This is a genomic window from Nocardia sp. NPDC002869 (genome assembly GCF_046764065.1).
Lineage (GTDB): Bacteria > Actinomycetota > Actinomycetes > Mycobacteriales > Mycobacteriaceae > Nocardia > Nocardia rhamnosiphila.
In genome coordinates this window covers 1-44,360 of sequence record NZ_JBKOOL010000028.1, presented here as the reverse complement: position 1 = coordinate 44,360, position 44,360 = coordinate 1, and the positions used below count along the sequence as shown (strand labels likewise).

Here is a 44,360-nt window from a genome sequence, read left to right as displayed (position 1 = left end):
CGCACGTCCGCCGGTCTGCAAGATCATGGATTACGGCAAGTTCAAGTACGAGACCGCGCAGAAGGCGCGCGAGTCCCGGAAGAACCAGGTCCAGACCGTGATCAAGGAACAGAAGCTGCGGCCGAAGATCGACGATCACGACTACGAGACCAAGAAGCGCAATGTGGTGCGCTTCCTCGAGGCGGGGTCGAAGGTCAAGGTCACCATCATGTTCCGGGGGCGCGAACAGTCCCGGCCCGAACTCGGTTTCCGGCTGTTGCAACGGCTGGCCTCCGACGTGGCGGAATTGGGTTTCGTCGAGACCTCGGCCAAGCAGGACGGTCGCAACATGACGATGGTCCTCGCCCCGCACAAGGGCGCGAAGACACGGGCCAAGGCCGCCGAGGATTCGGTCCGGTCGCAGCCCGGCAGCGCGGCCCCGGATGCCGGTCGGCCGGTCGCGCAATAACAACGGCTTCTGCCGTGCACACTGCGGCGCTCCGCCGCACATATCGCGGCGAACGCCGCAGCGGTATTGCGTCGAGCCCGCAATAACGCTGATCAGTACACCTGGTCCGCCCCTGCGCGGGCACGACACAGATTGAGGTTGCCATGCCGAAGATGAAGAGCCACAGCGGCGCTTCGAAGCGTTTCAAGGTGACCGGTAAGGGCAAGCTGCGCCGTCAGCAGGCCAACCGCCGGCACCTGCTCGAGCACAAGCCCACCCGCCGGACTCGTCGTCTGGACGGCACGGAGTCGGTCGCCCCGTCCGACGTCCGCCGTGTGAAGAAGCTGCTGGGTATCTGATCCCTTTCCCGGGACCGATACCGTCCGGTACCGCAGCCGCGACCGGACGCCGAAGAACCGACCCACTCGGGTGCGCTCGACCGGGCACCCCCAAGATCGATTAGGACTGACCAGTGGCACGCGTCAAGAGGGCCGTCAACGCTCAGAAGAAGCGCCGTTCCATCCTCGAGGCCTCCAAGGGCTACCGCGGGCAGCGCTCGCGCCTGTACCGCAAGGCCAAGGAACAGCAGCTGCACTCGCTCACCTACGCCTACCGGGACCGCCGGGCCCGCAAGGGTGATTTCCGCAAGCTGTGGATCGCCCGGATCAACGCCGCGGCCCGCGCCAACGACATCACCTACAACCGTTTCGTGCAGGGCCTGAAGGCCGCCGGTGTGGAGGTCGACCGCAAGAACCTCGCCGAGCTGGCCGTCTCCGATGCCGAGGCGTTCGCCGGTCTGGTCGCCGTCGCCAAGGCCGCGCTGCCCGAGGATGTCAACGCCCCGGCTGCCTGAGTCGTCGTTCCGGGTCCGGACCACTGTCCGGCCCGATGTGTAGAAGGCCCCCTCCTTCGCTTGGGTTCACGCGGTCGTCGCAACACTCTCCATGTGAGAGGTTGCGGCGACCGTGTCGTTTTCGGAGGATTTGGCCGAGTTTCCGGTTGGCCGTCGCGCCCACCGGGGACCGGTCGGCGGCTGCTCACCGGCGCCGGGCCGGCCACGGGACTGCGCCTGACCCGCCACGAGGCCACGCCCAGCGGCCTGCTCCTGCTCGAATACGAGGTCACCGGCCCCGCGCCGCTCGCCGAGTTCGACGGTGTCTCCCAGTTCGTCTGAAACAACTCCCACGTGTCACCGGCCCGGTCACGCCAGGGGTCCCGAATTCGCGGCGCGGGTGCGACCGGGTTGGTACTGTGACTGCTCGCAACGATGAGGCCGAGGAGCGATCATGAAACGCAGGGTGTCGAATATTGTTGCCGCTGCGGCAGTTTCACTGGCGATCGGCCTGCAGCCGGCCTCGGCTGCCGCAGCGGAAATCGCGGTGCTGCCCGCCCTGCCCGCCGAGCGGATCGAGACGACGACGGCGCCGTTCGATCCGATCTGCCCGCTGTGCTTCGTACGCGAATTCCTGGAGACCTTCTCCTAGTCTTCTCCGGGATGTTTCGGCGCCGAGTTCCGCGGACCAGCCGTCGGCCCGGGCCGAGATCGGCCGGAGATGGCCGCAAACCGAGCGCACGGCGGTGGCGGCCCGCCGATGCGGGCGCCGGCAACCCTCTACGATCTCCTGGTGCCCGACCGATATGAACCCATCGACGTGCGGAATCCCCGCGTGGTCGCCGCCGTCAAACTCCATCGTGGCGTAGCGCGTAAGCGGGCCGGCAGATTTCTGGCCGAGGGCGCGAATTCGGTCGGCGCCGCCCTCGAAGTCGGCCGGGTCCGCGAACTCTTCTACTCCGCCGAGGGCGCGACCCGCGAGCATGCGCTGATCGCCGGAGCCGAGGCCGACGGCGTGCGCACCACACTGGTCTCCGACCGGGCCGCGCAGGCGCTGGGGGAGACGGTCACGCCGCCCGGTCTGGTGGCCGTCTGTGATCTGGTCGATGTGCCGCTGGACCGGATTCTGGCCACGGATCCCGGAGTGAGTGTTCCGCGAATACTGGCGGTGCCGGTGGCGATCGCCGATCCGGGCAATGCGGGCACCCTGATCCGGGTGGCCGACGCGGTCGGCGTGGACGCCGTGGTGCTGGCCGGTGACAGCGTGGATCCGCACAACGGAAAATGCGTACGTTCCTGCGCGGGCAGCCTCTTCCACGTCCCGATCGTGCGCGCCCGCGATACCGCCGCGGTGCTGGATCGGATCGAGGCCGCGGGTATCACCACCGTGGCGACCACCGCCGCCGGCGAGGTCGATCTCGAAGAGGCCGGCGACCTGTTCACCCGGCCGGTCGCCTGGTTGTTCGGTAACGAGGCCCACGGCCTGGACCCGGAGGTCGCGCGCCGGGCCCGGCACCGTGTCCGGATCCCGATCCGGGGGCGGGCCGAAAGCCTGAACCTGGCCACGGCCGCCGCGATCTGCCTCTACGCGAACTCGCGTACCCGCTTCGGACGCGGCTGATCAGGGCGTCGGCCCAGGTGAGGCGGTTTCGGTCCGGAGCGGTGATTCACATTCCGTGCTCGTACAGATCGGTGAGGATGTCCTGGGCCCAGTCGGCCGCGATGGCCTCCGGGCCGGTGACCCGCAGCGCGGCCATCACGGTGAGCAACATGCCGGTCGAGAGGAATCGCCGGGTGTCGGCGACCGACGCGCCGGTGAGTTCTCGGACGAGCCGGTAGATGCGGCCGTACCGGTCGCGGATAACCGGGCCGACCTCGGGATCGCCGGCCGCCGCGAAGGCGTGCAGTAGCACCTGCAGCAAGGTGCGCTCGGCGAGGAATTGCTCGTAGGCCTCTGACAGCGCGCCCAAGCCGGGTTCCGGTCCGGCCCCCGCGGCGGCCGCGGAGAAGACCTCCTCGATGCGATCACAGACCTGGGCGACGGCAGCGAGGAACAGACGCTGTTTGGAACCGAAGAGGCGGATGACGTACGGCTGGGAGACGCCGGCCCGGCGGGCGATCTCGTCGGTCCGGGTGGCCGCGTAGCCGGATTCCGCGAAGGCCTCGACCGCCGCGGTCAGTACCTGAGCCCCCCGTTCGCCGGCGGTCATCCTGGTCCGGCTCGTCGATTCCGGCATGGTCCTCCTCGTCGTTTCGTTCGCTCTTGACATGTTATCAGTCGATGCATACCGTCGAAGCAGACTAGTTATCAGTCGATTACAACAAGGACGGGTTATGACCGAGATCTTGACTTCACCAGTGACGACACCACTCGCGCCCCCGGTGGTCACACCGCCGGCCGGCCCCGGCCGGCGACCGCTCGCCGCCGTACTCGCCGCGGTCGGTATTCCGATGTTCATGGTCACGCTGGACAATCTGGTGGTCACCAACGCGCTCCCGGTGATCCGCGCCGAGCTGAACGCCTCGCTCGGCGACCTCCAGTGGTTCGTCAACGCCTACACCCTGTCGTTCGCCGCCCTGCTGCTCACCGCCTCCGCCCTCGGCGACCGGCTGGGCCGCCGCCGCGTGTTCCTGGCGGGTATCGCAGTGTTCACCGCCGCCTCGGCGGCCTGCGCGCTCGCCACCGATCCGGCGATGCTGGTCGCCGCGCGGGTGGTGCAGGGCTTCGGCGGCGCCGCGGTGATGCCGCTGTCGTTGACCCTGCTCTCCGACGCGGTACCGGAACGGTTGCGCAGCGCGGCCATCGGGATCTGGGGCGGTATCGCCGGGCTCGGCGTGGCCGTCGGCCCGTTGCTCGGCGGCGCCGTGGTCGACGGATTGAGCTGGCAGTGGATCTTCTGGGTCAATGTGCCCATCGGCGTCCTGGTGCTGCCGCTGGTGGTCTGGACACTGCGTGACTCGCGGGGCGGCGGCGGCCGCCTGGACCCGGCGGGTCTGGTCCTGGCTTCGGCGGGCGTGCCGGCGGTCGTCTGGGGCATCGTGCACGGCGCCGACGACGGCTGGAATTCGGGCGGGGTGCTCACCGCGCTGATCGGCGGCGCGGTACTGCTGGGCGCGCTCATCGCCTGGGAGCACCGGGCCGCGGCCCCCATGCTGGCGCCGCGGCTCTTCCGGATCCGGGCCTTCGGCGTCGCCAATGTGGTGGCCTTCGCCTTCTCGATCGGCGTTTTCGGGTCGATCTTCCTGCTCGCCCAGTTCTTCCAGGTGGTGCAGGGGTACAGCCCGTTCGAATCCGGTATCCGGACCATGCCGTGGACCATGGCGCCGATGGTGGTGGCCCCGCTCGCGGGCCTGGTGATCGACCGCGTCGGGGCCCGGGTCCTGCTGGTCTCCGGGCAGGCACTGCTCGCGGTGGCGCTGGCCTGGATGGCCGCCATCACCTCGGTGGACCTCGGCTACGGCACGTTCGTGGCGCCGCTGCTCCTCGCGGGAGTGGGGATGGGCCTGACCTTCGCGCCACTGGCGACCGTGGTGATGGCGGCCGTACCGGAGGCGGACCGTTCCGTGGCCTCGGGCACCAACAACACGGTGCGCGAGGTCGGCGTGGCGGTGGGTATCGCGGTTCTGGCCTCCGTATTCGCCTCGTACGGTGCGTACACGGACCCGCAGAGCTATGTGGACGGGCTGGTACCGGCGGTCTGGGTCGGGGCGGGGATCGTCGCGGCCGGGGCGCTGGCCGCCGCATTGCTCCCGGGCCGGGCGACCGTGCGGGAGCCGGTGAATTGACGAGTGCCATCCGCCCCGGCGGGCGGAACCCGGTAGCGGATGAATCGGATCGGCGGCGCGCACCGGCGCGTCGCCGATCAGCGTTCGCGGACCGAGACCAGCGATTCCCTGGCGTCGGCGGGAACGGCCGGGCCGGGCGTGCGCTGCCGCCGGCTCGCGGTCGTGTACAGCACGACCAGCAGCAGGCTGAACCAGACGTAGCCGTTGCCGATCACCTTGTCCCAGGCCGACCAGCCCAGCTCCCGGCCGTCGTTACCGGGCAGGTCGCTGTGTTTGGCCAGCACGAAGACCACCGCGGTGGCAACCGCCGCGGCATACCAGCCGCGCGCCTGCGACCACGGCCGGGTGGTCGCGTAGCCGATCATCGCCAGCAGCGCGGGCGCCACCCATACCCAATGGTGCGACCAGGAAATGGGCGAAACGAGCAGCGCTACCACCGCGTTGACCGCCAGCGCGATCATCGGGGGTGTCCCGGTCCGCCGGATGGCCGCCACCGCCACCGCCACGAGCGCGAGGGCGGCGAGCAGCCACAGCGCGGTGGCCAGAGTGCCGGTGACCTCGAAGCGGGCCAGCACGGCCTGGATGGACTGGTTGGTCTGGAACTCCGAGCCGCTGAGCCCACCGACATTGCCGAAGCCGCCGAACCAGTACCGCACCGATTCGTCGGGCATCACCGCGAAACCGATCGCCGTGGCGATCGCACCGCTGATCGCGGCCGTCACGGCGGCTTTGTAGTCCTTGCGGATGAGGAAATACAGGACGAAAGCCGCCGGGGTCAGTTTGATCGCCGCGGCGATACCCAGCAGCATCCCGCGCGGCCAGCGCGGATTGCGGGTCAGGCAGTCGGCGGCGACCAGACCCATCAGGATCAGATTGACCTGGCCGAAATCCAGGGTGGACCAGACCGGCTCGAGCAGCAGCGCGAGCGGGGTCGCGGTCGCGGTGACCACCAGGGCGAGTTTGCGCTGGTCCTGACCCGGCCAGACCTGCCGGGCCACCAGGAACAGAGTCATCGCCAGCGCGCCGATGGAGACCACCAGATAGGCGATCACCGAGGCGGCCCACGGCAGCAGTGCGTAGAGCCCGAGCGCCAGCGCGGCGAACGGCGGGTAGATGAACGGGAGGCTGATATCGGCGGCCGTCTCCGGGAGATGACCGTAGAGATCGCCGCCGGCCCGCCACTCCTCGACCCCGAGCCGATAGACCTCGAGGTCGATGTACTCGCCGCTGATGGCGCGGAACGGATCGATCGGGTGTGACATACACACCCACGTCACGACCACCGCCAGGAGCGGCAGCAGCCAGACCGCCTGCCGGCGGGCACGTCCGGCGAGCGTCTCGGTGCGGGTCAAGGCGTTCGTCATCGGAGGGGACTTTACCGGTTGACGGTGTCCGTGTACCGGGCAGTGAGCGGCGGGGGATATCGGCGTGAGCCCGGTGGGGGCCATCGAATACGATTCCACCAGCACCAATACGGGCGCCGGAGCCGACCGCGCCCGCTCACCGATGCCCAGGGGAGAGACGAGTAGACCGTGGCCGACGACACCGACGCAGGCGCAGCGACCGGCGGGCAGGAATCCGCCCTCACCGAAGAAGCCCTGGCCGCCGCGGCCGCGGCGGCCGAGAAGGACTTCGCGGCCGCTGCCGATCTGGACGCGCTCGCGAGCGCGAAAACCGAGCATATGGGCGGCCGGTCGCCGATCGCGCTGGCCCAGCGGTCGCTGGGATCGCTACCCAAATCGGAGAAGGCCGACGCCGGTAAGCGGGTGAACAAGGCGCGGGCGCGGGTATCGGAGGCGTTCGAGGAGCGGCAGCGGACGCTGCTCGCCGAACGTGATGCCGCGGTGCTGGTCGCCGAGGCGATCGATGTCACGCTCCCGGCCGACCGGGGGCCGGTGGGTGCCCGGCATCCGATCACCGTCATCTCCGAGCAGGTCGCCGATGTCTTCGTCGGAATGGGCTGGGAGATCGCCGAGGGGCCGGAGGTGGAGACCGAGCATTTCAACTTCGACGCGCTCAACTTCCTGCCCGACCACCCCGCGCGCACCATGCAGGACACCTTCCATATCGCACCGGCCGGTTCGCGCCAGGTGCTGCGCACCCACACCTCCCCGGTGCAGGTGCGGTCCATGCTGGAACGTGACCTGCCGATCTATGTGGTGTGCCCGGGGCGCACCTTCCGCACCGACGAGCTCGATGCCACTCATACTCCGGTGTTCTCCCAGGTCGAGGGGCTGGCCATCGACAAGGGCCTGACCATGGCGCATCTGCGCGGCACGCTGGACGCGTTCGCGCGGGCCCTGTTCGGTCCCGAGACCACCACCCGGATCCGGCCCAACTACTTCCCGTTCACCGAACCCTCGGCCGAGGTCGATGTCTGGTTCCCGGACAAGAAGGGCGGCGCCGGCTGGGTCGAATGGGGCGGTTGCGGCATGGTCAACCCGAAGGTGCTGATCGCCAGCGGGATCGATCCCGACGAGTACAGCGGCTTCGCGTTCGGTATGGGGCTGGAGCGGACGCTGCAGTTCCGCAACGGCATTCCCGATATGCGCGACATCGTCGAGGGTGATGTGCGGTTCACTCTGCCCTTCGGTATCCGGTCCTGACCTTTTTCGAGCGAGAGAGCGAACGTCACAGTGCGAGTAGCGCAGTCCTGGCTGACCGAAACGATCCGCCGCACCGTCCCCGACTGGGAGGTGACGCCGAAGGAACTCGACGCCGGATTCGTCCGGGTCGGGCTCGAAGTGGAAGAGGTCGACGAGCTGGAACGAGTGGGCGGGGATATCGAACACCCGCTGGTGGTCGGCCGGGTCGCCGAGATCACCGAGCTCACCGAGTTCAAGAAACCCATCCGGTTCTGCAAGGTCGATATCGGCGCGGAACAACTACAGGAGATCGTCTGCGGAGCGAATAATTTCGCGGTCGGTGACCTGGTCGTCGTGGTGCTGCCCGGCGGTGTGCTGCCGGGCGGTTTCGCCATCTCCTCCCGCAAGACCTACGGCCGCGTATCCCACGGCATGATCTGCTCGGTCGCCGAACTCGGTATCGGCAAGGACCATTCGGGCATCCTGGTGCTGGAACCCGGCACCGCCGAACCCGGTACCGACGCCAACGACCTGCTCGGTCTCGGCGATACCGTTATCGAACTGAACATCACTCCCGACCGGGGCTACTGCTTCTCGGTCCGCGGCCTGGCCCGCGAACTGGCCTGCAGTTTCGATCTCGAATACGCCGATCCGGCCGTTCGCACCCTCCCCGGGGGGCCCGACGCATGGCCGGTGGACGTGGCACCGGAATCGGGCTGCACCCGCTTCGGCGTCCGCCGGGTCACCGGAATCGATCCGCACGCGGTGAGCCCGTGGTGGTTGCAGCGCCGATTGCTGCTGGCGGGCGTGCGGCCCATCTCCCCGGCGGTCGACGTCACCAACTACGTGATGCTGGAACTCGGACAGCCGCTGCACGCCTTCGACGCGGCGAAACTCAGCGGCGGTCTGGTGGTGCGCCGCGCGCGCCCCGGCGAGACCCTGCGCACTCTCGACGAGGTCGAACGCGAACTCGACGCCGAGGATGTGGTGATCGCCGACGACACCGGGGTGGTCTCGCTGGCCGGTGTGATGGGTGGCGCGTCCACCGAGGTGGGCCCGGAGTCCACCGATATCGTCCTCGAGGCCGCCACCTGGGATCCGCTGTTCATCTACCGCACCGCCCGCCGCCACAAACTGGTGTCGGAGGCGAGTAAACGCTACGAGCGGGTGGTGGACCCGGAACTGAACCTGGCCGCGCTGGACCGGGCCGCGTCCCTGCTCGCGGAGATCGCCGGGGGCACGGTGGAGCCCACGCTCACCGATATCCGGCTGCCGCTGACCCCGCCGGCCCCGATCCGGATGGACATCGACCTGCCCGACCGGGTGGCCGGTGTCCAGTACGCTCCCGGCACGTCCGCGCGCCGCCTCACCCAGATCGGCTGCCATGTCGAGGTGGCGGTCGACGAGACCAGCGGCCACGGTCAGCTGGTGGTGACGCCGCCGAGCTGGCGGCCGGATCTCGACCAGCCGGCCGACCTGGTGGAAGAGGTGCTGCGACTCGAGGGTCTGGAACAGATCCCGCTGGTGCTGCCGCAGGCGCCCGCCGGGCGCGGCCTCACCGCGGTGCAGCGCCGCCGCCGCGCGGTGAGCCGGGCGCTGGCCTTCGCCGGCTGTGTCGAGGTGCCACCGCCGGTGTTCCTGCCCGCGGGGGTCTTCGACACCTGGGGGCTGGACGCCGACGACCCCCGCCGCACCACCACCCGGGTACTGAACCCGCTGGACGTCGAACGCGCCGAACTCGCCACCACACTGCTGCCGGGCCTGCTGGAGATCGCGGTCCGCAATATCTCCCGTGGCGCCCGTGATCTGTCGCTCTACGGCATCGCCCAGGTCGTGCTGCCCGGCCCGGACACCGCGCCGGTGGCGCCGCTGCCGGTGGACCGCCGCCCGACCGACGCCGAGGTCGCCGAACTGCTGGCCTCGCTGCCCGATCAGCCCCAGCACGTCGCGGTGGTGCTCACCGGCCGCCGGGAACCCCGCGGTCCGTGGGGTCCGGGGCGGGCGGCCGAAGCCGCCGACGCGTTCGCGCTCGCCGATGTGATCGCCGCGGCCGCCGGGGTCGAACTCGAACGCCGGCCCGGTAAGCGCCTGCCGTGGCATCCGGGGCGGTGCGCCGAGCTGATGGTGGACGGTGTCGTGATCGGCTACGCGGGTGAATTGCATCCCGGAGTACTGGAACGCTCGGGTCTGCCGCCGCGTACCTGCGCCCTGGAACTGGATCTGGACGCACTGCCGCTGCGCGAGGCCCGGCCCGCGCCGGCCATCTCGCCGTTCCCGGCCGTGCTGCAGGACGTCTCGGTGAGCGTCGCGCACGATGTTCCGGCGGCGGAGGTGGAGACCGCACTGCGATCCGGTGGCGGGGAACTGCTCGAGGATATCGCGCTGTTCGACGTGTACGCGGGCACGCAGGCCGGGGAGGGGCGTAAATCGCTCACCTACGCCCTGCGTTTCCGGGCCACCGACCGCACCCTCACCGAGGATGAGGCCAGCGCGGCGCGCGATGCCGCCGTGGCCGCGGCGGCGGACGCGGTGGGCGCGGTGCTCCGAGCCTAGGAGAGCCGTTCTCCGGCAACGTGGTCGGTGCGTCCGAACGGGCGGACCGGACGTCGTAGGCTGGTCGCATGACTGAACCCAGCACAGGCGATCCGGGCGCGCTCGCCGCGCGGTTGGCGGCCCTGCCCGACGAGCAGTTGCTGGCCGTCCTGGTGGTGGCCGCGGCGGGCCGCGACAAGCTGGCCCCGCTGTACGAAGCCGCCACCCGGCTGCTGTCGGAAACCGGGCAGAGCGCGGTGGCGCCCGGTGTGATTCCCGGCACCCCGCAGCCCCCGGGCTATGGGGCCGCCTCGGACCTCGGTTCGTCGTCGCAGGTGGGCGGGGGTGCCGGCGCGGCAGCCGAGCCGAGCGGGGGAGCGGCCGGTGGTTACAGCGCATCCGGTGTGCCGACGTTCGGGTCCGTTCGCGATAAGGTCGAGCGGCGTTTCGGCACCGCGTTCGGTGCGCGGGCACTCGGTAGGCAGAGCCCGGCCGGCCGCGGCGCCGACGACCAGTGGGAAGCGCGTGAACAGGCCGCGCGGGAACGTCTGGCACAGATTCGCACCTCCTTGCACGAGGGCGAAGGGTCCTGATCCCGCCCGGCCCGCGCCGGAGCGACAGGGGACACACCCGATGAGGCGATACCTCCGCCTTTGCTGCGGTCTCCGCCCACCGCATGAAGCTGTTTCGGAGGAGGATCTGTGAGGCGATGCCTTCGCCGCGGTATCCGCCGCCCGCATGAAGCCGCTCCGAAGGAGAATTTGTGACCGAGGCCGATATTGCACGCGTACTCGCCGGCCGACTGCTCGACGCCCAGGTGCAGTGGCTGCTGAACGAAGTGAGCGGGGACCGGTTCGCCGAAGTCGTCGCCCGGGATGTGGCGGCCGTGCTCGAGGTTGCGGGCACGGTGCGCGCGGGCGAGGTGGTCGAGGTCGAACAGCTAGAGCAGACCGTGGCCACCCTGGTCGACAAGGTGGGCGGCAGCGCGGTCCTGGCGGATACCGCCGGTCTGTTCGCCGACGCGATCTACGACAGTATCGCCGCCAACGAGGACCACACCTTGGGCGAACTGGTCGAACGCGAACCGGTCGAGGCGCTGCTGCAGAAGATCGTGGATATGCACCGGACCCAGGAACGGGTTCTGGAACGACTGACCGACAGTCCCCTGGTGGCCACCGTCGCCTCCAAATTCGTCGACAAACTGGTCGGGGATTTCGTGGAGGTCAACCGGCAGCGCGCGGAGAAGATCCCCGGTATGGGCACGCTCATGTCGATCGGGCAGTCGGCCGCCGACCGCGCCCGCAAGGCCGCCGAATCCAACAGCATCCTCGGCGATATCGCGGGCAAGGGCGCCCTGTACGCCCTCAAACGCACCAACAACGCCATCCGCGAAATGCTGCGCGACGCCCCCGTGCACGACGCCACCATGGAGTTCTGGGATCTACACGCCGACGAACCGATCAGCGGCCTGCGGGAGTACCTCACGAAACAGGACCTCCACGAACTCGTCGGGCTCTGTTACCGCATCGCGGTGACCACCCGGGAGAAGGAGTACTTCGGCCTGCTGGTGGCCGAATGCGTGCAGGTTTTCCACGAGAGGTACCGGGACCATACGCTCGCCGAGCTGCTCCCGGAGTTGGGCCTCACCGGCGAGGACATCGTCACCGAGATCCTGCGCTACGGTCCCGCGGTGGTGGCGGCCGCCGAACGGGACGGGGTGCTGGCGGGATTGATCCGGGAACGACTGGAACCCTTCTACTACTCCGACGAGATCTTGGAGATCCTCACGCCGGCCGAGTAGTGGAGGCGGCACCGTACCGTCGATCGGGCGCATCGCTCACCGCCGGGCCACGACCGCCCGTTCCACCGTGCCGAAGGTGATGTCACTGATTTTGCCGAGGTTGGCCGGCAGCATGATGTCGGTGCGGCCGGTGAACAGGTTGATACGACGCGTGATTCGAACGATCGGCCGGTCACCGCCGGCCGCGAAGGTCCGCCGTCTAGGAGGAGCGCACCTGCGCGGTGTCCTTCTTGTCCAGTTCGGCACGTTCGGCGAGCAGATCGCGGATCTCGGTCAGCAGGGCGATATCGGCCGGGGTCGACGGTTCGGCGTCCACCTTGTTGCGGACGTAGAAGCGTTTCTGCATGGTCTTCATCGGCAGGATGAGCGCGAAATACAGCACCGCCGCGACCATGACGAAATCGATGGCGGCGCTGATGATCGGGCCGAGCGCGATGAAGGTCGCGGGTTTGCCCGCGAGCAGTGTGACACCGAAACCGAACTGGCCGCTGCCGCCGAGGACGGCCAGCAACGGTTCCACCACGCCCTTGGTCACCGAACTCACCACCGCGGTGAACGCGGTGCCCATCACGACGGCGACGGCCAGATCGATGACGTTCCCGCGCATGAGGAAGTCTTTGAAACCTTTGAGCACCAATCCACTCCATATCGAACGCTGCTGTTCACCGCCGGTCCCGGTCTCGGCCGCTGAGCGGTACCGCTGCGATCGTCCCGGTGCTACACCGCAGGTGATAGTGGCAGCCGGGATTGCGCCGCGCAAACCGGCAGCGATCGGGTGCGTGCCCGGCCCGCCGGAATCCGCGTCCCGGGTGCGTCGCCGGACCGGCGGCCGCGCCGCACCGCGCTAGGGTCGAGGCAACGCCGGGGGAAACAGCTATCAGGAGGAACCGTGGCATCGACGACACTGCTGGGCCGGGCGGTCCGGGGCTTCAACACGGGAGTGGTCGCCCTGCTCGACGCACCGGTGCTGGGCCCCCTGCTGGGTAAGGGGTTCGTGGAGATCGAGTACGTGGGGCGGCGATCGGGCCGGACGTTCCGGACCCCGGTGAACTATGTGAAGAGGGACGGCGGCCTGCTCATCGGTGTCGCCATGCCCGATAAGAAGACCTGGTGGCGCAATTTCCTCGGCGAGGGCGCGCCCATTGTGCTGCACTTCCGCGACGGCGATCGGCGCGGGCACGCGACCGCCCGGCGCGACGAGAAGGGCCGGGTCGGCGTGCGGGTCCGGTTCGACGAGCCCGGCTGAGTTCGGCGCGGGTATCGAGAGCACGGGCGGTTCGTTGTCGCGGGGCGCGGAAACAGCTGTGCGGTAGGCCGGGCGAGCCGGTAACCTTCCTGCCGTGTCGAGCCCGGAAGCATCCAGAGCAGGGCTGCCGGTCATCCCCGTCAGCCCCTGACCTTTCGCTACCCGTTCGCCGTGCCGCCTGCCGGCCGCACGGTCATCCGGTGATTCCCGGGCGCTGACCGGGGTGACGAGACGATTCCTGTCTCTTCCACCTCGGAGCCTTTCATGCCTTTCACTCTCTACCTGCTCGCCCTGGCGGTCTTCGCCATGGGCACTTCGGAATTCATGCTCGCCGGTCTCGTCCCGGATATCGCGGCCGATCTCGGTGTGGACCTCGGCGCCACCGGTCTGCTGACCTCGGCGTTCGCCATCGGAATGGTCGTGGGCGCACCGCTGATGGCGGGTCTCGCCCGGGACTGGCCGATCCGGTCGAGCCTGCTGGGTTTTCTGCTGTTGTTCCTGGCCGCGCATATCGCCGGAGCGGTGACCGGCGGTTTCTCCGTCCTGGTCGCCACCAGGGTGGTGGCCGCCGTCGCGAACGCCGGGTTTCTCGCGGTCGCGCTGACCGCGGCCGCGGCGCTGGTTCCCGCCGGACGGCAGGGCCGGGCGCTGGCGATCCTGCTGGGTGGTACCGCCCTCGCCACGGTGGCGGGGGTGCCGGGTGGCGCGCTACTCGGGGCGGTGCTCGGCTGGCGGGCCGCCTTCTGGGCGCTCGCGCTGCTGTGCCTGCCGGCCGCGGCCGGTGTCGTCCTGGCCGGAATGCCCGGCCGCTCGGGGCAGACCGCCGCCCCCGACTTCCGTCGCGAACTCGCGCAGTTGCGACGCCCGCGGTTGCTCGCGGTCATGCTGCTGGGAGCGCTCGTCAACGCGGCGACTTTCGCCAGCTTCACTTTCCTCGCGCCGTTGGTCACCGGGACGGGTGGGTTCGGTGCGTTCTGGGTGCCGGTAGTGCTGGTGCTGTTCGGCGGGGGTTCCTTCGCCGGTGTGACCGTCGCCGGGCGTTTGTCCGACGAGTACGCCGCGGTGGTGATCGCGGTCGGGGGCCCGCTGCTGTGCGGTGGCTGGTTCGCGCTCGCGGTGACCGCCGACCGTCCCGTCGCCCTGCTCGTCTTGGTGTGCGTGCTGGGGGCGCTGTCGTTCGGGGTGGGGAGCACGCTGATCGCACGCGTGCTCTACGAGGCCGCGGGCGCGCCGACCATGGCGGGTTCCTATGCGACGGCGGCGTTGAATATCGGTGCCGCGGCAGGGCCCGCGCTGGCGGGGCTCGCCCTGGGGTCCGGTTGGGGTGACCGGGGGCCGATGTGGCTGAGCGGTGTCCTGGTGGGAGTGGCGCTGCTGCCGGCACTGCGTTTCCGCGCGATATTCACCGGGGCGGCGACCCGCCAGGACGACAGAGCCGCTGTGCGAGCGCGGTGTATCGGCCGGTGAACCGCAGGTGGCGTAAACGGAACGTTACCGGCTCTGGACCGTGACCACCGTGATCATGACGGTGGTCTCGGCGGCCATGCCACCCATGCTGCTCACCAACTGCGCCGAACTGGTGTTCACCGGAGGTGTCGTCGTGACCCCGGTATGGCCGGCGAAGCAGTCCCGGGCTGCCGGTGTCACGCTGTGCTGAACAATTTTCGGGCCGGGCGATGAATTCCGCGACCGGGACACGTCGTGTGTGGTGTACATACCGGCCGGCGGAATACCCGGCCGGACCCGGTACGGGCGTGCCCGCAGCGAAGGAGAATCGGATGACCCACGGCCAAGACCTCGCACTGTCGCATATCGGTGTGCTGGTCGGAGATCAGCAGGAGGCCCTCGAGTTCTACCGGGATGTGATCGGCCTCGAGGTCCGCGCGGATCTGCCGCTGGGCCCGCTGCGCTGGGTCACCGTGGGGCCGGCCGGACAGCCCGGTATCGAGTTCATCCTGGAGACCCCGTCCATGGTGCCCGACCCCGAGCAGAGCGCCGAGGCCCGGCGCCGGCTGGACGCGGGCGCGCACGGCACGCTGATCTTCGTCACGGAAGCGGTGGACGAGACCTTCGCGCGGCTGCGCGACGCCGGGGTCCGGGTCACCCAGGAACCCGCCGACCAGCCCTATGGCGTGCGCGACTGTGGTTTCGCCGATCCCTGGGGAAACTTCCTGCGTTTCTCCCAGCCGCTGGGCTGAGGGCAGGAGGGGCGTCACCTGTGCCGATAGCGGGGTTCCGCGGCGTCCGGCGCACCCGGCCGGCCCCGGCCGTGTGCGTCGTCACAGCTACCGGCACGGTGGCCGTCCATACTCTTGATCATGGGCGATGCGCAGACCGCTGAAGGAAACGACGCGACCCTGCCGCTGCGCGAGGACATCCGGTTCCTCGGCGGCGTGCTCGGCGACACCATTCGCGATCACGAGGGCCCCGAGGTCTTCGACCTCGTGGAGCGGGTGCGGGTGGAGGCGTTCCGAGTCCGGCGGGAGGAGGTGGAGCGCAGCGCGGTCGGCGAAATGCTGGCCGGGGTGGACATCGCGGTGGCACTGCCGCTGATCCGGGCGTTCAGTTATTTCGTCCTGCTGGCCAATCTCGCCGAGGACATCCAGCGCGACCGCCGCCGCGCCGCGCACGAGGCAGCGGGCGAAGCCCCGCAGGACTCCTCCCTGGCCGCCACCTACCGGAAACTGGACGCGGCCGCGGTGCCGGGGGAACGGGTCGCGGAACTGCTGGCCGACGCGCTGGTGTCCCCGGTGATCACCGCGCACCCCACCGAGACCCGGCGCCGTACGGTGTTCGACACCCAGACCCGCATCACCGAATTGATGCGCCGACGGCAGCGGGCCCCCGAATCCGAACGGGCACAGCTCGAGCTCGAGATCCGGCGGCAGGTACTCACTCTCTGGCGTACGGCGCTGATCAGGTTGTCGCGGCTGCGTATCCAGGACGAGATCGCGGTCGGCCTGCGGTACTACGAACTCACCTTGTTCGATGTCATCCCCGCCATCAACGCGAGCGTCCGCACGGCGCTGGGGTCGCGCTGGCCCGAGCACCGGTTGCTGTCGAAACCCATGTTGCGGCCCGGTTCGTGGATCGGCGGGGACCGGGACGGTAACCCGTATGTGACGGCGGAGGTGGTGCGTACGGCGGCCGCGCAGGCCGCGGGGGTGGCGTTCGCGCGCTACCTGCGCGAACTGGTGCAGTTGGAGAAGACGCTGGCGCTGTCGGCGCGGCTGGTCCCGGTGACCGCGGAACTGCGCGCGCTCGCCGACAGCGGCTATCCGGACCCGAAGACCTACGCCGACGAACCGTATCGGCGGGCGCTGTACGGCATCCGGGTCCGGCTCACCGCGACCGCGCGGCGCGCCGTCGCCGCGCTGGACCCCGAGGCGGCGGGCCCCTGGGAGTTCGAATCGTCCGCCGCCGGCGAGGGCGCCTCCGGCGCTCCCTACGGCACACCCCAGGAGTTGCTCGACGATCTCGACGCCGTCGATGCCTCGCTGCGCGCCGGCGGAGACGCACTGCTCGCCGACGACCACCTCGCGGCGCTGCGCTGTGCGGTGGAGACCTTCGGGTTCCATCTGCAGGGCCTGGATATGCGTCAGAATTCCGAAACCCATGAGCAGGTCGTGGCCGAACTGCTGGCCTGGGCGGGCGTACATCCGGACTATTCGAGCCTGACCGAGTCCGAGCGGGTGGACCTGCTCACCCGGGAACTGCGTACCCGCCGCCCGCTGCTGGGACCGCGGGCGCGGATCGGCGAGCAGGCGGCCAAAGAGCTGGGAGTCATCCGTGCGGGCGCCGCCGTGGTGGCCGCGCTGGGCCCGGACGCGGTCCCCAACTACATCATCTCGATGTGTACCTCGGTCAGCGATCTCCTCGAGGCCGCCCTGCTGCTCAAGGAGGGCGGCCTGCTGGAATTGGGAGACGCGGACAGCGGACCCTCCTGCCCGGCCGGGATCGTGCCGCTGTTCGAAACCATCGAGGATCTGGCGGCCGGGGCGTCGACGCTGGCCGCGGCACTCCAGGTACCGGAGTACCGGGAGCTGGTGGCGGCACGCGGAATGCGTCAGGAGGTGATGCTCGGCTACTCCGATTCGAACAAGGACGGCGGATACCTGGCCGCGAACTGGGCGCTGTACCGGGCGGAACTGGACCTGGTGGAGCTGGCGCGCGAACAGGGGATCCGGCTGCGGCTGTTCCACGGTCGCGGCGGCACCGTCGGGCGCGGCGGGGGCCGCAGCTACGACGCGATCCTCGCGCAGCCCGCCGGCGCCGTGCGGGGTTCCCTGCGGCTGACCGAACAGGGCGAGGTCATCGCGGCGAAATACGCCGAACGCGGCGCCGCGCACCGCAATCTCGAATCGCTCATCGCGGGCACCCTCGAATCGACGCTGCTGGATGTCGAGGGGCTGGGCGCCGATGCCGAGCCCTCCTACGCGCTCATGGACGAACTCGCGGACCGGGCCCGCGCCGCCTATGCGCGGCTGGTGCATGAAACCCCGGGCTTCGTCGAGTACTTCCGGCAGTCGACCCCGGTCGCCGAGGTGGGCGACCTCAATATCGGCAGCCGTCCCGCCTCCCGCAAACCCACCAACTCGGTCTCGGATCTGCGGGCCATTCCGTGGGTGATGGCCTGGAGTCAGGCCCGGGTGATGCTGCCCGGCTGGTACGGCACCGGGACCGCGCTCGAGGAGTGGATCGACGGCGATCCCGACCGGCTCGCCCGGCTCTCGGATCTGTACCGGCGGTGGCCGTTCTTCCGGACCGTGCTGTCGAATCTCGCGCAGGTGATGGCGAAGAGCGATCTCGATATCGCCGGCCGGTACGCCGAACTGGTCGACGATATCGATCTGCGCAAGCGCATCTTCGGGATGATCGAGCGCGAGCACGCCCGGACTGTCGCCGTCCATGCCGCCATCACCGGCAACGATCATCTGCTGGCCGACAATCCGTCGCTGGCGGAATCCATCCGCAACCGGTTCCCGTATCTGGAACCGCTGAACCAGATGCAGGTCGAACTGTTGCGCCGGTTGCGTGCCGGAGACGATTCCGAACTGGTGAAACGCGGCATCCTATTGACGATGAACGGTTTGGCCACGGCGCTGCGCAACTCGGGCTGACCCGCGCGGGCCGGCGGCACGGGGACCGGTGCGGGCGCTGTGTGTCTCGGATCGGGCTCGGTGTCACCCGCGGCGGCGCCGGCCGTCGTACCGTCGGCTGTATGACGACCTGGAGTGAATTCACCGCCGAGGCGCCACGGATCAGCGAGATCTTCCGTCGTCGCCACGCCGCGACCAGCAATCTGTGCATGCTCGCCACCCTGCGTTCGGACGGATACCCCCGGATCAGTCCGGTGGAGCCGCTCATCTTCGAGGAGAAACTGGTGATCGTCGGGATGCCGGGCACCACCAAATTCCGGGATCTCGCGCGCGATCCGCGTTTCTGCCTGCACACCGCGACCGAGGACACGATGGTGTCCGACGGGGATGCGAAACTGTTCGGTCTGGTGATCGATGATCCGGATACCGCCTTGCACGCGCGTTTCGCCGAGTACCTGTACGAGGACAGCGGGCTGGATCTGCGGAACCAGCCGTTCGAGCACTTCTTCGTGGCCGACCTGACCTCGGCGTCGTCGGTCGAGGTCGGCGACGACCTGCTGCGGGTCACCATCTGGAAACCGGGCGAGGGCGAGCGTGTGGTGGAGAAGCAATAGACCCGGGGTGCGGGTTCCCGGGTCGCCGCGGGGTCACGGTACGCCCGCCGGCCGCAGCGCGGCCGTGGTCGTGGCCGCCGAGCCCGGGCCGGTCGTCACTGCCCGGTGAAACGGGGCGTGCGCCGCTCCAGCATGGCGGCGACGGCTTCGTCGTGATCGGCGGTGTGGTGGGTGAGGGCCTGCATCGCGGCGGAGAGTTCCAGCAGTGTTTCCAGGCTCTGCTGTTGGCCCTCGCGCAACAGGCGTTTGGTCATCCGCAGCGCGTGCGGTGGATTGGCCGCGATCTCGGCGGCGAGCCGGTGGGCGGTGTCGAGCAGCCGATCGGGTTCGACGACCTCGTTGACCATTCCCCAGTCGAGTGCGGTGGCGGCGTCGATGGCGGCGCCCGTGAACGCCAGCTGGCTGGCGCGGGCCATCCCCACCGCCCGCGGCAGCAGCCAGGCCCCGCCGTCCCCGGGGATGAGGCCCAGGCGGACGAAACTCTCCGCGAAGGTGGCGGTGGTCGCGGCGATCCGCATATCGCACATGAGGGCGAGATCGCAGCCGGCGCCGATCGCCGGGCCGTTCACCGCGGCGATGGTGGGGATCTCGCAGTGGTACAGCGCCTTGGGGATGCGCTGGATACCGTGCCGGTAGCCTTGGCGCAGGTCGGCCGGGGCGCCGCCGAACATTCCGGCCTTGTCCCGCATGTGCTTGACATTGCCGCCGGCGCTGAATGCCGTACCCGCTCCGGTGAGGATGGCCACCCGGAGGGAATGGTCGCGGTCGGCGGCCCGGACGGCGTTCTCGAGGGCTTCGATCGTCGCCTCGTCGGAGATCGGATTGCGCTGCTCGGGATTGTCGATGGTCCAGACGACGACGTCGCCGGTGCGCTCCACGCGCACGGGTGCGGTCACGGTAACTCCTCGGGCCATGGTGCTGCGGTCATCGGCAACAATGCCCGATCGGTTCGGGCGGGGCGAGTGCGAGGTGCGGTTCGGCTCGGCGGCCCGGGTCTCCGCGGCTTCTCGTGTGGGTGCGGTGCCGGGAGGTGCCGCGACCGGCCCGTTCCGGTGGTTGCGCTCGTGCGCCAGCCGCGCGGTGAGGCCGACGAGGGTGCGGGTGCGTGCCTCGAGCCGTGCGAGTGAGGTGCCGAGTTCGCTGTCCGGGACCATGGTGAGGTCGCAGGAGAGCAGTGCGTCGACGGCGCGCTCCAGGGCGCCGAGCCGGTCTCGAAGCCTGCCATTCGAACGCATGTTCTAAATGCTAGCCGATGTGGTGAGGGCGTCGGTGGGTAGGGAAGTGGGGGTCTCTCGGCGAGTGTCGGCGGGTCGCCGAGCACGCCGGCGTTCTCGATGTTCGGCCGGGTTCCGGGGCAGGTGTGCCTGATGCGCCCCTCGCGAGATTCGAGCGCAAAGGCCCGTGATCGCCGGTCCGGCGGGTGCGGCGAATGTCATCCGGCCGCCGACGAGAGGCGTACGGGGACCGGTTTGTGAATGAGCTTGCATGGTCGTGCATAATCATGACATGGCTGATCTCACGGATATGCCCGACCGGAACGGACCCCTGCGCGTGGCCGTCGCCGGTGCCAGTGGTTACGCGGGCGGGGAAGTGCTGCGTCTGCTGCTGGGGCATCCGGAGTACCGAGCCGGGCGCCTCGAGATCGGGGCGCTGACCGCCGGTAACAACGCGGGCACCGCCCTCGGCGCCCTGCAGCCGCAGCTGCTGCCGCTGGCGGACCGAATCCTCGCCCCGACCACGGCCGCCGAACTGGCCGGCCACGACATCGTATTCCTCGGTCTGCCGCACGGACAGTCGGCGGCACTGGCGGCCGACCTACCGGAATCCACGGTGATCATCGACTGCGGCGCCGACTTCCGGCTCACCGACCCGGCCGCCTGGGACCGCTACTACGGCGGACCCCACGCGGGGAGCTGGCCGTACGGCCTGCCGGAACTGCCCGGGGCGCGGGAGTCGTTGCGGGGCGCCACCCGTATCGCGGTCCCCGGCTGCTACCCGACGGTCAGCAGCCTGGCGCTGGCTCCCGCGGTCGCCGCGGGCATCGTCGAGCCGACGGTGCACGTCGTCGCCGTCAGCGGCACCTCCGGGGCCGGCCGCAAACTCGATGTCGGCCTGCTCGGGTCCGAGGTCATGGGGTCCGCACGGGCCTACGGCGTGGCCGGTGCGCACCGGCACACCCCGGAGATCACGCAGAACCTGTCGGCGGTCGCCGGTGCGCCGGTCCGGGTGTCGTTCACCCCCGTGCTCGCGCCCATGCCGCGCGGCATTCTCGCCACCTGCACCGCGCCGGTGCGGGTGGACGCGGCCGAGGCACGCGCCGTCTACGAGAAGGCCTACGCCGACGAGCCCTTCGTGCATCTGCTGCCCGAGGGCGTGCTGCCCCAGACCGGGTCGGTACTGGGCGCCAACTCCGTCACGCTGCAGGTCGCCGTCGACACCGACGCGGGTCTGCTCGTGGTGATCGGTGCGATCGACAATCTGACCAAGGGCACCGCCGGCGGCGCGGTGCAGTCCATGAATCTTGCGCTCGGCTTCGACGAAACCGCCGGGCTGTCCACCGTAGGAGTGGCCCCGTGACCACCGACCAGAACGGAAACCTCGTGCACAACCAGGGCGTCACCGCACCGCTGGGCTTCCGGGCCGCCGGGATCGCCGCGGGTATCAAGGCCAAGGGCGGCCCCGATCTCGCGCTCGTCTTCAACGAGGGCCCCGACTACGCGGCGGCCGGTGTGTTCACCACCAACAAGGTCAAAGCCGCACCGGTGCTGTGGTCACAGCAGGTCCTGAAGGCCGGCCGGCTGCGCGCGGTGATCCTGAACTCCGGCGGGGCCAACGCCTGCACCGGACCCGAGGGCTTCCAGGACGCCCATCGCACCGCCGAGGAACTCGCCGCGGCGCTGAGCAACTGGGGCACCGAAACCGGGGCGGGAGAGATCGCGGTGTGCTCCACCGGCCTCATCGGCGACCGGCTGCCGATGGACAAACTGCTCCCCGCGGTGACCGAGATCGTGCACGAGATGGGCGGCGGGATGTCCGGCGGTACCGATGCCGCGCACGCCATCATGACCACCGACACCGTGCCGAAAGAAGCATCCCTGCACCATCCGGACAAGTGGAATGTCGGCGGGATGGCCAAGGGCGCGGGCATGCTGGCCCCCGGCCTGGCGACCATGCTGGTCGTGCTGACCACCGATGCCGTGGCGAGTGCCGAACAACTCGACACCGCGCTACGGCGGGCCACCCGGCTCACCTTCGACCGTCTCGACGTGGACGGCGCGATGTCCACCAACGATACGGTCCTGCTGCTGGCCAACGGCGCCAGTGAGGTCACGCCCACCCAGGACGAACTGGATACGGCCGTGCTCGCGGTCTGCGACGATCTGGCCGGTCAGCTGATGGCCGACGCCGAAGGCGTCACCAAGCGGGTGCTGGTCACGGTCGAAGGCGCGCGCAGTGAGGACGACGCACTCGTCGCGGCCCGGATCATCGCCCGGGACAGCCTGGTCAAAACCGCCATGTTCGGCTCCGACCCGAACTGGGGGCGGGTGCTGGCCGCGGTGGGCACCGCGCCCATCGAGCTCGACCCCGACCTGATCTCGGTGTCGTTCAACGGCTTCCCGGTCTGCATCGACGGCACGGGCGCGCCCGGCGCGCGCGAGGTCGATCTGTCCGGCGCCGATATCCATGTGGTCGTCGACCTGCGCCTCGGTGACGGCACCGCCACGGTCCGCACCACCGACCTGTCCCACGGCTACGTCGAAGAGAATTCGGCCTACAGCTCATGACCGACGCGCTGCACGAACTGTCCGCGCTGGACAAAGCCCATATCCTCGCCGGAGCACTGCCCTGGCTGCAGAAATTCCGCGACAAGATCGTGGTCGTGAAATACGGCGGCAACGCCATGATCGACGACGGCCTCAAACGCGCCTTCGCCGCCGATATGGCATTCCTGCGCACCGTCGGCGTGCACCCGGTAGTCGTGCACGGGGGCGGGCCGCAGATCTCGGCCATGCTGAAACGCCTCGGCCTCACCGGGGAGTTCCGGGGCGGATTCCGGGTCACCACGCCCGAGGTGATGGATGTGGTGCGGATGGTGCTGTTCGGCCAGGTCGGCCGGGAGCTGGTCGGGCTGATCAACGCGCACGGGCCCTATGCCGTCGGGATTTCCGGTGAGGATGCCCGGCTGTTCACCGCCACCCGCCGCACGGTTGTCGTGGACGGGGAGGCCACCGATATCGGACTGGTCGGCGATGTGACCGATGTGCATCCGGATTCGGTGCTCGACCTCATCCGCGCGGGCCGGATCCCGGTGGTGTCCACCATCGCCCCCGACGCCGACGGTGTGGTGCACAACATCAACGCCGATACCGCGGCCGCCGCACTGGCCGAAGGGATCGGCGCCGAGAAACTGGTGGTGCTCACCGACGTCGAGGGCCTGTACACGAATTGGCCCGACCGTTCCTCGCTGACCAGCGTGATCGACACCGACGCGCTGGCCGACCTGCTGCCGTCCCTGGACGCGGGGATGGTCCCCAAAATGGAGGCGTGTCTGCGCGCGGTCCGCAGTGGCGTATCGGGCGCACACGTCATCGACGGTCGCGTACCCCATTCGGTACTGCTGGAGCTTTTCACCGGGGAGGGAATCGGGACCATGGTCACACCGCCGGCGAACGAGGAAAACGGAGTCAGAGCATGAACACTGCGGAACTGCGGCAACGCTGGTCGAACGTGATGATGCGCAACTACCCCACTCCGGAGGTTGTGCTGACCCGGGGGACCGGCGCGGTGGTGTACGACGCGGACGGCAACCGCTACGTCGATTTCGTGGGCGGGATCGCGGTCAACAGCCTCGGTCACGCACATCAGGCCATCCTGAACGCGGTGATGGACCAGCTCGGCACGCTCGGCCACGTCTCGAACCTGTACGGCAGCGAACCGGTGATCGAGCTCGCCGAGCGGCTGCTCGGGCATTTCGGTGACGGCGACGGTCGCGCATTCTTCTGCAACTCCGGCACCGAGGCCAACGAGGCGGCCTTCAAACTGGCCCGGCTCACCGGTCGCCGCAAGATCATCGCCTGTGACGAGGCGTTCCACGGCCGCACCATGGGCGCGCTCGCACTCACCGGTCAGCCGTCCAAACGCGCGCCGTTCGAACCCATGCCGCCCGGAGTGGTGCACATCCCCTACGGCGACGCGCGGATCCTGGAGCGCGCGGTCGACGCCGATACGGCCGCCGTCTTCCTCGAGCCGATGCTCGGCGAGAGCGGTGTGGTGGTACCGCCGATGGACTATCTGGTGCGGGCCCGGGAAATCACCGCGCGGGCCGGGGCGCTGCTGATCCTGGACGAGGTGCAGACCGGTATCGGCCGCACCGGCAAGATGTTCGCGCACCAGTCGTTCGGTATCACCCCCGATGTCATCACCCTCGCCAAGGGGCTGGGCGCCGGTCTGCCGATCGGGGCGGTGCTGGCCACCGGGCCGGCGGCCGAACTGTTCACGCCCGGTATGCACGGCACCACCTTCGGCGGCAATCCCGTCTGCGCGGCCGCGGCCCTGGCCGTGCTGCGCACGCTCGAGGACGACGGGCTGCTCGAACACGTGGAATCGGTGGGTAAGCGGCTCAGCGACGGGATCGCGGTGCTCGAGCATCCGCTGATCGCCGATGTGCGCGGCGCCGGATTGCTGATCGGGATCGGGCTGACCGCACCGGTGGCGCCCCGGGTCGAGGCCCACGCGCGGGCCGCCGGATATCTGGTGAACCCGGCCAAACCCGATGTGATCCGGTTGGCGCCGCCGCTGGTGCTCACCGAAACCCAGGCCGACAATCTCGTGCTGGATCTGCCCGGAATCCTCGACGAGGTGCTGGCCGAAACGAAAGGACCGCGCGGATGACCGCCTCCCGACAACCGGCCACCGCTGTCCGCCATTTTCTGCGTGACGACGATCTGACACCCGCCGAGCAGGCCGAGGTGCTGGCTTTGGCCGCCGAACTGAAGAAAAGCCCGTTCGCGCACCGTCCGCTGGAAGGCCCGCGCGGTGTCGGGGTGATCTTCGACAAGAACTCCACTCGCACCCGGTTCTCCTTCGAGCTGGGTATCGCCCAGCTCGGCGGGCACGCGATCGTGGTGGACGGCCGGACCACCCAGCTGGGGCGCGACGAAACGCTGGCCGATACCGGGCGGGTCCTGTCGCGTTATGTCGAGGCCGTCGTCTGGCGGACCTTCGGCCAGCAGCGGCTGGCGGAGATGGCGTCCACCGCCACGGTTCCGGTGGTCAACGCGCTGTCCGACGAATTCCATCCCTGCCAGGTACTGGCCGATCTGCTCACCATCACCGAGCACAAGGGTGGGCTGCGCGGGCTGCGGCTGGCCTATTTCGGTGACGGCGCCAACAATATGTCCCATTCGCTGCTGCTGGGCGGGGCCACCGCCGGACTGCATGTCCGGATCGCCGCGCCGGCGGGATTCCTCCCGGCGCCCGCGGTGATCGCAGCCGCCGAGGCCCGCGCCGCCGAAACCGGCGGCAGCATCGTCGTCACCGAGGATCCGCTGGTCGCGGCCGGCGGCGCCGATGTACTGGTCACCGACACCTGGACCTCCATGGGCCAGGAGAGCGACGGTCTGGACCGGGTCGGTCCGTTCCGGCCGTACCAGTTGAACACCGAGTTGCTGGCCCGGGCCGGTGCCGACGCCATCGTGCTGCACTGCCTGCCCGCGCATCGCGGCGAGGAGATCACCGACGAGGTACTCGACGGGCCGCAGAGCGTGGTCTGGGACGAGGCGGAGAACCGGCTGCACGCGCAGAAGGCGCTGCTGGTGTGGCTGCTGGCACGCGAGGACGCCCGACGACGATGAGCGAGACCCGGATACATTCGGCGGGATCGGTCACCGCCGCCACCCGCGCCGGCCGGCAGTCGCGGATCCTCGCGCTGTTGGCCGCGCATCCGGTGCGCAGTCAGACCGAACTCGCCACCCTGCTCGCCGCGGAGGGGATCGAGACCACCCAGGCGACGCTGTCGCGCGATCTGGACGAACTGGGCGCGGTGAAACTCCGGGCCGCCGACGGCGGCGCCGGCGTATACGTGGTGCCGGAGGACGGCAGCCCGGTACGGGGGGTCACCGGTGGCACGGGGCGATTGGCCAAACTGCTCGGTGATCTGCTGGTCTCCACCGATTCCAGCGGCAACATCGCGGTCCTGCGCACCCCGCCGGGCGCCGCGCATTTCCTGGCCAGCGCCCTGGACCGGGCTTCGCTGCCCTATATCGTCGGCACGATCGCGGGAGACGACACCATCGCGGTGATCGCGCGCGAGCCCCTCACCGGCGCCGAACTGGCCGCGAAGATCGAGAACCTCGCCTGACCTGCGGGCGGGTCGCTTGTTGAAGAGAGAAGGGCATCCTGGATGGAACCAGGGGCACCATTGGGGCCTTGCCCGCCGCTGACCGGTTCCGGCGCGACGGACAGCCGACGGCGCCCCGGCCTGTGCGGGGATGATTCGGGTCGCCGCAGCTCAGTGATTGTTCACCAGGTCCTGCAGGAACGGTGTGGCCATCTCGATACCGGATTTGCCGAGGGCCAGGGCGGCGTTGCCGAGGGTGACGACGTAGTAACCGATCGTCTCGTAATTGTCCTGCGCCCACTGCTGCAACATCTGCACGGTTCGTCCTCCTCTGTCTGTCGAGTGCGGATCGGTGTGATCAGCGTCTCATAAGGCAGGTGGGCGGGGAAGGGCCGAATGCCGGTCGGGTCCGATCGTGGGCTCGATATAGCGCCAGGTAGGGGGCATTGCCACCCCGATTATGAATGAGATTGCACCATCGTGCATAATCATTTGTAGCGGCGGCGCGAGCCGATCCGGCAACGGGACAGCATACTGCTGGGAAGACGGCGGGCCGCGCACGCAGAACCATCAGTCCGCACCACCGAACATCATCCGAGGAGCACCAGAACATGTCCGATCGCGTCGTACTCGCCTACTCCGGTGGGCTGGACACCTCCGTGGCCATCAGCTGGATCGGCAAGGAGACCGGCGCCGAGGTCGTGGCGGTGGCCATCGACCTGGGGCAGGGCGGCGAGGATATGAACGTGGTGCGTCAGCGCGCGCTGGACTGCGGCGCCGTCGAAGCGGTCGTCGTGGACGCCCGCGACGAGTTCGCCGACGAGTACTGCCTGCCGACCATCCAGGCCAACGCGCTCTACCAGGGTGAATACCCGCTGGTGTCGGCCATCAGCCGTCCGCTCATCGTCAAGCATCTGGTGGAGGCCGCCAAGTTCCACGGCGCGGACACCGTGGCGCACGGCTGCACCGGTAAGGGCAACGATCAGGTCCGCTTCGAGGTCGGGATCGGCGCCCTGGCTCCCGACCTGAACGTGATCGCCCCGGTCCGCGACTACGCCTGGACCCGGGAGAAGGCCATCGCCTTCGCCGAGGAGAACAAGCTCCCGATCAATGTCACCAAGAAGTCGCCGTTCTCCATCGACCAGAACGTCTGGGGCCGCGCGGTCGAGACCGGGTTCCTCGAGGACCTCTGGAACGCGCCCACCAAGGACGTCTACGACTACACCATCGATCCGACCGTCAACTTCGAGGCGCCCGACGAGCTCATCGTCACCTTCGAACGCGGCATTCCGGTCGCCATCGACGGCCGCCAGGTCAGCGTGCTCGAGGCGATCACCGAACTGAACAGCCGCGCGGGCCGGCAGGGTGTGGGCCGGCTCGATATGGTCGAGGATCGGCTCGTCGGTATCAAGAGCCGTGAGATCTACGAGGCCCCTGGCGCCCTCGCGCTGATCACCGCGCACCGCGCGCTCGAGAACGTGACCCTGGAGCGGGAGCTCGGCCGCTACAAGCGGCAGGTCGAGCAGCGCTGGGGCGAGCTGGCCTACGACGGCCTGTGGTTCTCGCCGCTGAAGCGGGCGCTGGACGCCTTCGTCGCGGAGACCCAGCAGCATGTGTCCGGTGATATCCGGATGGTGCTGCACGCCGGGAACGTCGTGGTCAACGGCCGGCGCAGTGACCAGTCGCTCTACGATTTCAACCTGGCCACCTACGACGAGGGCGACAGCTTCGACCAGTCGCTGGCCAAGGGTTTCGTGCAGATCCACGGCCTGTCCTCCAAGGTCGCGGCCAAGCGGGATCTGAACCAGAAGTAACGCACAGCGCAGCCGGTACGGCCGACCGAGACGTGGGAGAAGTAGTGGGCACCAACGAGGGCGCGTTATGGGGTGGGCGGTTCGCCTCCGGTCCCGCCGAGGCGATGGCGGCGCTGAGTAAATCGACCCAGTTCGACTGGGCGCTGGCGCCCTACGATATCCGCGCCTCCAAGGCGCACGCCCGAGTGCTGAACAAGGCCGGGCTGCTGTCGGAGGCCGATCTGAGCGGCATGCTCGCCGGCCTGGACCGGCTGGCCGCCGATGTCGCATCCGGCGCCTTCGCGCCCGCGGAATCGGATGAGGACGTGCACGGCGCGCTCGAGCGCGGACTCATCGACCGGGTCGGCCCGGAGCTCGGCGGGCGGTTGCGCGCCGGACGTTCCCGCAACGACCAGGTCGCCACGCTGTTCCGGATGTGGCTGCGGGACGCGGTGCGGCGTATCGCGGCCGGACTGGTGACAGTGGTGGACGCCCTCGCCGACCAGGCCGCGGCGCATCCGGACGCGGTGATGCCGGGCAAAACCCATCTGCAGGCGGCGCAGCCGGTATTGCTGGCCCACCATCTGCTCGCCCACGCGCATCCGCTGCTGCGCGATATCGACCGGCTGCGTGATTTCGACAAGCGGGCCGCGGTCTCGCCGTACGGGTCCGGTGCGCTCGCCGGGTCCTCGCTCGGCCTCGATCCGGAGGCCATCGCGGCCGAACTCGATTTCACCGCCGCGGCCGCCAATTCCATCGATGCCACCTCGGCCCGGGATTTCGCGGCCGAGGCCGCCTTCGTCCTCGCGATGATCGGGGTCGACCTCAGCCGGATGGCCGAGGAGATCATTCTGTGGAGTACGCCGGAATTCGGCTACATCACCCTCGCCGACGCCTGGTCGACCGGTTCGTCGATCATGCCGCAGAAAAAGAACCCGGACGTCTCGGAACTCACTCGCGGAAAAGCGGGCCGGTTGATCGGCAACCTCACCGGGCTCCTGGCCACCCTGAAGGCTCAGCCGCTGGCCTACAACCGGGATCTGCAGGAGGACAAGGAACCGCTGTTCGACTCAGTGGCCCAGCTGGAACTGCTGCTGCCGGCCATCGCCGGCCTGGTCTCCACGCTCACCTTCCACACCGGCCGGATGGCCGAGCTGGCGCCCGCCGGTTTCACCCTGGCGACCGATATCGCCGAGTGGATGGTGCGGCACGGGGTGCCGTTCCGGGTCGCGCACGAAGCGGCCGGCGCGTGTGTCCGGACCGCCGAGGCGCGAGGGGTCGGCCTGGACGAGCTGACCGATGAAGAGTTCGCGGCGATCGATCCGGCGCTCACCCCGCAGGTACGCGAGGTACTGACGGTGGCCGGCTCCGTCGCGTCGCGTAATGCCCGCGGTGGCACGGCGGGGGAGCGGGTCGCCGAACAGCTCGGCGAGATCCGCGCGGCCGCCGAGCAGATCCGGAGCTGGCTGGACTGATCCGGCGTCCGGGGGCCCGGCCCCGGCACACCGGCCGGTGCGGAAACGACTGTCCCGGTACGCGCCTGCCGGCGACGCGGCCGCCGTTGTCGGTCTCGTGACCGCTCCGCGATGCGTCGGGCGAAGCCATCCTCGCGGCTCGCGGCTCGCGGCTCGCGGCTCGCGGCTCGCGGCTCGCGGCTCGCGGCTCGCGGCTCGCGGCTCGCGGCTCGCGGCTCGCGGCTCGCGGCGAAAGATGTAATTACTTGGATATGCGCATCTGACTATGGGATTCCGAACCGGGCACGACCACCTGGAACTCCCGGCCGAAATGCTGGGCGATGAGCGAGCGCCACATCGGGTGCGGCTATCCGGCCGGCCGCATACCCGACAACCTCCCGGCCACCGATGAGACGGCGTGAAGGGGACCGAGTAACGGCCGGTCACTGTCGGCCGATGAAGCCGGCATGGAATTCATACTGGTCGCACTCGCGGTGGCTTATCTGGTGGTTTCCGATTTTCTCGGCAGTATCGCGCAGGCGCTGGGCTCGGCCGGGATGTAGAAACCGTGATGTCGTCGACATCCGGTGCCGTACCGGCTGCAGGCTCAGGCCGGAGCCGGCGGCCCGGCGGCGGCGATCTCCAGTACTCCGGCGAGCCACGGACTGAACCCGTCCGGGTCCTCCCGTAGCCGGGTGCGCAACTCGTCCGGGTGCACCCAGCGGTAGTCGGCGACCTCGGCCGGGTCCGGCTCCGGTTGCGCATCGTCGAGCACGCCCACCAGCACGTGATCCCATTCGTCCTCGACGAACCCGGTGCGCGGGTCACCCGCGCGGTAGCTGTAGATACCGACCTCGGTCAGCGGTACGCGCAGCCCCATCTCTTCGACCAGCCGGATTCCGGCGGCCTCGGCGACGGGGACGCCGGGGGCGGGATGGCCGCAGCACGTATTCGACCAGCGCGCGGGAAACCGCGTCTTACCGGGCGCGCGCTGCTGCAGCAGCGTCCGGCCCGCGGTGTCGAAGATCAGCACCGAGAACGCCCGGTGCGGGCGGCCGGGAGCCCGGTGGGCTTCGGCCACCGGGCACGAGCCGACCGTCTTGCCGGCGGAGTCCACCAGCTCGACGGGCAGTGTTTCCCGGTTGGTGGGGGCGGCCGGGCGGGCCGGCGGGAGGGTCGGGTCGGTCACGATCCTCACCCTATCGGCGCGGGCCGCGGGGTCCCGGCGAGGTGCCGGGTACATGATGTAGATGTCACAACGGACCTCACAGGTACGGGGTGCGATATGGCAGGCTTTGTGCATACCGCAGGGATTGTGAGGTATGCCACGCCACGGGTACGGCTGGGAGCGGAACGTGAAGTTGAGTGTGCGAGGTCTGGCGGGGACGGCGCGGCGGGTGATGTCGACCGCGCAGAACGGGCTCGAGGTGATCCGCTTCGGCGGACTGGGCAGGGATACCGAGTCCTCGCCGTTCGAGATCGCCGAGCGACGGCCCATGTACCGCCTGCGGCACTACTTCCCCGCGGCCCCCACCGCCGGTCCGGTGGTGCTCTTCGTACCGCCGCTCATGGTCAACGCCGATATCTGGGACGTGAACGGCGACGACGGCGCGGTCGGGATCCTGCACCGCAGCGGTATCGACTGCTGGGTCATCGATTTCGGTTCCCCGTCGGTGGAGGAGGGCGGCTGGAAACGCGATCTCGCCGATCATGTGCTCGCGGTGAACACCGCGATCGATACGGTCTGCGCCGCCACCGGCCGCGACGTGCATCTGATGGGGTACTCGCAGGGCGGGATGTTCGCCTACCAGACCGCGGCGTTCCGGGCGAGCAAGGGGATCGCGAGCATCGTGACCTTCGGCAGCCCCGTCGATATCGTGGCCGGGATGCCGCTGGGCCTGCCGCATGCCGCGGTATCGGATCTGGTGGACTTCGCCGCCGACCATGTCGTGCCCCGGCTGCCGATCACCGATCGGATGGTGCGGATCGGATTCCAGCTCCTCGACCCGGTGAAGACCGCCAAGGCGCGGATCGATTTCCTGCGCCAGCTGCACGATCGCGAAGCACTGCTGCCGAAGGAACGGCAGCGGCGCTTCCTGACCAACGAGGGCTGGATCGGCTACGCCGGGCCCGCCGCGGCCGATCTGCTCAAACAGTTCGTGGTGCACAACCGCATGATGCTGGGCGGTTTCGTCATCCGCGACCAGCCGATCTCCCTGGCCGATCTGAAATGCCCGATCCTGGCCTTCCTCGGCGAGGTGGACGAGATCGGCCAGCCCGCGGCGGTGCGTGGGATCGTGCGGGCCGCGCCGCGGGCCGAGGTCTACGAGTCGGCACTGGTCTCGGGCCATTTCGGTCTCGTCGCCGGCTCGGCCGCCACCAAGTTCACCTGGCCCCAGGTGCGCGATTGGGTGGGCTGGGTCGAGGGTGGTGATCCGCTGCCGGACGAGATCGTGCCGATGACCGACCACGTCGCCGAGGGTGCCCCGCGCACCGCCCTGCTGCGCGCGGTGCACACCGCGGCGGTGCTGGCCGAGGCCGGCGCCGAGGTGGGTCGCACTCTCGAACATCTGGCCGCCAATACGCTGCGCGGATCGGTGGGTGTGGTCGAGGGCGCCGCGCGCACGCTGCCCAGGCTCACCCGTCTCGGCACGATCGAATCGACGACCCGGATCTCCATCGGCCGACTGATGGCCGAACAGGCCCGCCGGTCGCCGCGCGGCGAATGCTTCCTCTTCGACGACCGGGTGCACACCAATGCCGCTGTCGATATCCGGATCGACAATGTGGTGCGCGGTCTGATCTCGGTCGGGGTCCGGCCCGCGACCCGGGTCGGGGTGGTGATGGAGACCCGGCCCAGCGCGCTGGTGACCTTGGCGGCGTTGTCGCGTATCGGTGCCGTCGCGGTGCTCATGGCACCCGAGAGCGATCTGAACACCGCCCTCGCGCAGACCGGGACCGCGGTGCTGGTCTCGGACCCGGAGAACATGCACCATGCCGTCGCCACCGGTGCCCGGGTGTTCGTCCTCGGCGGTGGCGATGCCCGCGGCCTGGCGGTGCCCGCCGGGACCGATGTCGTGGATCTCGAGCAGATCGATCCCGAGCAGGTGCGGGTGCCGGGGTGGTACCGGCCGAACCCGGGACGCGCACGGGAGCTGGCCTTCATCCTGGTCGCCGGCGTCGGTGACCGGTTGGACATCAAATACATCACCAATCACCGGTGGGCGCTGTCGGCGTTCGGTACCGCTTCCGCGGCCGATCTGGACAACAAGGACACGGTGTACTGCCTGGCGCCGCTGCACCATTCGTCCGGGCTACTGGTGAGTCTGGGCGGAGCCATCGCCGGTGGGAGCCGGATCGCGCTGGCCCGGTCCCTGGATCCGGGTCGTTTCGCCGAGGAAGTGCACCGCTACGGGGTCACGGTCGTGACGTACACGTGGACGATGCTGCGCGATATTCTCGACGCCGAGGTTTTCCCGGAGGGGCACGCGCATCCCATCCGGTTGTTCATCGGCTCCGGGATGCCCGCCGGTCTGTGGCGTCGCACCGTCGAACAGTTCGCTCCCGCCCGGGTGCTCGAGTTCTATGCCTCCATCGAGGGCGATGTGGTGCTGGCGAATGTGCCGGGGGTGAAATTCGGCTGCAAGGGCCGGCCGGTGCCGGGGACCGCACGGGTGGAACTGGTGGCCTACGATCCGGTCTCCGGCCAGGTCCAGGTCGACGACCACGGGTACGCGCGGCGGTGCGCCGACAACGAGGTCGGGCTGCTGATCGGCTCGGCCGGGGCGGGCGTGGACCTGTCGCTGGGCGGTTTACGCGGTGTCTTCGACCCCGAGGACTCCTGGCTGCCCACCGAGAATCTGTTCCGGCGCGACAGCGACGGCGACTACTGGCTGGTCGACCGTATCGACACCGTCATCCGGACCCGCCGCGGCCCGGTGTTCACCCAGCCGATCGTGGATGTGCTCAACGATGTCGCCGCCGTCGATATGGAAGTGGCCTTCGCACTGCCCGCGCATGACCGGGTGCTCGCCGTCGCGGCGGTGAGCGTACGACCCGGGTTCCGGCTCGAGCCCGGCGATATCACCGATGCCCTGCGCTCGCTGGCGCCCGACCAGCGCCCGGACGTCGTCTATGTCGTCGACGATATTCCGCGCAGTCCGTCGTTCCGGCCGTCGGCGCATGCGGTCAAGGCGGCGGGCGGTCCCCGGCCGGGCCCGCTCACCTGGTGGTACGAGCCGGAATCGGAGAGCTACGAGGTACTCACCGAGAGCGGCCCCGGCAGGTTGTGACCGCGGTCGGCCGCGGCCGGTTCAGCACCGGTACGCGGTGACCGCGTCGAGTACCCGGTGGATCTGGTCCCGGGTGAGCATGGGCCACAGCGGTAACCGGACGATGCTCGCCGCGAACCGGGCGCTGCGGGTGCACGGAGCGGGCGTCCGGCCGTATTTGAGCCCGGCCGCGCTGGAGTCGAGCGGTACATAGTGGAACGGCGCCACGATCCCGCGGTCGGCGAGATGCCGGATGAGGCCGTCGCGGGCCTCTTCGGTCGGCATGCGCAGATAGAACAGGTGCGCGGTGTGGCGCCGGTCCGGTGGCACCGACATCGGCGCCACCCCGTACTCCGCCGCCCAGGAGCCCAGCCCGGCCGCGTAGGCGTGCCACACCCGGTGCCGGGCGCGCTGAATGGTGTGGAATTCGGCGAGCTGGGCGTCGAGCACGGCGGCGTTGAGCTCACTGGGCAGATAGCTGGACCCGAGGTCCTGCCAGGAGTATTTGTCCACCTGACCGCGCAGGAACCGGGCGCGGTCGGTGCCCTTCTCCCGGATGATCTCGGCGCGGCCCATCAGGATGTCGTCGGAGAGCAGCAGTGCCCCGCCCTCGCCGCAGTGCACGTTCTTGGTGTCGTGGAAACTCTGGGTTCCCAGCGTGCCGAGGGTGCCGAGCGCGCGTCCCCGCCAGGTTCCGCCCAGCCCGTGGGCATTGTCCTCGATGAGCGCGAGGCCGTGCCGGTCGGCCAGGTATTGCAGAGCGGCCATATCGGCGGCCACTCCGCCGTAGTGCATGACCACGATCGCCTTGGTGTGGTCGGTGATCGCCGCCGCGGCGGCCTGCGGGTCGATATTGCCGGTGGTGCTGTCGATATCGACGAAAACGCAGGTCGCGCCGTGGACCGCGAAGGCCGCGGCGGTGGAGGTGAAGGCGAAACTCGGCACGATCACCTCGTCGCCGGGCCCCAGCTCGAGCAGGAGCGCGGCCAGTTCCAGCGCGTGGGTGCACGAGGTTGTCAGCAGAACGTGGCGGGCGCCAGTGATCTCGGCGAGTTTCGCGGTGGCCGCGGCGGTGAACGGGCCGTCACCGTGACAGTGGTCGGAATCGAGTACGGCGGTCACATTCGACAGTTCCGCGGCCGACCGATAGGGCCGGCTGAAGATGATCCGCCCGCTCACCCCGCCGCCGCCTCCGCGGGCCGGTGCCCGGCCGCGGCCGTCATCTCCTCCGGTGGCCGGGGCGTCGGTGATTCCACCGTGAGATACAGCGGTTTGCCGACCAGGATGTGCAGGACCACCCCGAGGTATTCGGCGATGAGGCCGAGTGAGAACAGCACCGCCCCCGAGCACAGCAGCAGCACCACGATGATGGAGGCCCAGCCCTCCGGGTCGGCGCCGTCGCCGGTCAGCGCCGTGTAGATGATCACGCCGGCCAGCACCGCCCCGGCCAGCGCCAGTGTCACACCGAGCAGGCTCACCAGGCGCAGTCCGCGGGTTCCGGTGCACAGCACCATCTTCCAGAACAGCGAGAACAGTCGCCGGTAGTTGTAACCGGATTCGGCCCGGCCCTCGGTGCGCAACAGCACGGGGACCGTCGCCGTCCGGCCCACGACCCAGGTCAATGCGACATCGAGATAGGCGCCGTTGGCCGCGACCTCGGCCAGCCGGCGCCCGATATCGCCGCGGATCAGCCGGAAACTCTCGAACCGGGTGGAGGCCGGGAAGGCGAAGAGGGTGGCCAGCACCAGTTTCGCGCCGCGCGAGGTGAGGTTGCGCAGTGGTCCGTGCGGCCGGGTGTTGGTGGGCCGGGAGTAGACCAGGTCGGCGCGTTCGCGATACGCGGCATCCAGGAAGGCGGCGAGACAGGCCGGGTCGTGCTGCCCGTCCTCGTCCATGGTGACGACCCAGCGACCCCGGGCGGCGGCCAGCCCGGCGATGGTGGCCGCGTCCTGTCCGTAGTTGCGGCTCAACCAGATCACTCGGACCTGCGGGTATTCGCGGGCAAGCCGCTGCAGCACGAGATCGGAGCGATCGGGGCCGTGATCGTGGACCAGCACGATCTCCGCGACGCGGAAGCCGATCCCGCCGGGTGTCGCGGTGGGTACGCCCAGCGCGTCCAGCTCCCGCACGAGCGCGGCGACGGTCTGTTCGCCGCGGTACACCGGGACCACAACCGAAATACCGCATACTTCGGGCGAATCGGATTCGAAGCCCGGGTACGGGGAGTCGGTTACGGGGCGTAGGGCCGCGGCGGCGAGATCAGTGATGGAGCGGGCCGCCGGCGGCCGATCGGCGGCCCGGGCGGACACGAAGCTGGGAGAAAACGGCATTGGCGAGATCGACTTTCGACGGTGGATAACGCGTGCCGGGTCTCGATGACGCTGGTGAGCCCGAGAGATGCGAACTCTAGCAGGTGCGGTGCGGACGGTGGGGCCGGATTCGCAAGCGCGTCGTTCCGGCCGCGGAACCCGGTGTGGGCGGTAGGGTCTGGGACCCGTGGCGGATGGTCGAGCCGAGAGTCGGCGGGATGTGTTCCGGTGGGGTCTGGTGTGCGCGGCGGGGGTGGTCGCCGCCTATCTCGCTGTCCTCCTGGCGAATTCCCGGCATTTCTACACCGACGACACCGAGTCCCAGTACGCGCCGCTGTGGGTGATGACCGGCCGTGCCCTGCGAGAGGGCAGGTTTCCGGTGCTGGTGCCGGAGAACTGGCTGGCCGGCAATTACGCGATCGAGGAAACCGGTCTGCTCAACCCGCCGCAGCTGCTGATCGACCTGCTCGCGGTCTCGGTGGACGATCTCGCGCTGTACGCCACGCTGGTCAAACTGCTGTTCGCGGTCGTGCTGGGGCTCGGCGTCTACCGAGTGTGCCTGGCCTACGGCGGCCGCCCGGCCTGGTCGGCGGTGGCCGGAGTGGCCTTCCCCTGTAGCGGTTTCCTGCTGTTCTTCGACGCCGCCAGCTGGATGACCGCGTTCACCGGAACCGCCTGGCTGGCGCACGCCTGGGCGTCGGGTGTCCGCTACGCCCGCGGTCGCGGGGGACCTGTCCCGGTTTTCGTCTTCCTCTACCTGGCGATCTCGGTGCAGTACGTGTTTCCCGCGGTGGAAGCGGCCGTGCTGTTCGCCACCGTGCTCATCGGTGAATTCGTGTATCGGCGGCAGTGGGCGCCGGTGGTCCGGCTCGCCCTGGTGGCCGGATGCGCGGCGGCGGCCGGGCTGGCGACCTATCTACCGAGTCTGCTCACCGCGGATGTCACCTGGCGCGGTGCCTCGGAGATCCGCAACGACCAGTTCCTGGCCGTGCCGTGGTCGGAATCGCTGAACGCCAGCCTGCCCAGTACGTTGCCCGCCTTCACCTCTTGGTGGGGATACGTGCAGCCACTGCCCATGGTCTATATCGCCTGGTTCCTGATCCCGGCGCTGGCTTTCGTCGACTGGAAACGGGCTGCGGGCGCGGCGCGGGAGCTGAGCGGGCCGGCCGTGTTCGCTGTTCTGACCCTGCTGTGGACCGCCGGGCCCGGGACCATGGGCCCGCTGCGCTGGCCGGCCCGGGTACTGCCGATGGTCGCGCTGGCGCTGCTGGTGCTGGTGTGCGTCCTGCTCGGCCGGTTCGGCACGGTCGCCGGAACCCGCCGCCGCGGTATCGCCGCCGCGGTACTGGTCGTCCTGCTGCTGGCGCGTTCCGCCGCAGCCGCGCCGGAGCAGGCGCTGGGCCACCTGCTGGCCGCGGCCGGGGTGGGCGCGCTGGGGGCGGCCGTGGTGTGGCTGGGCCGGACCCGCGGACGGACCGCGGCCTGCCTGCTCACGCTGGCCGCGGTGGCGCCGATCGCCTATCTCCAGGTGTACGCGGCCCAGCCCACGCCCATGAGCTGGAATCTGCCCACGAAACGGTCGGAGATGAAAGCGGCCTTCCTCGATTTCCCGGGTACCACCCTCCAATTGGGCGACCGGGCGCTGATCGCCCCCGGCGAACGCACCCTCCACGGCGCCTACGGTTCGCTGGCCTTCGGTAACTACGCGAAGAATCTGGAGGCCGACTATGTGGGCGGCTACACCCCCAACGGTCATTTCTACTTCGGCCATCTGCTGTGTATGCGCTGGGACGTCAGCGTCTGCCCCGACGCCTACCGGCGGGCCTTCGCGCCGGAACCCGAGACCGGGCGGCCCCTGGTGGATCTGATGCTCATCGACCGCGTGGTCCTGCAGCGCGCGCTGTTCCCCGGGGCGCGCGAACAGCCCGCGCCCGCGGGCTGGAAATGGGTGGACTATCCGGGGCACGAGCAGTACATCGCGGTCCTCGAACGCGAAGGCGGTCCGGTGTCGGGACGCACCGGCCGGGTAGCCCACACCGAAGGTGTCGCCGTCGGTGCCACCGCCGAATCCGCCACCACCAGCCGGGTCCGGGTCGATTCGCCCGCCGGCGGCCGGATCGTTTTCGCCCGGCTGGGCTGGCCGGGGTACCGCGCGCACCTCGATGGCCGGCAGCTCCCGATCGATGTGGTCGCGAACAGTTTCGTCGCCGTGGACATCCCGCCCGGCACCCGCGGGGCCGAACTGGAACTGACCTGGCGGCCGCCCGGCTGGAAGATCGGCGCCGTGCTCGCGGCAGCCGGACTGGCCGGTCTCGCGGTGTTGGAGACCGGCCACCGGCGTGGCCGCCGACGTCATACCCGCCCGCCCGCTGCATCCGCCGGACCGGCTGTACTTCCTGTCGGCCCGGCCGCACCGCCCGCCGACCCGGTGGTTTCTCCTGACGACCTGACGGCTCCGCCCGCCGACCCGGTCGCTCCACCGCCCGCCGACCCGGTGGCCGGCGGGCCGGGTCCCGTCGCCGCGCGCCCGTGACCGATTCCGCCGGACACCCGGCGACCTCGCGCGACAGCCCGCTCGCGGAACCCGCCGACCCGGGCCCGCTGCTTCGGCTCGTACGTCGGCAGGAACTCGCCTTCGCGGTCGTCGGCGCCGTGAACACGGCGATGGGGATCGGCCTCACCGTCGGGTGGCTGTGGCTGCTCGGGACCGCCGTACCGCCGTCGGTGGCGGTCGCCGCCGCATACGCCACCGGTGTCGGGATCGCCTTCGTCCTGCACCGCAAGCTCGTGTTCCGCGTCCGCGGCCGGGTGTTGCGGGATTTCGCCGCGTTCGTGGCCGTCAACAGCGGTGGCCTGGTTGCCAACGCCCTGCTGCTCGAACTCGCTGTCACAGTGCTCGGTTTTCCCCGAGCGCCGGCCGCGGTCGTGGTGATGGGCACGGTCGCGGTCGGCAGCTATCTCGGCCACCGCTCTATCTCGTTCCGCCGACCGGTAGGTTGAACCCCATGTCGGAGGAAACCATTCTGGACCCCACCCTGCTGAGTCTGCTGGCGTGCCCGCAGGACAAAGGTCAGCTGCATCTGGTGCGCGCCGCCGACGGCGCGGATCTGCTGTACAACCCGCGGCTGCGCCTGGCCTATCCGATCGACAGCGGTATCCCGGTGCTGCTCGCCGACGAGGCGCGTCCGGTCGACGACGCCGGGCACGCCGATTTCGCCCGCCAGTACGGGGAGTGACTGCCCGGGTCAGGGCTCACCGGCGGCGGCCGAGTCCTGACCCAGATCCCCGGTGAGATAACGCTGCACCGTGGGCCCGACGGCCGCGACGAGCTGCGGCAGCGGCAGCCCGCTCACCGGCTGGAGTGCCAGGATCTTGCGGGAGATCACCAGGCCCGCCATCTGTGAGGCGGCCAACGCCACCCGGAGCCGGCCGTCGTCGGTATCGGTCGCGATCCGCTGCCGCACCCGCTCCAGGACCACCGACAGGAGAAAATCGCGGGCCAGCGAGGTATCTCCGCTCGCCACCAGACTGCGGACCAGCGCCACCGCGCCGGCGCCCGCCGGGGAATCCCACAGGCCCACCACCGCGGCGACGAGGGTTTCGCCGAGCCGGTCCAGTGGTACCGCGTCCACCTGCCGCAGCACGATCTCCGGGTCCACCGGGAGTTCCACCACCGCGGCGAACAGCTGCTGCTTGGTCCCGAAATAGTGGTGTACCAGCGCCGGATCCACCTCGGCGTCCGCCGCGACCGCCCGGATGGAGGTTTTGTCGAATCCGGATTTCGCGAACCGCTCCCGGGCGGCGGCGAGGATCGCGTCCCGGGTCCCGGACCGGCCGGGGCGGCGGCCCGGCCGGGTCGGACGCGGGCCGGCGGGTTCCGCCGCGCTCATGCGGTACGGCGGCGTAGCGTCGCCGCGCCCAGGCACAGCGCGACCGTCGCGAACGCCGCGACGATCGCCAGGTCCCGCCACATCAACCCGGTCGGGTCGGTGTGCACCGAGACTTCGTGCAGTGCGTCGACCGCATAACTGAGCGGCATGACATTGCTGATCACCTCCAGCCAGTCCGGCAGCTGGGCGCGGGGTACCAGCAGGCCGCACAGGAAGATCTGGGGCGCCGCCACCAGCGGCATGAACTGCACCGCCTGGAATTCCGTCCGGGCGAACGCACTGCACAGCAGCCCCAGCGCGACCCCCAGCACGGCATCCACCATCGCGATCAGCACGACCCATCCGGGATTCCCGGCGGCGTCCAGACCCAGCAGGCCGAACGACACCAGGCAGGCCACCGCCGCCTGCGCGGCGGCCGCGAGGGAGAACGCCGTGCCGTATCCGCCGAGCAGGTCGAGTTTGCTCAGCGGTGTGGTGAGCAGTCGTTCCAGCGTTCCGGAGGTGCGTTCGCGCTGCATGGCGATCGCGGTGATCAGGAACATCACGATGAACGGCAGAATGCCGAGCATGCTGATCCCGATGCGGTCGAACGGGGTCGCGGACTGCGTGGGCAGGGTGGGGACATCCCGGTAGATGAAATAGAGCAGGGCCATCAGTAGGGCCGGTACCACCAGGATCATCGCCACCGTCCGGTGATCGTTGCGCAGCTGTCGCAGAATCCGGGTGGTCGTGGCCAGATACGCCCGCCCCGGGCGGGGTCCACTCGAGTAGGGCCCACCGGACCCGGCCCGGCCGGCGTCCGGGACCGCGGTCGATGCCGCTCGCTGCCCGCTCATACCGGAGCTCCCATCGTGATGAGGGCGAGAAACGCTTGTTCCAGGTTCTGTTCACCGGTGTGTTCCCGCAGTTCGTCGGGACTCAGCTGAGCCAGCAGATCGCCTTCGCGCAGGAGCAGCAACCGGTCGCAGTGCTCGGCTTCGTCCATCACATGGCTCGACACCAGCAGGGTTGTCCCGCCCGCCGCCAGTTCGTGGAACTGTTTCCACAGCTCCACCCGCAGCACCGGGTCCAATCCGACCGTGGGTTCGTCGAGAACGAGCAGCTCCGGCCCGGCCACCAGCGCACAGGCGAGCGAGGCCCGGGTCTGTTGTCCGCCGGAGAGTTCGTCGCCGCGCTGCGACTGATGGTCGAGCAGCCCGACCGCGCCGAGGGCGGAGTCGACAGCGTCTCGACCGGCTCCGGAGAGCGCCGCGAAGTAGGCGACATTGTCGCGCACGCTGATATCGGCGTAGATGCTCGGCGCCTGGGTGACGTATCCGATCCGTCGCCGCAGCGCCGCGCTGCCCGCGGGCAGCCCGAGCGCGGTGATCTCCCCGGCCGCCACCAGCTGGGTTCCCACGATGCTGCGCATCAGCGTGGTCTTCCCGCAGCCCGACGGACCTAGTAGCCCGGTGATCGAACCGCGCGGAATCGTCAGCGAAATATCGTGCAGTACTTCGCGTTTGCCGCGGCGGACAGTGAGGTTGCGCACCTCCACCGCGGCGGTCGCGCCCGTATCGGGCATGGTCGGCCCCTATTCATCGAGTGTTGAATTCATTCTCTGATGAATTATTCGCCGACCGGAGCCGCCCCGCAAGACCCCGGCGTGATCGAGCTGTCGACCCGCTTGTCTGTGCCCTGGATCTCGACCGCCGACGCCCCCGCGGCACCTGGCCGGCGCAGGCTGCGACAATCCACGCCGTGAGTGCTGAGGAACTGGCAGTTGATCCGCTGACCGCCGCCCAGCGTCTGCTCGGCGCGATTCTGTGGTCGGGCCCGGTCGGCGCCCGCATCGTCGAGGTCGAGGCATACGGCGGTGATCCGGCCGGCCCCTGGCACGACCCGGCCGCCCATTCCGGCCGCGGCCGGACCCCGCGCAACGCGGTGATGTTCGGTCCGCCCGGCCACCTCTACTGCTACCTGAGCTACGGCATGCACACCTGCGTCAACATCATCAGCGGACCGGACGGTGTGGCCAGCGGCGTGCTGCTGCGGGCCGCCGAGATCGTCGCCGGTCACGAGACGGTGCGCGGCCGCCGACCCGGCGCCCGCACCGAAGCGGACCTGGCCAAGGGGCCGGGCAACCTGGGGAGCGCGCTCGGTATCGGCCTGGCCGACTACGGCACCGATGTCTTCGATCCCGAATCTCCGATCCGGCTGGAACTGGGCCGCCCGATCGACCCGGTGCGGATCTCGTCCGGACCGCGTGTCGGCGTGAGCAGCGAAGCCGACCGTCCCTGGCGAGTCTGGCTGCCCGATTCACCGGCCGTCTCCACCTACCGCCGTAGCCCGCGCGCCCCGCGCATCGATGAATCCGCCTGATCGGCAGTCCGCCGCCCGACCGCGGCCTGCCCCAGGCCGGTCGCGCCGCAGGTATCACCCGCGGGCGACCGGTCCCGCCGCCCAGTCCCGGCGCACTTCGTAACCTCGGCCGCGAGCGTCGCTCCCGCACGTGCCGGGCAGGCGGAACACCCCGAAATTCCCGGCGTCGCCCGAGCGCAGGCGCTGTCGCGGTGCCGTCTCGTACAGTGGTCCCGCCGCTCGCCGGGCTCCTCTCCGCCGCGCCGGCGCACCGCGGTGGCGATGGCCGCACCGGGCGTTATGTGGTTGCGGACGTAGGCGAAGATGGAGCCGTGAGCAGCGACATCATCGACGAACTGACCTGGCGCGGGTTGATCGCGCAGTCCACCGACCTCGACGCGCTCCGGGAGGCGCTGGGCTCGGGTCCGCGCAGTCTCTATGCCGGTTTCGATCCCACCGCGGCCAGCCTGCATGCCGGCCATCTGGTGCCGCTGCTGGCGCTGAAACGGTTCCAGCGGGCCGGCCACCGGCCGATCGTGCTGGCCGGTGGGGCCACCGGACTGATCGGCGACCCGCGCGACGTCGGTGAGCGCACGATGAACTCCGCCGATACCGTCGCCGCCTGGGCGGATCGGATCCGTTCGCAACTCGAGCGATTCGTCGACCTGGACGATTCACCGACCGGCGCGCTGATCGTGAACAACATGGACTGGACGGGCTCGCTGAGCGCGATCGACTTCCTGCGCGATATCGGCAAGCACTTCTCGGTCAACGTGATGCTCGCCCGTGACACCGTCAAACGGCGCCTCGACGGGGAGGGCATCTCCTACACCGAGTTCAGCTACATGCTGTTGCAGGCCAACGACTACCTGCAGTTACGCCGTACGCACGACTGTGTCCTGCAGGTCGGCGGCTCCGATCAGTGGGGCAACATCATCGCCGGCGTGGAGCTGAACCGGCGGGTGGACGGTGCCGCCGTCCACGCGCTGACGGTGCCGTTGGTGACCTCCGCCGACGGCAAGAAGTTCGGCAAGTCCACCGGCGGCGGCAGCCTCTGGCTCGACCCGGAGCTGACCAGCCCCTACGCCTGGTACCAGTACTTCGTGAACACCGCCGATGCCGATGTCGTGCGGTACCTGCGCTGGTTCACCTTCCTGGACCGCGCCGAACTGGCCGAATTGGAGGAGGCCACCGTCGAACGGCCGCATGCCCGCGAGGCGCAGCGCCGGCTGGCGGCGGAGATGACCATGCTGGTGCACGGAGCAGAGAACACCCGCTCGGTACAGCTGGCGAGTCAGGCGCTCTTCGGGCGCGGCGAGCTCCGGGATCTGGACGAGCCGACCCTCACTGCGGCGCTGCGCGAAGCAGCGGTCGACGGGAAGGTCGCCGAGGTTGTGCCCGGGGGCGACACGATCGTCGATCTACTGGTGGCGTCCGGCCTGTGTGAAAGCCGTGGCGCGGCGCGTCGAGCGGTCAACGAGGGTGGCGCGTCGGTCAACAACGAGCGCGTGAAGGACCTCGATTGGTCTCCGGAAAGCGGCGATTACCTGCACGGACAATGGCTCGTATTGCGCCGCGGCAAGCGGAATTTCGCGGGTGTCCGGCGGGCCTCCGGAAACTGATCTTGGTGGGCTGGGTCACACTTCGCCGGTCCGGCCCGCCTGATCGCCTCTCGGCAAGCCCCTGAACTGCGCAAACGCCCTACCGAAGTGGCGATTTGACGTAGCGTTCCCCGCCGCGTAACTTATTCAACGTCAGAGCGACACGGACACCGACCAGGGGCCCGGAGCGAGGCGGAAACGCCGAGCCGGAGGGACCAGGGGCAACGAGGTAGTACGAGGAGCGCCTGACAGGCCGGCCGAAGAGCGGAGTTTGACTCTGAACCACTGGACGGTTAAGCTAGAAAACCTGCCCCATTGAAGCCCTGGTTGAGTCCAGTCGCTGAGATGTGTGCGTGTGTTCTTTGAGAACTCAATAGTGTGTTGATGAATGTCAGTGCCAAATATTTGATTTGGTTTCGGTTCTTCATACCCCCGTGTGGA

42 protein-coding genes are annotated in these 44,360 nt (G+C 69.5%); 31 read left to right on the top strand and 11 right to left on the bottom strand.

The genetic code is table 11. The annotated features are described in order from the left end of the window. The 6 genes from infC to ACLML9_RS08205 form a co-directional block, all read left to right on the top strand. Positions 1-448 (top strand): translation initiation factor IF-3 (gene infC / locus ACLML9_RS08230; protein ID WP_411944931.1); only part of this gene is annotated, 448 nt, incomplete at its 5' end. Positions 449-591: 143 nt separating this feature from the next. After that, the gene (gene rpmI / locus ACLML9_RS08225; RefSeq protein ID WP_058856754.1) at positions 592-786 is read left to right on the top strand and encodes a 50S ribosomal protein L35; all 195 of its coding nucleotides are present in this window, start codon (positions 592-594) and stop codon (positions 784-786) included. A 113-nt stretch (positions 787-899) separates the two neighbouring features. Continuing rightward, positions 900-1,280 (top strand): 50S ribosomal protein L20, encoded by a 381-nt coding sequence (rplT, locus tag ACLML9_RS08220; RefSeq protein WP_030523708.1) that lies wholly within the window; start codon positions 900-902, stop codon positions 1,278-1,280. A gap of 93 nt (positions 1,281-1,373) precedes the next feature. Next, a complete protein-coding gene (locus ACLML9_RS08215; protein ID WP_411944930.1) occupies positions 1,374-1,601 on the top strand; it encodes a hypothetical protein in 228 nt (75 codons plus the stop codon). Between the two features lie 112 nt (positions 1,602-1,713). Beyond that, on the top strand, positions 1,714-1,911 hold the full coding sequence (locus ACLML9_RS08210; protein WP_411944929.1) for a hypothetical protein: 198 nt from the start codon (positions 1,714-1,716) through the stop codon (positions 1,909-1,911). A gap of 141 nt (positions 1,912-2,052) precedes the next feature. Next, positions 2,053-2,880, top strand: coding sequence for a TrmH family RNA methyltransferase (locus ACLML9_RS08205; RefSeq protein WP_411944928.1), 828 nt, complete (start codon positions 2,053-2,055; stop codon positions 2,878-2,880). Positions 2,881-2,926: 46 nt separating this feature from the next. Here ACLML9_RS08205 and ACLML9_RS08200 read toward each other — a convergent pair whose 3' ends face one another. Further along, positions 2,927-3,496 carry a TetR/AcrR family transcriptional regulator gene (locus tag ACLML9_RS08200; RefSeq protein WP_411944927.1) on the bottom strand — a complete coding sequence of 190 codons (570 nt, stop codon included), beginning with the start codon at positions 3,494-3,496 and terminating at the stop codon, positions 2,927-2,929. Positions 3,497-3,593: 97 nt separating this feature from the next. Between ACLML9_RS08200 and ACLML9_RS08195 the strand changes: the two genes are divergently transcribed. After that, complete coding sequence (locus ACLML9_RS08195) at positions 3,594-5,045, top strand: DHA2 family efflux MFS transporter permease subunit (RefSeq protein ID WP_411944926.1); 1,452 nt, start codon at positions 3,594-3,596, stop codon at positions 5,043-5,045. A gap of 77 nt (positions 5,046-5,122) precedes the next feature. Here the strand turns inward: ACLML9_RS08195 and ACLML9_RS08190 are convergent, their stop codons facing one another. Continuing rightward, positions 5,123-6,409 carry a glycosyltransferase 87 family protein gene (locus ACLML9_RS08190; protein ID WP_411944925.1) on the bottom strand — a complete coding sequence of 429 codons (1,287 nt, stop codon included), beginning with the start codon at positions 6,407-6,409 and terminating at the stop codon, positions 5,123-5,125. A 168-nt stretch (positions 6,410-6,577) separates the two neighbouring features. Here ACLML9_RS08190 and pheS point away from each other — a divergent pair, with 168 nt between their 5' ends. The 4 genes from pheS to ACLML9_RS08170 all read left to right on the top strand — a co-directional run bounded on the left by pheS (position 6,578) and on the right by ACLML9_RS08170 (position 11,963). Next, the gene (pheS, locus tag ACLML9_RS08185; protein WP_411944924.1) at positions 6,578-7,651 is read left to right on the top strand and encodes a phenylalanine--tRNA ligase subunit alpha; all 1,074 of its coding nucleotides are present in this window, start codon (positions 6,578-6,580) and stop codon (positions 7,649-7,651) included. A 30-nt stretch (positions 7,652-7,681) separates the two neighbouring features. Next, positions 7,682-10,183 (top strand): phenylalanine--tRNA ligase subunit beta, encoded by a 2,502-nt coding sequence (gene pheT, locus ACLML9_RS08180; RefSeq protein ID WP_411944923.1) that lies wholly within the window; start codon positions 7,682-7,684, stop codon positions 10,181-10,183. 68 nt (positions 10,184-10,251) lie between these two features. After that, on the top strand, positions 10,252-10,755 hold the full coding sequence (locus tag ACLML9_RS08175) for a hypothetical protein (protein WP_411944922.1): 504 nt from the start codon (positions 10,252-10,254) through the stop codon (positions 10,753-10,755). Positions 10,756-10,925: 170 nt separating this feature from the next. Further along, the gene (locus ACLML9_RS08170; RefSeq protein ID WP_411944921.1) at positions 10,926-11,963 is read left to right on the top strand and encodes a hypothetical protein; all 1,038 of its coding nucleotides are present in this window, start codon (positions 10,926-10,928) and stop codon (positions 11,961-11,963) included. Between the two features lie 199 nt (positions 11,964-12,162). On the opposite strand, the gene mscL is transcribed toward ACLML9_RS08170, so the two are convergent. Continuing rightward, on the bottom strand, positions 12,163-12,597 hold the full coding sequence (gene mscL / locus ACLML9_RS08165; RefSeq protein ID WP_357773976.1) for a large conductance mechanosensitive channel protein MscL: 435 nt from the start codon (positions 12,595-12,597) through the stop codon (positions 12,163-12,165). Between the two features lie 255 nt (positions 12,598-12,852). On the opposite strand from mscL, the gene ACLML9_RS08160 reads away from it, so the two are divergent. From ACLML9_RS08160 to ACLML9_RS08135, 6 genes are all read left to right on the top strand, one after another. Continuing rightward, positions 12,853-13,209, top strand: coding sequence for a hypothetical protein (locus ACLML9_RS08160; RefSeq protein ID WP_411944920.1), 357 nt, complete (start codon positions 12,853-12,855; stop codon positions 13,207-13,209). 264 nt (positions 13,210-13,473) lie between these two features. Then, positions 13,474-14,676 (top strand): Cmx/CmrA family chloramphenicol efflux MFS transporter, encoded by a 1,203-nt coding sequence (locus ACLML9_RS08155; RefSeq protein WP_411944919.1) that lies wholly within the window; start codon positions 13,474-13,476, stop codon positions 14,674-14,676. 40 nt (positions 14,677-14,716) lie between these two features. Beyond that, positions 14,717-14,866: a hypothetical protein gene (locus ACLML9_RS08150; protein WP_411944918.1), complete on the top strand. Its 150-nt coding sequence runs from the start codon at positions 14,717-14,719 to the stop codon at positions 14,864-14,866. 121 nt (positions 14,867-14,987) lie between these two features. Further along, a complete protein-coding gene (locus ACLML9_RS08145; RefSeq protein WP_411944917.1) occupies positions 14,988-15,407 on the top strand; it encodes a VOC family protein in 420 nt (139 codons plus the stop codon). A gap of 120 nt (positions 15,408-15,527) precedes the next feature. Further along, positions 15,528-18,329 (top strand): phosphoenolpyruvate carboxylase, encoded by a 2,802-nt coding sequence (gene ppc, locus ACLML9_RS08140; RefSeq protein ID WP_411944916.1) that lies wholly within the window; start codon positions 15,528-15,530, stop codon positions 18,327-18,329. A 101-nt stretch (positions 18,330-18,430) separates the two neighbouring features. Beyond that, positions 18,431-18,922, top strand: a complete 492-nt coding sequence (locus ACLML9_RS08135; protein WP_411944915.1) for a pyridoxamine 5'-phosphate oxidase family protein — start codon at positions 18,431-18,433, stop codon at positions 18,920-18,922. Positions 18,923-19,017: 95 nt separating this feature from the next. On the opposite strand, the gene ACLML9_RS08130 is transcribed toward ACLML9_RS08135, so the two are convergent. After that, positions 19,018-19,836, bottom strand: coding sequence for a crotonase/enoyl-CoA hydratase family protein (locus ACLML9_RS08130; RefSeq protein WP_411944933.1), 819 nt, complete (start codon positions 19,834-19,836; stop codon positions 19,018-19,020). A gap of 610 nt (positions 19,837-20,446) precedes the next feature. Here ACLML9_RS08130 and argC point away from each other — a divergent pair. The 6 genes from argC to ACLML9_RS08100 are packed head-to-tail and all read left to right on the top strand — an operon-like array spanning position 20,447 to position 26,282. Beyond that, positions 20,447-21,499: an N-acetyl-gamma-glutamyl-phosphate reductase gene (gene argC, locus ACLML9_RS08125; protein WP_411944932.1), complete on the top strand. Its 1,053-nt coding sequence runs from the start codon at positions 20,447-20,449 to the stop codon at positions 21,497-21,499. Beyond that, positions 21,496-22,707: a bifunctional glutamate N-acetyltransferase/amino-acid acetyltransferase ArgJ gene (gene argJ, locus ACLML9_RS08120; protein WP_411944914.1), complete on the top strand. Its 1,212-nt coding sequence runs from the start codon at positions 21,496-21,498 to the stop codon at positions 22,705-22,707. Before argC ends, argJ begins: the two co-directional genes overlap by 4 nt. Beyond that, positions 22,704-23,618, top strand: coding sequence for an acetylglutamate kinase (gene argB, locus ACLML9_RS08115; RefSeq protein WP_411944913.1), 915 nt, complete (start codon positions 22,704-22,706; stop codon positions 23,616-23,618). Before argJ ends, argB begins: the two co-directional genes overlap by 4 nt. Then, the gene (locus ACLML9_RS08110; RefSeq protein WP_063131432.1) at positions 23,615-24,814 is read left to right on the top strand and encodes an acetylornithine transaminase; all 1,200 of its coding nucleotides are present in this window, start codon (positions 23,615-23,617) and stop codon (positions 24,812-24,814) included. Before argB ends, ACLML9_RS08110 begins: the two co-directional genes overlap by 4 nt. Beyond that, positions 24,811-25,776, top strand: coding sequence for an ornithine carbamoyltransferase (argF, locus tag ACLML9_RS08105; protein WP_411944912.1), 966 nt, complete (start codon positions 24,811-24,813; stop codon positions 25,774-25,776). Before ACLML9_RS08110 ends, argF begins: the two co-directional genes overlap by 4 nt. After that, the gene (locus ACLML9_RS08100) at positions 25,773-26,282 is read left to right on the top strand and encodes an arginine repressor (RefSeq protein ID WP_411944911.1); all 510 of its coding nucleotides are present in this window, start codon (positions 25,773-25,775) and stop codon (positions 26,280-26,282) included. The genes argF and ACLML9_RS08100 overlap by 4 nt, the downstream gene beginning before the upstream one ends. A 150-nt stretch (positions 26,283-26,432) precedes the next feature. On the opposite strand, the gene ACLML9_RS08095 is transcribed toward ACLML9_RS08100, so the two are convergent. Further along, complete coding sequence (locus tag ACLML9_RS08095; RefSeq protein ID WP_411944910.1) at positions 26,433-26,579, bottom strand: hypothetical protein; 147 nt, start codon at positions 26,577-26,579, stop codon at positions 26,433-26,435. A 293-nt stretch (positions 26,580-26,872) separates the two neighbouring features. On the opposite strand from ACLML9_RS08095, the gene ACLML9_RS08090 reads away from it, so the two are divergent. Both ACLML9_RS08090 and argH read left to right on the top strand, forming a co-directional pair. Continuing rightward, positions 26,873-28,075, top strand: coding sequence for an argininosuccinate synthase (locus ACLML9_RS08090; protein WP_411944909.1), 1,203 nt, complete (start codon positions 26,873-26,875; stop codon positions 28,073-28,075). A gap of 44 nt (positions 28,076-28,119) precedes the next feature. Further along, positions 28,120-29,529, top strand: a complete 1,410-nt coding sequence (gene argH / locus ACLML9_RS08085) for an argininosuccinate lyase (protein ID WP_411944908.1) — start codon at positions 28,120-28,122, stop codon at positions 29,527-29,529. Between the two features lie 586 nt (positions 29,530-30,115). On the opposite strand, the gene idi is transcribed toward argH, so the two are convergent. Next, positions 30,116-30,697 (bottom strand): isopentenyl-diphosphate Delta-isomerase, encoded by a 582-nt coding sequence (gene idi / locus ACLML9_RS08080; RefSeq protein WP_411944907.1) that lies wholly within the window; start codon positions 30,695-30,697, stop codon positions 30,116-30,118. A 133-nt stretch (positions 30,698-30,830) separates the two neighbouring features. On the opposite strand from idi, the gene ACLML9_RS08075 reads away from it, so the two are divergent. After that, a complete protein-coding gene (locus tag ACLML9_RS08075) occupies positions 30,831-33,800 on the top strand; it encodes an AMP-binding protein (RefSeq protein WP_411944906.1) in 2,970 nt (989 codons plus the stop codon). Between the two features lie 21 nt (positions 33,801-33,821). Here ACLML9_RS08075 and rffA read toward each other — a convergent pair whose 3' ends face one another. Further along, positions 33,822-34,958: a dTDP-4-amino-4,6-dideoxygalactose transaminase gene (gene rffA, locus ACLML9_RS08070; RefSeq protein ID WP_411944905.1), complete on the bottom strand. Its 1,137-nt coding sequence runs from the start codon at positions 34,956-34,958 to the stop codon at positions 33,822-33,824. Next, on the bottom strand, positions 34,955-36,109 hold the full coding sequence (locus tag ACLML9_RS08065; protein ID WP_411944904.1) for a glycosyltransferase: 1,155 nt from the start codon (positions 36,107-36,109) through the stop codon (positions 34,955-34,957). The genes rffA and ACLML9_RS08065 overlap by 4 nt, the downstream gene beginning before the upstream one ends. Positions 36,110-36,275: 166 nt before the next feature. On the opposite strand from ACLML9_RS08065, the gene ACLML9_RS08060 reads away from it, so the two are divergent. From ACLML9_RS08060 to ACLML9_RS08050, 3 genes are read left to right on the top strand one after another with little or no spacing between them, the layout of a single operon-like run. After that, positions 36,276-38,621 (top strand): hypothetical protein, encoded by a 2,346-nt coding sequence (locus ACLML9_RS08060; RefSeq protein ID WP_411944903.1) that lies wholly within the window; start codon positions 36,276-36,278, stop codon positions 38,619-38,621. After that, positions 38,618-39,088, top strand: coding sequence for a GtrA family protein (locus ACLML9_RS08055; RefSeq protein ID WP_411944902.1), 471 nt, complete (start codon positions 38,618-38,620; stop codon positions 39,086-39,088). Before ACLML9_RS08060 ends, ACLML9_RS08055 begins: the two co-directional genes overlap by 4 nt. A gap of 5 nt (positions 39,089-39,093) precedes the next feature. Continuing rightward, on the top strand, positions 39,094-39,324 hold the full coding sequence (locus ACLML9_RS08050; RefSeq protein ID WP_411944901.1) for a Trm112 family protein: 231 nt from the start codon (positions 39,094-39,096) through the stop codon (positions 39,322-39,324). 9 nt (positions 39,325-39,333) lie between these two features. On the opposite strand, the gene ACLML9_RS08045 is transcribed toward ACLML9_RS08050, so the two are convergent. From ACLML9_RS08045 to ACLML9_RS08035, 3 genes are read right to left on the bottom strand one after another with little or no spacing between them, the layout of a single operon-like run. Continuing rightward, a complete protein-coding gene (locus tag ACLML9_RS08045; protein ID WP_411944900.1) occupies positions 39,334-39,978 on the bottom strand; it encodes a TetR family transcriptional regulator in 645 nt (214 codons plus the stop codon). Next, a complete protein-coding gene (locus tag ACLML9_RS08040) occupies positions 39,975-40,814 on the bottom strand; it encodes an ABC transporter permease (RefSeq protein ID WP_411944899.1) in 840 nt (279 codons plus the stop codon). The genes ACLML9_RS08045 and ACLML9_RS08040 overlap by 4 nt, the downstream gene beginning before the upstream one ends. Next, entirely contained in the window at positions 40,811-41,542 is a 732-nt protein-coding gene (locus ACLML9_RS08035; protein ID WP_411944898.1) for an ABC transporter ATP-binding protein, read from the bottom strand. Before ACLML9_RS08035 ends, ACLML9_RS08040 begins: the two co-directional genes overlap by 4 nt. A 176-nt stretch (positions 41,543-41,718) precedes the next feature. On the opposite strand from ACLML9_RS08035, the gene ACLML9_RS08030 reads away from it, so the two are divergent. Next, positions 41,719-42,339: a DNA-3-methyladenine glycosylase gene (locus ACLML9_RS08030; RefSeq protein WP_411944897.1), complete on the top strand. Its 621-nt coding sequence runs from the start codon at positions 41,719-41,721 to the stop codon at positions 42,337-42,339. Positions 42,340-42,650: 311 nt separating this feature from the next. Further along, on the top strand, positions 42,651-43,940 hold the full coding sequence (gene tyrS, locus ACLML9_RS08025) for a tyrosine--tRNA ligase (RefSeq protein ID WP_411944896.1): 1,290 nt from the start codon (positions 42,651-42,653) through the stop codon (positions 43,938-43,940). Positions 43,941-44,360: the final 420 nt, after the last annotated feature.

Excerpts from the sequence above, each read along its gene's own strand:
- rpmI (WP_058856754.1), top strand. The coding sequence starts at position 592 with ATGCCGAAGATGAAGAGCCACAGCGGCGCTTCGAAGCGTTTCAAGGTG.
- ACLML9_RS08210 (WP_411944929.1), top strand. The coding sequence starts at position 1,714 with ATGAAACGCAGGGTGTCGAATATTGTTGCCGCTGCGGCAGTTTCACTG.
- ACLML9_RS08200 (WP_411944927.1), bottom strand. The coding sequence starts at position 3,496 with ATGCCGGAATCGACGAGCCGGACCAGGATGACCGCCGGCGAACGGGGG.
- ACLML9_RS08195 (WP_411944926.1), top strand. The coding sequence starts at position 3,594 with ATGACCGAGATCTTGACTTCACCAGTGACGACACCACTCGCGCCCCCG.
- ACLML9_RS08190 (WP_411944925.1), bottom strand. The coding sequence starts at position 6,409 with ATGACGAACGCCTTGACCCGCACCGAGACGCTCGCCGGACGTGCCCGC.
- ACLML9_RS08175 (WP_411944922.1), top strand. The coding sequence starts at position 10,252 with ATGACTGAACCCAGCACAGGCGATCCGGGCGCGCTCGCCGCGCGGTTG.
- ACLML9_RS08155 (WP_411944919.1), top strand. The coding sequence starts at position 13,474 with ATGCCTTTCACTCTCTACCTGCTCGCCCTGGCGGTCTTCGCCATGGGC.
- ACLML9_RS08145 (WP_411944917.1), top strand. The coding sequence starts at position 14,988 with ATGACCCACGGCCAAGACCTCGCACTGTCGCATATCGGTGTGCTGGTC.
- ppc (WP_411944916.1), top strand. The coding sequence starts at position 15,528 with ATGGGCGATGCGCAGACCGCTGAAGGAAACGACGCGACCCTGCCGCTG.
- ACLML9_RS08135 (WP_411944915.1), top strand. The coding sequence starts at position 18,431 with ATGACGACCTGGAGTGAATTCACCGCCGAGGCGCCACGGATCAGCGAG.
- ACLML9_RS08130 (WP_411944933.1), bottom strand. The coding sequence starts at position 19,836 with ATGGCCCGAGGAGTTACCGTGACCGCACCCGTGCGCGTGGAGCGCACC.
- argC (WP_411944932.1), top strand. The coding sequence starts at position 20,447 with ATGCCCGACCGGAACGGACCCCTGCGCGTGGCCGTCGCCGGTGCCAGT.
- argB (WP_411944913.1), top strand. The coding sequence starts at position 22,704 with ATGACCGACGCGCTGCACGAACTGTCCGCGCTGGACAAAGCCCATATC.
- ACLML9_RS08110 (WP_063131432.1), top strand. The coding sequence starts at position 23,615 with ATGAACACTGCGGAACTGCGGCAACGCTGGTCGAACGTGATGATGCGC.
- argF (WP_411944912.1), top strand. The coding sequence starts at position 24,811 with ATGACCGCCTCCCGACAACCGGCCACCGCTGTCCGCCATTTTCTGCGT.
- ACLML9_RS08100 (WP_411944911.1), top strand. The coding sequence starts at position 25,773 with ATGAGCGAGACCCGGATACATTCGGCGGGATCGGTCACCGCCGCCACC.
- ACLML9_RS08090 (WP_411944909.1), top strand. The coding sequence starts at position 26,873 with ATGTCCGATCGCGTCGTACTCGCCTACTCCGGTGGGCTGGACACCTCC.
- ACLML9_RS08075 (WP_411944906.1), top strand. The coding sequence starts at position 30,831 with ATGCCACGCCACGGGTACGGCTGGGAGCGGAACGTGAAGTTGAGTGTG.
- ACLML9_RS08065 (WP_411944904.1), bottom strand. The coding sequence starts at position 36,109 with ATGCCGTTTTCTCCCAGCTTCGTGTCCGCCCGGGCCGCCGATCGGCCG.
- ACLML9_RS08050 (WP_411944901.1), top strand. The coding sequence starts at position 39,094 with ATGTCGGAGGAAACCATTCTGGACCCCACCCTGCTGAGTCTGCTGGCG.
- ACLML9_RS08045 (WP_411944900.1), bottom strand. The coding sequence starts at position 39,978 with ATGAGCGCGGCGGAACCCGCCGGCCCGCGTCCGACCCGGCCGGGCCGC.
- ACLML9_RS08040 (WP_411944899.1), bottom strand. The coding sequence starts at position 40,814 with ATGAGCGGGCAGCGAGCGGCATCGACCGCGGTCCCGGACGCCGGCCGG.
- ACLML9_RS08035 (WP_411944898.1), bottom strand. The coding sequence starts at position 41,542 with ATGCCCGATACGGGCGCGACCGCCGCGGTGGAGGTGCGCAACCTCACT.